The organism is Arthrobacter rhizophilus (genome assembly GCF_026241105.1).
Taxonomy (GTDB): Bacteria; Actinomycetota; Actinomycetes; order Actinomycetales; family Micrococcaceae; genus Arthrobacter.
The window spans coordinates 56,419-114,089 of record NZ_JAPFFT010000013.1; the positions used below are offsets into that span (position 1 = coordinate 56,419).

Annotated in this window: 49 protein-coding genes, 1 tRNA gene, 1 pseudogene and 1 riboswitch (2 of these 52 only partly in view); of the genes and pseudogenes, 35 read left to right on the forward strand and 16 right to left on the reverse strand. The window is 63.2% G+C overall.

Annotated elements, in window-relative coordinates; translation table 11 throughout:
- Nucleotides 1-691, reverse strand: the start of a protein-coding gene (valS, locus tag OOZ51_RS12580; protein ID WP_265979943.1) for a valine--tRNA ligase. It extends 1,931 nt beyond the left edge of the window; the window shows 691 of its 2,622 coding nt (coding positions 1-691); the start codon lies at nt 689-691; its stop codon lies beyond the left edge, outside the window.
- 63 nt (nt 692-754) lie between these two features.
- On the opposite strand from valS, the gene OOZ51_RS12585 reads away from it, so the two are divergent.
- From OOZ51_RS12585 to ndk, 7 genes are all read left to right on the forward strand, one after another.
- The gene (locus OOZ51_RS12585; RefSeq protein WP_265979944.1) at nt 755-1,132 is read left to right on the forward strand and encodes a DUF488 domain-containing protein; all 378 of its coding nucleotides are present in this window, start codon (nt 755-757) and stop codon (nt 1,130-1,132) included.
- Nucleotides 1,129-1,767: a class I SAM-dependent methyltransferase gene (locus OOZ51_RS12590; RefSeq protein ID WP_265979946.1), complete on the forward strand. Its 639-nt coding sequence runs from the start codon at nt 1,129-1,131 to the stop codon at nt 1,765-1,767. Before OOZ51_RS12585 ends, OOZ51_RS12590 begins: the two co-directional genes overlap by 4 nt.
- A 9-nt stretch (nt 1,768-1,776) precedes the next feature.
- Complete coding sequence (locus OOZ51_RS12595; protein WP_265979947.1) at nt 1,777-2,535, forward strand: SDR family oxidoreductase; 759 nt, start codon at nt 1,777-1,779, stop codon at nt 2,533-2,535.
- A 327-nt stretch (nt 2,536-2,862) separates the two neighbouring features.
- A complete protein-coding gene (gene ileS, locus OOZ51_RS12600; RefSeq protein WP_265979948.1) occupies nt 2,863-6,195 on the forward strand; it encodes an isoleucine--tRNA ligase in 3,333 nt (1,110 codons plus the stop codon).
- Nucleotides 6,196-6,198: 3 nt separating this feature from the next.
- Nucleotides 6,199-7,560, forward strand: coding sequence for a bifunctional folylpolyglutamate synthase/dihydrofolate synthase (locus OOZ51_RS12605; RefSeq protein ID WP_265979950.1), 1,362 nt, complete (start codon nt 6,199-6,201; stop codon nt 7,558-7,560).
- A 2-nt stretch (nt 7,561-7,562) separates the two neighbouring features.
- Complete coding sequence (locus OOZ51_RS12610; RefSeq protein ID WP_265979952.1) at nt 7,563-8,015, forward strand: DUF4233 domain-containing protein; 453 nt, start codon at nt 7,563-7,565, stop codon at nt 8,013-8,015.
- A gap of 54 nt (nt 8,016-8,069) precedes the next feature.
- Entirely contained in the window at nt 8,070-8,489 is a 420-nt protein-coding gene (gene ndk / locus OOZ51_RS12615; protein ID WP_265979954.1) for a nucleoside-diphosphate kinase, read from the forward strand.
- A gap of 88 nt (nt 8,490-8,577) precedes the next feature.
- On the opposite strand, the gene OOZ51_RS12620 is transcribed toward ndk, so the two are convergent.
- Nucleotides 8,578-9,291 (reverse strand): vitamin K epoxide reductase family protein, encoded by a 714-nt coding sequence (locus tag OOZ51_RS12620; RefSeq protein WP_265979955.1) that lies wholly within the window; start codon nt 9,289-9,291, stop codon nt 8,578-8,580.
- A 467-nt stretch (nt 9,292-9,758) separates the two neighbouring features.
- Here OOZ51_RS12620 and OOZ51_RS12625 point away from each other — a divergent pair, with 467 nt between their 5' ends.
- From OOZ51_RS12625 to OOZ51_RS12700, 16 genes are all read left to right on the forward strand, one after another.
- Nucleotides 9,759-12,881: an Rne/Rng family ribonuclease gene (locus tag OOZ51_RS12625; RefSeq protein ID WP_265979957.1), complete on the forward strand. Its 3,123-nt coding sequence runs from the start codon at nt 9,759-9,761 to the stop codon at nt 12,879-12,881.
- Nucleotides 12,882-12,990: 109 nt separating this feature from the next.
- Nucleotides 12,991-13,087, forward strand: a riboswitch (TPP riboswitch).
- Nucleotides 13,079-14,599 carry a bifunctional hydroxymethylpyrimidine kinase/phosphomethylpyrimidine kinase gene (locus tag OOZ51_RS12630; RefSeq protein WP_265979958.1) on the forward strand — a complete coding sequence of 507 codons (1,521 nt, stop codon included), beginning with the start codon at nt 13,079-13,081 and terminating at the stop codon, nt 14,597-14,599. Its footprint overlaps the riboswitch before it by 9 nt.
- 421 nt (nt 14,600-15,020) lie before the next feature.
- Nucleotides 15,021-15,329 carry a 50S ribosomal protein L21 gene (rplU, locus tag OOZ51_RS12635; RefSeq protein WP_028267456.1) on the forward strand — a complete coding sequence of 103 codons (309 nt, stop codon included), beginning with the start codon at nt 15,021-15,023 and terminating at the stop codon, nt 15,327-15,329.
- Between the two features lie 60 nt (nt 15,330-15,389).
- On the forward strand, nt 15,390-15,653 hold the full coding sequence (gene rpmA / locus OOZ51_RS12640) for a 50S ribosomal protein L27 (protein ID WP_003803426.1): 264 nt from the start codon (nt 15,390-15,392) through the stop codon (nt 15,651-15,653).
- Nucleotides 15,654-15,797: 144 nt separating this feature from the next.
- The gene (obgE, locus tag OOZ51_RS12645; protein ID WP_265979964.1) at nt 15,798-17,387 is read left to right on the forward strand and encodes a GTPase ObgE; all 1,590 of its coding nucleotides are present in this window, start codon (nt 15,798-15,800) and stop codon (nt 17,385-17,387) included.
- Nucleotides 17,377-18,567 (forward strand): glutamate 5-kinase, encoded by a 1,191-nt coding sequence (gene proB, locus OOZ51_RS12650; protein ID WP_265979965.1) that lies wholly within the window; start codon nt 17,377-17,379, stop codon nt 18,565-18,567. The genes obgE and proB overlap by 11 nt, the downstream gene beginning before the upstream one ends.
- Nucleotides 18,564-19,934: a glutamate-5-semialdehyde dehydrogenase gene (locus tag OOZ51_RS12655; RefSeq protein ID WP_265979966.1), complete on the forward strand. Its 1,371-nt coding sequence runs from the start codon at nt 18,564-18,566 to the stop codon at nt 19,932-19,934. Before proB ends, OOZ51_RS12655 begins: the two co-directional genes overlap by 4 nt.
- Nucleotides 19,935-20,013: 79 nt before the next feature.
- Nucleotides 20,014-20,253 (forward strand): hypothetical protein, encoded by a 240-nt coding sequence (locus OOZ51_RS12660; RefSeq protein WP_184741684.1) that lies wholly within the window; start codon nt 20,014-20,016, stop codon nt 20,251-20,253.
- A gap of 55 nt (nt 20,254-20,308) precedes the next feature.
- Nucleotides 20,309-20,929 carry a nicotinate-nucleotide adenylyltransferase gene (nadD, locus tag OOZ51_RS12665; RefSeq protein ID WP_416346377.1) on the forward strand — a complete coding sequence of 207 codons (621 nt, stop codon included), beginning with the start codon at nt 20,309-20,311 and terminating at the stop codon, nt 20,927-20,929.
- Between the two features lie 7 nt (nt 20,930-20,936).
- A complete protein-coding gene (locus OOZ51_RS12670) occupies nt 20,937-22,166 on the forward strand; it encodes a hypothetical protein (RefSeq protein WP_265979967.1) in 1,230 nt (409 codons plus the stop codon).
- Between the two features lie 66 nt (nt 22,167-22,232).
- Complete coding sequence (gene rsfS, locus OOZ51_RS12675) at nt 22,233-22,631, forward strand: ribosome silencing factor (RefSeq protein WP_265979969.1); 399 nt, start codon at nt 22,233-22,235, stop codon at nt 22,629-22,631.
- 143 nt (nt 22,632-22,774) lie between these two features.
- Nucleotides 22,775-22,850, forward strand: a tRNA-Ala gene (locus OOZ51_RS12680).
- 314 nt (nt 22,851-23,164) lie between these two features.
- Nucleotides 23,165-24,181, forward strand: coding sequence for a LacI family DNA-binding transcriptional regulator (locus OOZ51_RS12685; protein ID WP_265979970.1), 1,017 nt, complete (start codon nt 23,165-23,167; stop codon nt 24,179-24,181).
- A 612-nt stretch (nt 24,182-24,793) separates the two neighbouring features.
- Entirely contained in the window at nt 24,794-27,400 is a 2,607-nt protein-coding gene (gene glgP / locus OOZ51_RS12690; RefSeq protein WP_265979972.1) for an alpha-glucan family phosphorylase, read from the forward strand.
- A gap of 141 nt (nt 27,401-27,541) precedes the next feature.
- The gene (gene glgC, locus OOZ51_RS12695) at nt 27,542-28,894 is read left to right on the forward strand and encodes a glucose-1-phosphate adenylyltransferase (protein ID WP_265979973.1); all 1,353 of its coding nucleotides are present in this window, start codon (nt 27,542-27,544) and stop codon (nt 28,892-28,894) included.
- Nucleotides 28,881-29,327 (forward strand): hypothetical protein, encoded by a 447-nt coding sequence (locus OOZ51_RS12700; RefSeq protein ID WP_265979974.1) that lies wholly within the window; start codon nt 28,881-28,883, stop codon nt 29,325-29,327. The genes glgC and OOZ51_RS12700 overlap by 14 nt, the downstream gene beginning before the upstream one ends.
- 233 nt (nt 29,328-29,560) lie before the next feature.
- Here OOZ51_RS12700 and OOZ51_RS12705 read toward each other — a convergent pair whose 3' ends face one another.
- Both OOZ51_RS12705 and OOZ51_RS12710 read right to left on the reverse strand, forming a co-directional pair.
- Nucleotides 29,561-29,704 carry a helix-turn-helix domain-containing protein gene (locus OOZ51_RS12705; RefSeq protein ID WP_416346378.1) on the reverse strand — a complete coding sequence of 48 codons (144 nt, stop codon included), beginning with the start codon at nt 29,702-29,704 and terminating at the stop codon, nt 29,561-29,563.
- 63 nt (nt 29,705-29,767) lie between these two features.
- Nucleotides 29,768-30,781 (reverse strand): LacI family DNA-binding transcriptional regulator, encoded by a 1,014-nt coding sequence (locus OOZ51_RS12710; protein ID WP_265980022.1) that lies wholly within the window; start codon nt 30,779-30,781, stop codon nt 29,768-29,770.
- Between the two features lie 315 nt (nt 30,782-31,096).
- On the opposite strand from OOZ51_RS12710, the gene OOZ51_RS12715 reads away from it, so the two are divergent.
- From OOZ51_RS12715 to OOZ51_RS12740, 6 genes are all read left to right on the forward strand, one after another.
- Complete coding sequence (locus OOZ51_RS12715) at nt 31,097-32,398, forward strand: ABC transporter substrate-binding protein (protein WP_265979975.1); 1,302 nt, start codon at nt 31,097-31,099, stop codon at nt 32,396-32,398.
- A gap of 63 nt (nt 32,399-32,461) precedes the next feature.
- Nucleotides 32,462-33,388, forward strand: a complete 927-nt coding sequence (locus OOZ51_RS12720) for a carbohydrate ABC transporter permease (RefSeq protein ID WP_265979976.1) — start codon at nt 32,462-32,464, stop codon at nt 33,386-33,388.
- Nucleotides 33,389-33,417: 29 nt separating this feature from the next.
- A complete protein-coding gene (locus tag OOZ51_RS12725; protein WP_265979978.1) occupies nt 33,418-34,290 on the forward strand; it encodes a carbohydrate ABC transporter permease in 873 nt (290 codons plus the stop codon).
- A 135-nt stretch (nt 34,291-34,425) separates the two neighbouring features.
- Nucleotides 34,426-36,102, forward strand: coding sequence for a glycoside hydrolase family 13 protein (locus OOZ51_RS12730; protein WP_265979979.1), 1,677 nt, complete (start codon nt 34,426-34,428; stop codon nt 36,100-36,102).
- A 179-nt stretch (nt 36,103-36,281) separates the two neighbouring features.
- Nucleotides 36,282-36,590 (forward strand): hypothetical protein, encoded by a 309-nt coding sequence (locus OOZ51_RS12735; protein ID WP_265979981.1) that lies wholly within the window; start codon nt 36,282-36,284, stop codon nt 36,588-36,590.
- A 304-nt stretch (nt 36,591-36,894) separates the two neighbouring features.
- The gene (locus tag OOZ51_RS12740; RefSeq protein WP_265979982.1) at nt 36,895-37,944 is read left to right on the forward strand and encodes a Gfo/Idh/MocA family protein; all 1,050 of its coding nucleotides are present in this window, start codon (nt 36,895-36,897) and stop codon (nt 37,942-37,944) included.
- A 919-nt stretch (nt 37,945-38,863) separates the two neighbouring features.
- Here the strand turns inward: OOZ51_RS12740 and OOZ51_RS22515 are convergent.
- Nucleotides 38,864-39,190: a DUF3376 domain-containing protein gene (locus OOZ51_RS22515; RefSeq protein ID WP_416346380.1), complete on the reverse strand. Its 327-nt coding sequence runs from the start codon at nt 39,188-39,190 to the stop codon at nt 38,864-38,866.
- Nucleotides 39,191-39,395: 205 nt separating this feature from the next.
- Nucleotides 39,396-39,803, reverse strand: a complete 408-nt coding sequence (locus tag OOZ51_RS12750) for a hypothetical protein (protein WP_265979986.1) — start codon at nt 39,801-39,803, stop codon at nt 39,396-39,398.
- A 1,016-nt stretch (nt 39,804-40,819) separates the two neighbouring features.
- Here OOZ51_RS12750 and OOZ51_RS12760 point away from each other — a divergent pair.
- Nucleotides 40,820-41,923: pseudogene (locus OOZ51_RS12760) on the forward strand (Gfo/Idh/MocA family protein).
- Nucleotides 41,923-42,672 carry a ThuA domain-containing protein gene (locus OOZ51_RS12765; protein ID WP_265979988.1) on the forward strand — a complete coding sequence of 250 codons (750 nt, stop codon included), beginning with the start codon at nt 41,923-41,925 and terminating at the stop codon, nt 42,670-42,672. The pseudogene OOZ51_RS12760 and the gene OOZ51_RS12765 overlap by 1 nt, the downstream one beginning before the upstream one ends.
- Here OOZ51_RS12765 and OOZ51_RS12770 read toward each other — a convergent pair.
- From OOZ51_RS12770 to OOZ51_RS12785, 4 genes are all read right to left on the reverse strand, one after another.
- Nucleotides 42,665-46,090: an error-prone DNA polymerase gene (locus OOZ51_RS12770; protein ID WP_265979989.1), complete on the reverse strand. Its 3,426-nt coding sequence runs from the start codon at nt 46,088-46,090 to the stop codon at nt 42,665-42,667. The two genes, OOZ51_RS12765 and OOZ51_RS12770, sit on opposite strands and share 8 nt — an antisense overlap.
- A gap of 39 nt (nt 46,091-46,129) precedes the next feature.
- Nucleotides 46,130-47,767 (reverse strand): DNA polymerase Y family protein, encoded by a 1,638-nt coding sequence (locus OOZ51_RS12775; RefSeq protein WP_265979990.1) that lies wholly within the window; start codon nt 47,765-47,767, stop codon nt 46,130-46,132.
- Nucleotides 47,764-48,420: a hypothetical protein gene (locus OOZ51_RS12780; RefSeq protein ID WP_265979991.1), complete on the reverse strand. Its 657-nt coding sequence runs from the start codon at nt 48,418-48,420 to the stop codon at nt 47,764-47,766. The genes OOZ51_RS12775 and OOZ51_RS12780 overlap by 4 nt, the downstream gene beginning before the upstream one ends.
- A gap of 131 nt (nt 48,421-48,551) precedes the next feature.
- Nucleotides 48,552-49,397: a phosphotransferase gene (locus tag OOZ51_RS12785; RefSeq protein ID WP_265979992.1), complete on the reverse strand. Its 846-nt coding sequence runs from the start codon at nt 49,395-49,397 to the stop codon at nt 48,552-48,554.
- A gap of 129 nt (nt 49,398-49,526) precedes the next feature.
- Here OOZ51_RS12785 and OOZ51_RS12790 point away from each other — a divergent pair, with 129 nt between their 5' ends.
- The gene (locus tag OOZ51_RS12790; protein WP_265979993.1) at nt 49,527-50,129 is read left to right on the forward strand and encodes a cadmium resistance transporter; all 603 of its coding nucleotides are present in this window, start codon (nt 49,527-49,529) and stop codon (nt 50,127-50,129) included.
- An 88-nt stretch (nt 50,130-50,217) separates the two neighbouring features.
- Nucleotides 50,218-50,772: a hypothetical protein gene (locus OOZ51_RS12795; RefSeq protein WP_265979994.1), complete on the forward strand. Its 555-nt coding sequence runs from the start codon at nt 50,218-50,220 to the stop codon at nt 50,770-50,772.
- A 7-nt stretch (nt 50,773-50,779) separates the two neighbouring features.
- Here OOZ51_RS12795 and OOZ51_RS12800 read toward each other — a convergent pair whose 3' ends face one another.
- Nucleotides 50,780-51,655: a caspase family protein gene (locus tag OOZ51_RS12800; RefSeq protein WP_265979996.1), complete on the reverse strand. Its 876-nt coding sequence runs from the start codon at nt 51,653-51,655 to the stop codon at nt 50,780-50,782.
- Between the two features lie 188 nt (nt 51,656-51,843).
- On the opposite strand from OOZ51_RS12800, the gene OOZ51_RS12805 reads away from it, so the two are divergent.
- Nucleotides 51,844-52,203, forward strand: coding sequence for a sec-independent translocase (locus OOZ51_RS12805; protein WP_265979997.1), 360 nt, complete (start codon nt 51,844-51,846; stop codon nt 52,201-52,203).
- A 4-nt stretch (nt 52,204-52,207) separates the two neighbouring features.
- Here OOZ51_RS12805 and OOZ51_RS12810 read toward each other — a convergent pair whose 3' ends face one another.
- Nucleotides 52,208-53,929, reverse strand: a complete 1,722-nt coding sequence (locus OOZ51_RS12810) for an amidase (protein WP_265979998.1) — start codon at nt 53,927-53,929, stop codon at nt 52,208-52,210.
- Nucleotides 53,926-54,972 (reverse strand): agmatine deiminase family protein, encoded by a 1,047-nt coding sequence (locus tag OOZ51_RS12815; protein ID WP_265980000.1) that lies wholly within the window; start codon nt 54,970-54,972, stop codon nt 53,926-53,928. Before OOZ51_RS12815 ends, OOZ51_RS12810 begins: the two co-directional genes overlap by 4 nt.
- A gap of 135 nt (nt 54,973-55,107) precedes the next feature.
- Between OOZ51_RS12815 and OOZ51_RS12820 the strand changes: the two genes are divergently transcribed.
- Nucleotides 55,108-55,743: a TetR/AcrR family transcriptional regulator gene (locus OOZ51_RS12820; RefSeq protein WP_265980001.1), complete on the forward strand. Its 636-nt coding sequence runs from the start codon at nt 55,108-55,110 to the stop codon at nt 55,741-55,743.
- 23 nt (nt 55,744-55,766) lie between these two features.
- Here the strand turns inward: OOZ51_RS12820 and OOZ51_RS12825 are convergent, their stop codons facing one another.
- The 3 genes from OOZ51_RS12825 to OOZ51_RS12835 all read right to left on the reverse strand — a co-directional run.
- On the reverse strand, nt 55,767-56,546 hold the full coding sequence (locus OOZ51_RS12825) for an SDR family NAD(P)-dependent oxidoreductase (RefSeq protein ID WP_265980002.1): 780 nt from the start codon (nt 56,544-56,546) through the stop codon (nt 55,767-55,769).
- 78 nt (nt 56,547-56,624) lie between these two features.
- Nucleotides 56,625-57,239 carry a TetR/AcrR family transcriptional regulator gene (locus OOZ51_RS12830; protein WP_265980003.1) on the reverse strand — a complete coding sequence of 205 codons (615 nt, stop codon included), beginning with the start codon at nt 57,237-57,239 and terminating at the stop codon, nt 56,625-56,627.
- Between the two features lie 32 nt (nt 57,240-57,271).
- On the reverse strand, nt 57,272-57,671 hold the 3' portion of the coding sequence (locus OOZ51_RS12835) for a ScbR family autoregulator-binding transcription factor (protein WP_265980004.1). The gene runs 236 nt beyond the window's last position; 400 of the gene's 636 nt are visible here — the last part of the coding sequence; its start codon lies beyond the right edge, outside the window; the stop codon is at nt 57,272-57,274.

The following is a 57,671-nucleotide window of genomic DNA, read 5'->3' on the forward strand; positions in this document are numbered from 1 at the left end:
CAACTTCGCGGTCTTCCAGCTCGGCCTGCGCGACGGCGGTGCGGAACGTCACGTCCCACAACGTGGGAGCCTCGGCCATGTAGGCGTCGCCGGCGTTCAGGTTCGCGAGGAAGGCGCGCTGGGACACCGCACGGGAAGTGTCATCGATGGTGCGGTACGTGAGGTCCCAGTCCACGGACAAGCCAAGGGTCTGGAACAGGTTCTCGAAGACCTTCTCGTCCTCCACGGCGAGTTCCTCGCAGAGTTCGATGAAGTTCTGCCGGGAGACGACGTCGAAGTCCCGCTGGTTCTTTGCGGGCTCCGCCGGCGGGCGGTAGCCGGCGTTGTACGGAATGGCGGGATCGCAGCGGACGCCGTAGTAGTTCTGGACGCGGCGCTCGGTGGGCAGGCCGTTGTCGTCCCAACCCATCGGGTAGAACACGTTCTTGCCGGTCATGCGCATGTAGCGGGCCTGGACATCCGTCTGCGTGAACGAGAACATGTGGCCCACGTGGAGCGAACCCGAGGCGGTAGGCGGGGGAGTGTCGATCGAGTAGACCTGCTCCCGGGTGGTGTCCGGGTTGAACTTGTAGGTTCCTTCGTCCAGCCAGCGCTGCGTCAGGGCAGCCTCAAGGCCTTCAAGGGCCGGCTTGTCGGGAACGTTGATGGGGGCGGTGGCGGGCGTGTCTGTACCCTGCGTTGATTCAGCCATGGGCCAATTGTTTCATGGCCCCCATTGTTCCGCGGCACGGGGACGTGCAGTAGCATGCGGCCCATGACGGAACTCAGGGACGTTTTGGCGATCAAGCGCATCTATGACGAAGCAGCCGACGACGACGGCTACCGGGTTTTGGTGGACCGGCTCTGGCCGCGAGGGGTATCCAAGGAACGCGCCCGTTTGGATCTCTGGCTGAAGGAAATCGCGCCATCGCCCCCGCTGCGAACGGAATTTGCGCACATGCAGGAGCGCTTTGCGGACTTCAAGAAGCAGTATGAGGCCGAGCTGGAACAGAATCCTGCCGTTGGCCAGTTGCTGGAGTTGGCGGCCGGCAAGAAGCGCCTGACCCTGCTTTACGGAGCCCGGGACCCCGATGTCAACCACGCCCGCGTGCTCCTGGAGTTCTTGCTTGGCGCCGGGGCGGCGGGCAAATGACCCCGCCGCATCCGCGCTTCGCGCGGGCCTACGCCCGGGCCGTTCCGGCGATAAACCTCCGCGGCGGAACTGAGCACCGGCGCAGCTTGCTGGCCGGTCTGCGTGGCCGCGTCATTGAGGTCGGCGCCGGCGAGGGCTCGTCGTTCGGACTGTACCCGGCCACCGTGGAAAGCGTCCTTGCGGTTGAACCTGATGATTACCTCAGGGGGCTTGCCGGAGCTAAGGCAGGGCTTGCTGCTGTGCCGGTCACGGTTGTTCCCGGAACAGCCGAAAATCTTCCAGCGGCCGACGGGGAGGCGGACGCCGTCGTGGTCAGTCTTGTCCTCTGCAGCGTCGCCGACCAGGCGGCGGTGTTGGCGGAAATCCGCCGCGTGCTGCGCCCCGGCGGAACCCTGGCATTCTACGAGCACGTGCGCTCGGACCGTAGGATTCTCGCCGCCGTCGAGGATCTGCTCACTCCGGCCTGGCAGCACATGGCCGGAGGCTGCCATCCCAACCGCAACACCCTTCAGGCGATCGGCGCCGCCGGCTTCCAGGTGCTGCACAATGAGCGGTTCGGCTTCTCTGCCGGCCCGCTGTCCCCGCCGATCGCCCACATCCTTGGCCGGGCGATTTCTCCCGGCGAACCACGTTAGGGTGGTGCCATGACTGAGGAAGTACAGACGAAGACCGCAGTAGTGACCGGCGCCAGCACAGGAATCGGCGAAGCCACAGTGCGGGCCCTCACCGCAGATGGATGGAACGTGTTCGCCGTCGCCCGGCGAGCCGAACGGCTCGCGGCCCTCGGCGCCGAGACCGGCGCCGTGCCGTTCGCAGCGGATATCACCGACGACGACGACGTCGCCGCCTTGCTCTCCGCCGTCACCGAAGCCGGGGGAGCAGACACCCTCATCAATATTGCCGGCGGCGCACGAGGCGCAGACACCCTGGCCAATGCTCAGACCGAAGACTGGGACTGGATGTACCAAGTCAACGTGCTCGGCACCCTGAAGCTGACCCGGGCCTTCCTCCCGATGCTGCGGGCCAACGGCGAGGGCACCGTCCTGAACCTGACGTCGACCGCGGGATTCACGGCCTACGAGGGCGGCGGCGGATACAACGCGGCCAAGTTCGCCCAACACGCCATGACCGGCGCCCTGCGCCTGGAGGAAGCCGAGAACAACATCCGCGTCATCGAGGTGGCGCCCGGCCTCGTCCGCACGGAGGAATTCGCCCTCAACCGCCTCGGCGATGCCACTGCGGCAGCAAAGGTGTATGCCGGCGTCGAGAAGCCGCTCACGCCGGAGGACGTCGCCGACGTCGTCAAGTACGCGGTCTCCGTGCCGCACCACATCAACCTGGACGAGATCATCGTCCGTCCGGTGGCACAAGCGGCAACGCACAAGTTGATCCGCAAGGGCTGAGGCGTCCAGGCGCCGCGCGCTCCACGCCCCAAGTGGAGCTCGCGGCTCCGCTGCCGCTAGACTTGTGGCACAAGCTTCGACCCGGACATCACCGGTGAGCTTCCGGAAGAACGCCCCGGCACCAAGGGTCAGTAGAACCGGACGGGTAAGCCCGTCACAGCAGCAATGAGCGGCCGAACGCCGGACAGCTCCCTTCAAAGGGAGCAGTGCCAGCGGCGGTAAGTGAGGTGGTACCGCGGTACCGGCGCTGTTGGAAACAACGGCCTGGCGCCGTCCTCGCATCCTGAATGAAACTTTGTGTTCACCGGCTCAACCCAGGATGAAGAGATGACGTATTACCCCAAGGCCTCCGCAGCACTGTCCGGCACAGCTTTGTCCGGCGCCGCAACAGGAGTGTCCGCCTCCGTGAAGTTCCCGGAGATCGAAGAGCGCATCCTCAAGTACTGGGATGAAGACGGCACCTTCCAAGCCAGCATCGACCAGCGCAGCGCTGATCTTCCCGGCGGGCACCCTGGCAGCAACGAGTTCGTCTTCTATGACGGCCCTCCCTTCGCCAACGGCCTGCCCCACTACGGCCACCTCCTGACCGGTTACGCCAAGGACCTGGTGGGCCGGTACCAGACCCAGCGGGGCAAGCGCGTCGAGCGACGCTTCGGCTGGGATACGCACGGCCTTCCCGCTGAGCTCGAAGCCATGAAGCAACTGGGCATGACCGATAAGACCCAGATCGAAGCCATGGGCATCGACAAGTTCAACGACGCCTGCCGCGCCTCCGTCATGAAGTACGCGGACGAGTGGAAGAGCTACGTCACGCGCCAGGCCCGCTGGGTGGACTTCGACAACGACTACAAGACACTCAACGTCGAATACATGGAGTCGGTCCTCTGGGCCTTCAAACAGCTCCACGAGAAGGGCCTCACCTACAACGGCTACCGGGTCCTGCCGTACTGCTGGAAGGACGAGACCCCGCTGTCCAACCATGAGCTGCGCATGGATGACGATGTCTACAAAAACCGCCAGGACCAGACCGTCACCGTGACTTTCCCCATCAAGGCCGGGGAGTCGGACCTCTCCAAGTCCCTTGAGGGTGTGCAGGCGCTCGCCTGGACCACCACCCCCTGGACACTGCCCACCAACCTGGCGCTCGCCGTCGGGCCCGACATCTCCTACGCGGTGGTTCCGGCCGGTCCGAACGGCATCAAGGCCGCCTCCCCGGAGGCCCCGGTGACGGGCAGCTTCCTGCTGGCCGCCGATCTCCTCGGCACCTACGCCAAGGATCTCGGGTACGACGACGGTGCTGCCGCGGCCGCCGCCATCACCGCCAGTTACACCGGCTCCCAGTTGGCCGGCCTGGAATACGAACCGCTTTGGGATTACTTCTCCGACGTCGAAAAGTACGGTACGCAGAACGGCTGGCGGTTCCTCGTAGCGGACTACGTCACCACCACGGACGGTACGGGCATCGTCCACCAGGCCCCGGCCTATGGTGAAGACGACCAGAAAGTCTGTGAGGACGCCGGTATCCCCGTGGTGCTTTCCGTTGACGAGGGCGCCAAGTTCCTCCACCTGTTCGCGCACGGGCCCCTTGCCGAGATCTCCGGGCTGCAGGTCTTCGATGCCAACAAGCCCATCACGCAGGCCCTCCGCTCCGGCGGACGCTTGGTTCGCCAGGCCAGCTACGAGCACAGCTACCCGCACTGCTGGCGCTGCCGCAACCCCTTGATCTACCGTGCCGTGTCCTCCTGGTACGTGGAGGTCACCAAGTTCAAGGATCGGATGTCCGAGCTGAACCAGGAGATCAACTGGATCCCTGGCAACGTCAAGGACGGACAGTTCGGAAAATGGTTGGCCAACGCCCGCGACTGGTCCATCAGCCGCAACCGTTACTGGGGCTCGCCCATCCCGGTGTGGCAGTCCGACGACCCCGAGTACCCGCGCACCGACGTCTACGGCTCCCTCGCCGAGATGGAAGCCGATTTCGGGCGCCTGCCGGTGAACAACGACGGCCAAGTTGACTTGCACCGCCCGTTCATCGACGAACTCACCAGGCCCAACCCGGACGATCCGCGCTCTCCGGAAGAGGGTCAGTCCACCATGCGCCGCGTCGAGGACGTCCTCGACGTCTGGTTCGATTCCGGCTCCATGCCCTACGGCCAGGTGCACTATCCGTTCCAGAACGAAGAATGGTTCGAGACCCACAACCCTGCAGACTTCATCGTCGAGTACATCGGGCAGACGCGCGGCTGGTTCTACATGCTGCACATCCTGTCCACGGCACTCTTCGACCGGCCCGCTTTCCGCAACGTGATCAGCCATGGCATCGTCCTGGGCTCGGACGGGCAGAAGATGTCCAAGAGCCTGCGCAACTACCCGGACGTCTCCGAGGTCCTGGACCGCGACGGCTCCGACGCCATGCGCTGGTTCCTGATGTCCAGCCCCATCCTGCGCGGCGGCAACCTCGTGGTCACCGAGCAGGGAATCCGCGACGGCGTCCGCCAGGTCATCCTGCCGCTATGGAACGTGTACAGCTTCTTCACTCTGTACACGAACGCCTCCCATGGTGGCGCCGGCTACGACGCCAAACTGCGCTACGACGGTTACACCGACACTCTGGACCAGTACTTGCTGGCAAACACCGGCGACCTCGTCCGCAACATCACCTCCAGCCTGGACGAATACGACATTTCCGGCGCCTGCGATGAACTTCGCAGCTACCTGGACATGCTCACCAACTGGTACGTGCGCCGCAGCCGCCAGCGCTTCTTCGACGAGAACGCCGACGCTTTTGACGCCCTCTACACGGCGCTCGAAGCCGTCTGCCGCGTCTCTGCATCGCTGCTTCCCCTGGTTTCCGAGGAGATCTGGCGGGGCTTGACCGGCGGCCGCTCCGTGCACTTGGCGGATTGGCCCGAGGCCGCGCTGTTCCCCGCAAACCCGGATCTCGTGGAAGCCATGGACCGCGTCCAGCAGATCTGCTCCGCCGGTTCCAGCCTGCGCAAGGCCGCCAACCTCCGCGTTCGCCTGCCGCTGCGGGAACTCACGGTGGTGGCACCCGGTGCGGATGCGCTGGAGGGCTTCGCCGCCGTCGTCGCGGATGAACTGAACCTGCGTTCCGTCCGGCTCCTGGACGCCGCTACGGCGTCGCCGGAGGAATTCGGCATCGAGCAGAAACTCGTGGTCAATGCCCGCGCGGCAGGTCCACGCCTGGGCAAGAACGTCCAGCAGGCCATCAAAGGCTCCAAGTCGGGCGACTGGTCGGTTTCCGATGCAGGAGTGGTCACGGCAGGCGGCCTTGAACTGGAACCGCTGGAGTACACGCTGGAAACCGTCGTCGCGGAATCTGCTGACGGATCCTCCGCGGCCGTGGCTGTCCTCCCCGGTGGTGGCTTCGTGGTCCTGAACACCGAGGTCACCCCGGAACTTGCTGCCGAAGGCCTGGCGCGCGACATGGTCCGTGCCATCCAGCAGGCCCGCAAGGACGCTGGACTCAACGTCAGCGACCGCATCCACACCACCGTGCTGGCTGTCCACGACGTTGTTGACGCGCTTCGCGCCAATGAAGAGCTGGTCAAGACCGAAACCCTGTCCCTCAAGCTCGACCCCGTCGTCTCCGGCGACGCCGTCGAGCCGCAGATCACCGTTACAAAGATCGAGGCCTAGTACATGAGCGACGAATTCTCCGTAGAAAGCGTCTACGCCGAACTCCTGGGCCGCGCCCCGGAAAACAAGATGGAGCCGCGGCTGGCGCCGCTGTACCGGGCCATGGACGTGCTAGGGGAGCCTAACAAGGCGTTCCCCATCATCCACATCACGGGCACCAACGGCAAGACATCCACAGCCCGCATGATCGAGGCTGGGCTTCGCGCCCATGGCTTGAGCACCGGCCGCTACACCAGTCCGCACCTGTCGAAGGTCACCGAACGCATCAGCATCGACGGCGAGCCGGTTTCGGATGAGACCTTCGTCCGGATCTGGGACGAGATCCGGCCTTACCTCGAGATCGTGGACAAGGAACTCGAGGCCGACGGCCAGCCCCGGCTCACGTACTTCGAGTGCCTGACCATCCTGGGTTTCGCGATCTTCGCTGACCAGCCCGTCAATGTCGCTGTCATTGAGGTTGGCCTTGGTGGCATCACGGATGCCACCAACGTGGGCGACGGCCAGGTTTCCGTGGTCACGCCGATTTCACTTGACCACACGGATCTCCTCGGCGACACCACCGAGGACATCGCCCGCGAGAAGGCCGGGATCATCAAGCCTGGCGGTTTCCTGGTCAGCGCGGCCCAGCCCGTGGACGCCGCGCAGGTGCTTTTGGAGAAGGCGCGCGAGGTTGGTGTGCCGTTCCGCTTCGAAGGCGTCGAATTCGGCGTGGAGTCCCGCAGCGTCGCCGTTGGAGGTCAAGTGCTGACCATCCAGGGTCTCGCGGGCCGCTATCAGGACCTGCTGCTGCCCTTGCACGGCGCCCACCAGGCTGAGAACGCCGCGGTCGCCGTCGCGGCCCTTGAGGCGTTCCTGGGGGGCGGCGAGAAGGAGCTCGACGGCGATGTCCTCCGCGAGGCTTTCGGCAACGTCACGTCGCCCGGCCGTCTTGAAGTGGTACGCACCGCTCCCACGATCATCGTGGACGCCGCGCACAACCCTGATGGCATACGCGTCTCGGCCGAGGCAATTGAAGAGGCCTTCAGCTTCAGCAAGCTGGTGGTGGTCCTCGGAGTCCTCAAGGAAAAAGACGCGGAAGAAATCCTGCGGCAGCTCAAGGAATCCCTGGGTGGACTGGCAGAGGAGTTCTGCTTCACGCAGTCGAGCTCACCGCGGGCTATCCCGGCCGCGCAACTGGCCGATCTCGCCGTCGACCTTGGCTTCGGTGCGGACAACGTCCACATTGCCGAGAAGCTGGATGACGCGATCGAATGGGCTGTGGAACGCGCTGAAGCCAACGAAGACCTGGCCGGCGGGGTACTTGTCACTGGTTCCATCACCGTGGTGGCCGAAGCCCGCATGCTCCTCGGAAAGACTGGTGCCTAAGCATGGCCAAACTCACGAAGGCCCAGCGCGAGTGGCGCCCGGGGATGCCCAAGAAGCGCCGTTCCACCAAAGTGATGTTCGCTTCGACCGTGCTCCTCCTGGAAGCTTTCGTCGCGTTCTTCGCCACCCTGGCTGTTTTCGGCTTGAAGCGCGGAGAGATATCGCCGGCACTGATCCTGACCTTCGGCATTACATTGAGCGTGGTGCTGGTCCTCGCCTGTGCTGTCCTCAGCAAGCCGTGGGGCGTCGGAGTTGGCTGGGCAATGCAGCTGGTCCTGATCTTTACCGGATTCGCCGAGCCTACGATGTTCGTCGTGGGAATCCTGTTTGCGGCGTGCTGGTGGTACGGCATCCGCGCCGGCATGAGGATTGACCGCGACAACGCCAAGCGCGATCGCGAGCAAGCCGAGTGGAACGCCTCGCACGGGGAAGACGCTACGGGTCAGTCCGCTTGAGCCAAACCCCGTAAACTGGCTGGGAAACCCACACACCACCACATTGGAGCAACCGTGAGCATTGAGCGCACCCTTGTACTGATCAAGCCCGACGGCGTCGCCCGCAACCTGAGCGGCAGCATCCTCGCCCGTGTTGAGTCCAAGGGATACTCCTTGGTCGAGTTGAAGAAGGTCAACGCCACCCGCGAGCTGCTGGAGGAGCACTACGAAGAGCACTTGGGCAAGCCGTTTTACGAGCCGCTGGTTGAGTTCATGCTCAGCGGCCCGGTCGTCGCGGCCATCTTCGAGGGCCACCGCGTGATCGAGGGCTTCCGCTCCCTTGCTGGAACCACGGACCCGACGACGGCGGCTCCCGGCACCATTCGCGGTGACTTCGGCCGCGACTGGGGCCTGGCCGTGCAGCAGAACCTGGTGCACGGTTCCGACTCGGTGGATTCCGCCGAGCGCGAGATCAAGATCTGGTTCGGCGCGTAGTTTTCCCCAAGCCAATGGCAGAAGGGGCCCATGTTCACGCGAACACGGGCCCCTTCTGCAGTTAATTGCTCAATTACGGGATAAGCGCTCAGTAGCCTGATGTGCCAATGAAGACGTTGATGAAGGCAAAGAAGATGCTCGCAATCACGGCAACGTAGAGCAGCGCGGAAATGATCCAACCGGATTCGCCCAGGATCTTGGCCAAGCGGGTGGGAGCCGGAATGACCCCATGCACCACGTTCCTGATGGTCACGAACACGAAAAGCGGAATCATGCATGCCCACACCACCATGCAGAACGGGCACAGGATGTGAATGACATACAAAGCCTGCGACCACAGCCACACGATGAAGATGAAGCCCAGTGTCACGCCGGTCTGAAGCCCGATCCAGTACCAGCGGGCAAACTTGGCCCCCGCAAAGATGGCCATGGCAGTGGTGATGATCACGGCAAAGGCCACGATGCCGATGAACATGTTGGGGAAGCCGAAGACCGAACTCTGCGGTGTCTTCATGACGCTGCCGCAGGACACCCACGGATTGACGTCGCAGACCGTTGCGTGGTTCGGGTCGATGAGGACCTGCAATTTCTCAAGGACGAGCGCGCCGGATGCCAGCCAGGCTATGGCACCGGTGACGAGCAGCAACCATGCAATGGGCCGGTCGCGGACCATGCGCGGCACGGCCGCGTCGGCGGTGTTTCCCCCATCGGGGCTCTTCCCTGCGTTGTCCTTCCCGGTTTTCTCCTGCCGGAGGGAGCGGGCGTTGCTATTGGCCAGGTTCTGGCTGGCGGGGCTCGGCATGGTTAGCGGTCCTTTACTGAAAAGCCCGGCCCAGGGCCGGGGGTGCTCTTGGGAGGATTCTAGCCGCGGTGGCTGGATGCGGCGTCCAGAGGGTCGCGGCACGGAAGCTTTCGCGAGGTGATTCCTGCCGGGAGCGCGGGCGTGTGAGAGAATGAACATGGCCGGAAGCCGATCCACATGCGGAATCCGGTCCGGTATCTTGTTCGCAAGACCGCCATTCACGTGCAGGGCATGCCCAGGATCCGTTGATCCACGGTGGGCCCGCGGTGGCAATGGACGGCACCTGGTTGTGGCATTAGAACAACGGGTTTGGATCAAGGCCGGCTTTCCGTGAATGCCGCACCCTCAAGCTGGTGCGAACCGGAAAGACCACTACTGACTTCTGTCAACGCCTGCGGGTTTTGACAATATTTGCCCCTCTGGGCGCCGGATGTGGCGGTTGCGCAAGGGCAGGAGTGTCACCACATATGGATAACGAGCAAGTTGTAGCCGCCGCCGAAGATGCGGCGTCCACCGAGACCACTGAAGCGCCCAAGAAAGCCACCCGAACCCGCCGCAAGGCGGTGCCGAAGACGGTCGCTGCGGAAGAAACCCCCGACGCCGGAGCTGCCGCATCCGCTGCGGAGCCGCTTACCGAAGACGCAGGTGCCGAAGCGTCCAAGGCTCCTGTTCGGCGCACCCGGACACGTAAGAAGGTCGAAACTCCCGAGCCGCTGCCAGGATTCGCTGAAGAAGCGCCCGCCGGTGGCGAGGCAGCAGAGGCTGTCGCCGTCGTGGAACCTGAAATTGCGGCAGAAACTGAAGCTGCGCCGGAAAAGCCGGTCCGCCGTCGTCGGACTACGAAGGCGAAGACCGCAGAGCCGGTTGCCGAAGAAGCCGGGGTTGAAGCGCTGGTTACCGAAGTTGCGCCCGTCGAACCGCCGGCTGCGGAGATTGCGCCCGAGGAAACCACTGAGGAACCGGCCGCTGAGCCCGCAGCTGCAAGCCCGGTCGCCTCGCTGTTCCTGGAGCCTGGCTCCGTCACGTCCATGATCTTCCAGGCACCGGACTTGAGCGCAGTTGCCCGGCCGGCCGTCGTCGAAGAGGAATCTGGAGCCGAGGCTGAGGAAACTGCCGAGGAAGGCGAGCTCGACGATGCCGGCAGCCGCCGCCGCCGTCGCAGCCGCGGGCGCCGTGGGCGTCGCGGCACCGAACGCGAAGATGCGGCGGGAGAAGAAGCTTCCGCGGAATCCGACGACGAGGTGGAAGCCGGTACCGAGGAAGTCCTTGAGGAAGGCGTGACCTCCCGCCGTCGTCGGCGCCGCCGTCGTGGCGACCAGGATCTGGAGCTGACGGGCGGCGGAGACGACGATCCCCCCAACACTGTGACCCGTGTCCGCGCTCCCCGCGCACACGTTGAGTCCACCAGCAGCTCCGATCGCGTCACGAGCGTCAAGGGCTCCACACGCCTTGAAGCCAAGAAGCAGCGCCGCCGCGAGTCGCGCGAGACCGGCCGCCGCCGCCAGGTCATCACCGAAGCCGAATTCCTGGCTCGCCGCGAGTCCGTGGACCGCCAGATGATCGTTCGCCAGCGCGACGACAGGATCCAAATCGGTGTCCTGGAAGACGGCGTGCTCGCGGAGCACTTCGTGTCCAAGACACAGCAGGATTCCCTGATCGGCAACGTCTACCTGGGCAAAGTCCAGAACGTGCTGCCGTCGATGGAAGCCGCATTCGTTGACATCGGACGCGGCCGCAACGCCGTGCTGTACGCCGGTGAAGTCAACTGGGATGCCGTCACTCTGGAAGGCAAGCCGCGCCGCATTGAAAACGCCCTGAAGTCCGGCGATTCCGTGCTGGTACAGGTCACCAAGGACCCCGTTGGCCACAAGGGTGCGCGCTTGACGAGCCAGATTTCGCTCCCGGGCCGTTACCTCGTGTACGTGCCGGGCGGTTCAATGACCGGTATTTCCCGCAAGTTGCCCGACGTCGAGCGCAACCGTCTGAAAAAGATCCTCAAGGATCGCCTCCCCGACAACGCGGGCGTCATTGTCCGCACCGCGGCCGAAGGTGCTTCCGAGGAAGAGCTGACGCACGATATCAACCGCCTGCGGGCCCAGTGGGAAGGCATCGAAAGCCAGTCCACGTCCACCAAGATCCTCGCTCCCGAAGTGTTGTACGGCGAACCGGACCTCACCATCAAGGTTGTCCGTGACGTCTTCAACGAGGACTTCTCCAAGCTCATTGTCTCCGGTGATGAAGCCTGGGACACCATCGAGGCTTACGTGACCTACGTGGCTCCGGATCTGGTAGGCCGCCTCGAGAAGTGGACTTCAGACCAGGACATCTTCTCTGCATGGCGCGTGGACGAGCAGATCCACAAGGCATTGGATCGCAAGGTCTTCCTGCCCTCCGGCGGCTCCCTCGTGATCGACCGCACCGAGGCCATGACCGTTGTTGACGTCAACACCGGGAAGTTCACCGGCAGCGGTGGCAACCTCGAGGAAACCGTCACCAAGAACAACCTTGAAGCTGCCGAAGAAGTGGTCCGTCAGCTGCGCTTGCGCGACATCGGCGGAATCATCGTCATCGACTTCATCGACATGGTCCTGGAATCCAACCGCGATCTCGTGTTGCGCCGCATGGTCGAGTGCCTCGGCCGGGACCGCACCAAGCACCAGGTTGCCGAAGTGACCTCGCTTGGCTTGGTCCAGATGACCCGCAAGCGCATGGGCACCGGCCTGCTTGAGGTCTTCGGCGAGCAGTGTGAGACGTGTGCAGGACGGGGAATCGTCACCCACGACGAGCCCGTGGAGCACCGCCGGGCCAACGTGGTGGCCGCCGAGCACCACCACCCGCGCACTGAGTCACAGCCGACCGTCCGCCCGGAGCAGCGCAAGCGCCGCCGCGGCAGGGGTACGGGGCAAGGAACTACTGAGCTCCCGCTGACCCCTCCGGCTCCGGTCCATGTTGAATCGACGGATCCTAATCGCCAGGCAGCAACCCGCGCTGCCCTCGCCACCATCGCGGCTGCGGCCCACGCTGCCCACCTGCACGACGACGAGCTACACCACGCCGCGGAATCGCTCGCTGGCGGGCACGTAGCGGAGGCAACCCCGGTCCAGCCCCCCGTGGCCCCGGTCCAGGCTCCGGCTGCTGCTTCGAGTGGCGAGGAACGTTCGAAGCCTGTCCTGCGATTCGGCGGCGAGGAAGTGGCGTTGCCCTTCGTCCACCACGAAGAAGAGCCAGCGAGTGTCGCACCTGCCATGAGCTTGGATCTGTTGGCACGGGCGTTCGCAGGCCTCGGCGAGGCCCCCGACACCGCGACGACGGCGACAGCGGCCCAGGAAGCGCCCGCAGGGGCCTCCGCCGCTGCAACCGGTGAATCCTGGGAGTCAGGTTCGCGTGGACGCCGAGGCCGCCGCAACCGTAGTGCCAGCCGGGCCCAGGGTGCGGCCAACGCCACCGACGTGGAGCACCACGAGGTTGCCGCCCCTGCCTCCGGCGGGGCCGCGCACGAGGCCAAGGCTCCCGATGCTGCTCCGGCTAAGTCGACGACGGCAGCGGAACCGATCATCCTCGGGGTCGGCGTGCCCAAGTCCGAGCTCTGAGCGCAATACCCTGTCCGAAGCCCCGGCCGTTTCCACTCCTGTGGAAGCCGCCGGGGCTTCTGGGTTGCCGGCGATTTGAGCGGGCGCCGTGTGATCCGGGTTAAGCTAAGGCACTGACACGGGGTGCCGCGCACCAAGCCGGCTGAGACCAGACCCGTTGAACCTGTCCGGTTAGCACCGGCGAAGGGATGTCTCGTATGACTGTTTCAGCCCAATCAGCTGTCTACCCGCTCAAGGCCATCCAGCGCCCTATCCCCAGGGTCCTCAGCATTGCCGGCTCGGATCCTTCGGGGGGTGCCGGAATCCAAGCCGATCTGAAGAGCATTGCGGCCAACGGCGGCTACGGCATGGCCGTCATCACGGCGCTCACCGTACAGAATACGCGGGGAGTCACTGCCGTCCATGTGCCTCCCGTAGCATTCTTGCGCCAGCAGTTGGATGCCATTAGCGACGACATCACGGTTGATGCCGTCAAAATCGGTATGCTCGGGGACGCGACTGTCATCCACGAAGTCCGCCGCTGGCTCGGCGAGGCGCGCCCCGCCGTCGTCGTATTGGATCCGGTGATGATCGCCACCAGTGGCGACCGGCTCCTGGCGGAGTCCGCTGAAACCGCACTGCGGGAGCTTCTGCCCCTCGCTGACTTGGTGACCCCCAACCTTCCTGAATTGGCCATGCTGCTTGGCGAACCCGAGGCCACTGACTGGGCATCGGCGCTGGAGCAGGGCAAGCGCTTGGCTGCCGCCTGCGGAAACACCGTCCTGGTGAAGGGCGGCCATCTGCCGGGAGCCGACTGCCCGGATGCTTTGGTCAACACGGGAGGACTCCTGAGCCAGGACGTCGTCGAGTTCGGCGGCCGGCGGGTGGAGACCCGCAACAGCCATGGCACCGGGTGTTCCCTGTCCTCAGCGATGGCGACGGCGAAGGCGCGGCTTGGCGACTGGGAGTCGGCACTGCACGTTGTCAAGCCTTGGCTCCAGGAGGCGCTGACCCAGTCCGAGGTGCTGGAAGTGGGGAAAGGCAACGGACCGATCAACCATTTCCACGCGCACCAGCACGCCCTCCAACCGGGTGCTTTCGCGGCCCGGATGTGGGACGCCGCCCAAACGGAACTCGATGCCATTTATGGTTTGGACTTCATCCAAGACTTGCAATCCGGCGGGCTCAGCGAAGAACAGTTCACCTACTACCTGTCGCAGGATGCCATCTATCTCAACGGTTACTCCCGCGTTCTGGCGCGTGCCAGCGCCCTCGCGCCGAGTGAATCAGAACAGTTATTCTGGGCCCGCGGCTCTCAGATGTGCCTTGAAGTCGAGTCTGAGCTGCATCGGAACTGGCTCAGGGGACGCCAGGCAAGCGGAGAGCCGGGCCCCGTCACCAAGGCCTACGTGGACCACTTGCTGGCGGCATCGGCGTCGGCCAGCTATGCCGTGTTGCTGGCTGCCGTCCTGCCTTGCTATTGGTTGTACGCCGAGGTGGGACAGCAGCTCCATCATGGCTATCTTCAGGCTGAAACCCCGGAGGAGCACCCTTACGCGGACTGGCTGCGTACCTATGCGGACGATGCGTTTGCTCAGGCTACCCGCAGAGCAATCGACATCACAGATGCTGCCGCGCAGGCAGCAACACCCGCGGAGCGGGCGGCGATGATGGAAGCATTCTCCCAGTCCTGCCGCTACGAAACCGCGTTCTTTGATGCTCCACGTGTGCATGGGTGAGCCTCGTTTTTGACGAGGAGAAGGTGGATCGTCAGGCTGTTTAGGCAGAAGCCGCAGCGTGTCGGAGCGGGGATCCAAGCTTTTCCCGGCCGGCAGGGTAGGCTGTATGGGCACGGTACCGGATGGCGGCATAGCCAGTCTGTGGCAGCCATCACGTGGCAGCCTCCGGACCTGGCCTCATTTGCAGCCGAAGGCGAAACTAGCGTAATCTAGATCTTCGGTGCTTACGCCAACACTTGGGTTATGCCCCTCGGAACCCTTCATGTGGAACTTACCTTTCACTTGGAACTGTTTGAGGGATGACTCATGGATTCCGTACCGGAGTCCACGGCGTTGAGGCACAGCGCGAACCAGGCCCGTTTTCGGATCGGGGTTCCGCACGCAAATTTAGTAATAAACGTCGAGAGAAGTGAGTGCCCAAGTGGTGTACGCGATTGTCCGCGCAGGCGGCCGCCAAGAAAAGGTTTCCGTTGGAGACTACGTAACCCTGAACCGCGTCCCCGGTGGAGCCGGCAGCACTCTTGAGCTGCCCGCACTGCTCCTGGTGGACGGTGACAAGGTCACCTCCGCTGCTGCGGATCTGGCCAAGGTCAAGGTTACGGCTGAGATCCTCGAAGACCTCCGTGGTCCGAAGATCGTCATCCAGAAGTTCAAGAACAAGACCGGCTACAAGAAGCGCCAGGGTCACCGTCAAGAACTGACCAAGATCAAGATCACCGGTATCAAGTAACCACTGGTTGCTGTTCAGGTTTTCAACAGATTCCCCAGAATTTAAAGGCAGGCATTTCAAATGGCACATAAAAAAGGCGCGAGTTCCACTCGCAACGGTCGTGACTCCAACGCCCAGTACCTCGGCGTAAAGCGCTTCGGTGGCCAGGTCGTTTCCGCAGGCGAGATCATCGTCCGCCAGCGCGGCACCCACTTCCACCCGGGCGCCGGTGTCGGCCGCGGTGGCGACGACACCCTGTTCGCCCTGCAGGCAGGTGCGGTTGAGTTCGGTACTCGCCGTGGCCGTCGCGTAGTGAACATCGTTGCTGCTGCAGCTGCAGAGTAATAACACGTTCTAAACGGGTGGAGCGGGCCGTATGGCCCGCTCCACCCGTCTTTTTAACCGCACTAGAATTTACTAGGGCGGGCGGCGGCGCATCAGCCGGTAACACGCACTTCAAGCAGTAATTTCCACATAGAGGAGAAACACGTGGCGACCTTCGTAGACCGGGTAGTACTTCACGTATCCGGCGGAACAGGCGGCCACGGCTGTGTCTCTGTTAAGCGCGAGAAGTTCAAGCCCCTCGGCGGACCCGATGGCGGCAACGGCGGTAATGGCGGCGACGTCATCCTGCGCGTTGACGCCCAGACCACCACGCTGCTTGATTACCACCACGCACCCCACCGCCACGCAACCAACGGTGGCCCCGGCATGGGCGACTGGCGCGGCGGCAAGAACGGTGAAACCCTCGTGCTTCCCGTCCCGGACGGCACCGTGGTCAAGACCAAGGACGGCGTTGTCCTTGCTGACCTGGTAGGTGAAGGCACCGAGTTCATCGCCGCTGCAGGCGGCCTGGGCGGCCTTGGTAACTCCTCGTTGTCTTCGCAGAAGCGCAGGGCTCCCGGTTTCGCCCTCCTCGGCACTGAAGGCGACTCCAGCGACATCGTCCTGGAATTGAAGTCCATCGCAGACATCGCGCTGGTTGGCTTCCCCTCCGCAGGCAAGTCCAGCCTGGTCGCGGCGATGTCAGCCGCGCGGCCTAAGATCGCCGACTACCCGTTCACCACCCTGATCCCCAACCTTGGCGTGGTCCAGGCCGGTGACGTCCGATTCACCATTGCAGACGTTCCCGGGCTGATCGAAGGCGCGAGCGAGGGCAAAGGCCTGGGCCACAACTTCCTGCGCCACGTGGAGCGTTGTGCCGCACTGGTGCACGTGCTGGACTGCGGAACGTTGGAAGCGGACAGGGACCCCCTCTCGGATCTTGCGATCATCGAGCAAGAGCTGGACAAGTACGCGGTGGACATGAGCTACGCCGGCGTTGACGGCGAAGTGGTCCCCCTGAACGAACGCCCCAAGCTCGTGGTCCTGAACAAGGTGGACCTGCCTGATGGTCGGGACATGGCCGAGTTCGTCCGTCCCGAACTGGAACAGCGTGGCTACCGCGTCTTCGAAGTCTCCGCCACGAGCCATGAAGGCCTGCGCCAACTGAGCTACGCCATGGGCGAGATTGTCATGGCCGCCCGAAAGGCCGTTGCCACTGCGCCTCCCAAAGTCCCAACGCCCGTGCTCCGCCCCCGTTCCGTCAACGAGTCCGGCTTCAAGATCCGCCGCGAGGAAAAGAACCTCGAGCCGCTCTTCCGCGTACTGGGGGAGAAGCCGGTCCGCTGGGTCAAGCAGACGGACTTCACCAATGAAGAAGCCATTGGCTACCTGGCCGATCGCCTTGCCAAGCTCGGCATCGAGAACGAGTTGTTCAAGATGGGTGCCGTTCCGGGGGACACCGTCGTGATCGGCGAAGAGGACGGCGTCGTCTTCGACTGGGAGCCCACCATGATGGCGGGTGCCGAACTCCTGGCGACGCCTCGAGGAACCGACATTCGTGTTGCCGACATCGGCGACCGTCCTACCCGTTCGCAGAAGCGCGATGAGCAACTTGAGCGCCGCGAAGCAAAGGCCGCAGCACGCGCCGAGCTCGAAGCCGAGCGCAAGGCGGGCATCTGGACTGAGTCCGTCAGCGGCCGTCGTCTACCCAAGCCCCTGAAGGAAAGCGGCCTGGAAGCCGAAAATGACGACTAGTACGGCCCGCGTCCCTGAAGTGACTGAAGACGCCGACGCCGCTGAGCGCCACGCCTTGGCTGGCGCCAAGCGGATCGTGGTGAAGGTGGGTTCGTCCTCGCTGACCAGCATCAAGGGCGGCATCTCGGAGAAAGCACTGACGGCGCTCGTCCACGCATTGGCCACGAAGCGCAACTCCGGGACGGAGATCATCCTGGTCTCTTCCGGTGCAATTGCGGCGGGTCTCGCGCCGCTTGGCCTGGCAAAGCGTCCCAAGGACCTTGCCACGCAGCAAGCCGCGGCCAGTGTGGGGCAAGGGCTGTTGATGGCGCGCTACTCGCAGGCTTTTGCGGCGCACGGTGTCACTGTCAGCCAGGTCCTGTTGACTGCGGATGATTTGATGCGGCGCACGCAGCACAGCAACGCGTACCGGGCGCTGGACCGCCTGCTGAACCTCGGCGTCGTGCCGGTCGTCAACGAAAACGACACGGTTGCCACGCATGAAATCCGCTTTGGTGACAACGACCGGCTCGCGGCCTTGGTGGCGCACCTGGTCAGGGCTGACGCGCTGGTCCTGCTTTCCGACGTCGACGCGCTCTACGACGGTCCGCCGTCGCTGGGTGCCAAGCGCATTCCGCTCGTCACTGGCCCCCAGGACCTGGTCGGCGTGACAATCGGCAAGGCAGGCAAAGCCGGCATCGGAACCGGCGGCATGACCACCAAGGTGGAGGCAGCTTCGATCGCGGCAGGCTCCGGCATCCACGCCCTCGTGACGTCCACCGCCAACGCCGCGGCCGCCCTCGCGGGCGAGGACGTAGGCACGTGGTTTGCCATCAACGGCAACCGCAAACCCGTCCGCCTCTTGTGGCTGGCCCACCTCGCTTCTGTTCGGGGCCGTTTGGTGCTCGACGACGGCGCCGTCAAAGCCGTGCGCGACCGTCACACTTCGCTGCTGCCCGCCGGAATTTCCTCAGTGACCGGCGAATTCGAACCAGGCGATCCTGTGGAAATGATCTCTGCCGAGGGCACCGTGATTGCCAGGGGACTGGTGAACTATTCCTCGGAAGAACTTCCCCGCATGCTTGGCCGCTCCACCAAGGAGCTCGCCAAGGACCTTGGCCGCGGATATGACCGCGTAGTTGTTCATGTTGACGACCTCGTACTGGTTCAACTGGCCCGCTCCAGTAAACTTGGAGAATGACTGAGGCCCTGACCCCTGATTTTCCCGTGATAACCGACGCCCTGGCTTCCGGCAATGCCGCCCAGGTGCCGGAAATTCCGGAGCTGGGAACCGTGCCACTCACCCCTGAGAGTGTCGAAGCGGCCGTGCATTCGATTGCGGACCGCTCACGGCAGGCCGCACGGCGCATGAGCCAGGCGAACCGTGCCTGGAAGGACCGCGCGCTGCACGCTATCGGTGGTGCCCTCAAGGAACAGCAGGGGCTGGTCCTCGCTGCCAACGCCAAGGACGTCGAGTCAGGCCGCAGCAACGGAACCTCTCCCGCCTTGCTGGACCGCCTGACCCTGACTCCCGCTCGCATCGACGGCCTCGTCGCGGCCCTTGAAAACCTGGCAGGCCTGCCGGATCCCGTGGGCAACGTCGTCCGCGGCCAGACTCTTCCCAACGGGCTGCGCTTGCGTCAGATCAACGTGCCCATGGGCGTGGTGGCAGCGATTTACGAGGCCCGCCCCAACGTCACCGTGGACATCGCCGGACTTGCACTGAAGAGCGGCAACGCCGTGATCCTGCGCGGCGGATCGGCTGCGGCCCACACGAACGCGGCCCTGGTGACCATCCTCCGCGACGCCCTGGAATCCGTTGGCCTTCCGGCCGACGCCGTCCAGACCGTTGACCAGTTCGGCCGCGAGGGTGCCAATGTGCTCATGCGTGCCCGTGGCCGGGTAGACGTGCTGATACCCCGCGGCGGACGCGAGCTGATCCAGACTGTGGTGAGCAACTCCTCCGTGCCCGTTATCGAGACCGGCGAAGGCAATGTGCATATCTTCCTCGACGAGTCCGCCAGCGAAGACATGGCCGTCGATATCCTGCTCAACGCCAAGACCCAGCGTCCCAGCGTCTGCAACACCGTGGAGACGCTCCTGGTTCACTCGAAATCGACCGTGCTGCCGGCAGTCGCTGCCGCACTGCGTTCTGCCGGCGTAACTCTCCACGTCGATTCCCGGATCCAAGCAGCGCTGTCCGGTGCCGTGGATACCGTTCCCGCCGACGACGTCGATTGGGCTACGGAATACATGGACCTTGACCTCGCGGTTGCCATGGTGGACAGCCTCGACGAGGCAGTTGCCCACATCCGCAAGTGGTCCACGGGCCACACGGAAGCCATCCTGACGAACAACTTGGCCAACGCTGAGAAGTTCATCGCCGATGTCGACTCTGCGGCGGTCATCGTGAACGCGTCCACGCGTTTCACTGACGGCGGCGAGCTCGGCTTGGGCGCCGAGGTGGGAATCTCCACGCAGAAGCTGCATGCTCGCGGTCCCATGGGCCTCACGGAACTGACCACCACCAAGTGGATCGTGCAGGGTGAAGGCCAGATCCGCGGCTAACAACGCTGTAACATAGAACAGAAGTCCTGAACGGTGGGAGGATCCGCCGTCGAAATCCTTTGAACCGCTAGGGGAGAAAATGCAGTTTCAGCAGATCGCCATTTCCATTCTCGCTCAAGGGGGCGAAACCGGACACGAGGCACCTGCCCCGCTGTGGGCTGAACCGTGGGTTTTCGGTGTGTCCATGTTCAGCATTTTGCTGGTCCTGATGTTTGTGGCTGTCTCCTACACCAACCTCGGCAACCGTCACGACGCCGTCGACGAGCACTCGGATCCGCACCGCCAGCACCCAGCCAAGCACCCAGGGCTGGGTCACTAACATTTCCGCCGCAAAACCCTTCGAGGAAACGGGGCGCCGGCTTCGCCTGGGCGTGATGGGTGGGACATTCGATCCCATTCACCACGGCCACTTGGTTGCTGCCAGTGAGGTTGCAGCCAAGTTTCGGCTGGACGAGGTGGTCTTCGTGCCCACCGGACAGCCTTGGCAGAAGTCGAACAAGCAGGTCAGCGAACCTGAGCACCGTTACTTGATGACTGTCATTGCTACAGCTTCCAATCCCAATTTCACGGTAAGCCGTGTGGACGTAGACCGCCCCGGTCCCACGTTCACTATCGACACCCTCCGCGATCTGCGGACCCAGCGGCCGGACGCTGATCTGTTCTTCATCACCGGCGCGGACGCCTTGGCACAGATCCTGTCCTGGAAGAATGTCGACGAGCTCTGGTCCTTGGCGCACTTTGTGGGTGTCACCAGGCCTGGCCATGTTCTCGATGGCATGGGCAGGGAGGACGTCAGCCTCCTGGAAGTGCCGGCCATGGCGATTTCCTCGACGGATTGCCGCGCGCGTGTGGGTGCAGGCAATCCGGTCTGGTACCTCGTGCCCGACGGCGTGGTGCAGTACATCGCCAAATACAAGCTGTACTCGGGCAAGCCCGGCATGGGGGAGCCCCTGCATGCTATGACCGGATCAGACCACCAAGCACGTACTGAGTGAGTTTTGAATGAGCCAGGAACAGCCCCCCATCCGTAGCCGGCGTGACCTTCGACGAGCCCGGGACGGACGCCTGGAACAAACAGGCGGAAGCCCCGACGTAGCGGAGAACGCTTCTTCCGACGACGCCAACCACGCGCCCGGGGCCGCTTCGGTCAATCGGGTGCGCCGCGTAGCCGATGCCCCCGTGGACGCGAAGCCGGCAGCGGAACGTTCATCCCAGGCCCGTGCGCGCGACCGTGCCGCCCTCCGCGCCATCAAGGAGCTCGCGGACAAGGAGCAGCAACTTTCCCGAGGCGGTCCCCCTACGCGGCGTCAGTTGCGCCTGCAGGAGCTACAGGAGGAAGTTGCCCCTGGTACCTCCGCGATCCCGATCGTTGCGGCGCCCGGATCCGGGCCCAGGACATCCAGCATCCCAGCCCAGGCTTCCGGCGGCACCCCCATCGGCACATTGCCTGGCGGTGGTGTCCGGGTTACGGCAGGGCCGCCTCCGGGCGCACAGGAAATGACCGTGGAGCAGGCCTTGATGGCGCGCGAGCTCCTGGCTGCCCAAGCCAACAACCAGTCCAACAAGCTTGAGCACATCGTCGCAATGGAATCGGCAGTGCAGAAGATCGCGGTCGCCGAACCTGAGGCTTCCGGGGCGGACGTTGAGCCTGCTGATCCTGAGGTGCTGGCGGAACAAATCGCCCAGGCTGAACGCGAGGCGATCCTCAATAAGAGGGCCATGGCCAAGCAGAAGATTGCTGAACAGAACAGCCGTCCTGCTGCTCAGGACCGGGTTGAGCCTTCTGCGGCCAGCAACCTCGCCATGGTCACGCCCTTGGAATTCGTTAAGGTCCCGGGACTGGATCGTCCCGTCATGAAGCCTCCCGGCACCACCTTTGTCCCTCTTGTGACTTCCCCTGCACCGAAATTGAAGTCCGAGCAGTCGGCGCCGGCCAAACCACGCAACTTGCGCGGCCGGGCCGGCGTCTTGGCGCGTGCGGAAGCCGCCGCAAAAGCGGCAGGCCGGCGCCCGGCGTCGGACTCCGCATCAGGTGACGAAGCGTTTGCCGAACCGGCCGAACATCCGCCCATCTCGGCAAGTTCGGCTTACGGACTTGATCCGCTCGACGCCGCGACGGCGGGACTCGGACGCGCCCAGCGTGCCCGGCTCCTGGTCCTGGGGCTCGTTGGCATCGGAGTCGTCGCCCTGATTGCGGGCATCATCATGATCACCAGCGGACTTTCCCGCTGACAACAATAGGCTTTAGGCCACCAAACAGGCTTCGATCTATCTTCGAAGCCGCATACAAGGAGTCCCGTGACTGCACATGAACAATCCGTCCTCTTAGCCCGCCACGCCGCCCGCGCGGCAGCGGACAAGCTGGCCGAAGACATCATCGCCTTGGACGTCAGCGAACGTCTGGCCCTGACCGACGTCTTCCTGATCGCTTCCGCTCCAACGGAACGCCAGGTCAACGCCATTGTTGACGGCATCGAAGAAGAGCTGCTCAAGCAGGATCTTCGTCCTGTCCGCCGCGAAGGACGTTCCGAGGGCCGGTGGGTCCTTCTTGACTACGCTGACATCGTAGTGCATGTCCAGCACACCGAGGACCGGGTCTTCTACGCCTTGGAACGCCTGTGGAAAGACTGCCCGGTGGTGGATCTGGATCTCGGTGACGACGCCTCGGCGAAGGCTCCAGCCATCGAGGAATCCTAGGCGCCAAGCGGCAAACCAACCGAATATGCCCGATTTGGAATTTTCGGAAATGCTGTTCTAAGATATTTGAGTTGCTTCGAAGGAATCCGAAAATTGGACGAGATTTTCACCCCAGTCCCCGGTTCGTGAAGCAGCAAGAATATGGGGCTGTGGCGCAGCTGGTAGCGCACCTGCATGGCATGCAGGGGGTCAGGGGTTCGAGTCCCCTCAGCTCCACCATAGGGGCCCTACCCGAAACCTGGACGCGGTTCATGTTTCAAGTAGGGCTTCAGTTTTGTGAGAAGGGAACCACCTGAGCGGGTGGTTCCCTTTTTCGTGCCGTAGCCCTTTCGTGTCGGGGCCGGACAAATTCCGGGACCGCGTACTCGCGTAGCTGACGAGTGTATGGAACAGTGGGCTCAGCATGGCTGGACCACTTTGCCAACCGATTACGGTTTACTATGGGTGGGCATCGCCGTCAGGCGGATTGCGGTCATTCGCTGGCCCATCGCCGTCCGGCCGCCGACAACGTAGGGGGATAGTCCTTGGTAACCATGGCCGATGTCGCACGGATTGCTGGCGTTTCCCGGAGTACCGTGTCCTATGCCCTCAGCGGTGTCCGGCCGATAGCGCCCGAAACGCGTGAGCGCATCCTTCAGGCGATGTCCGAACTTGGCTACACGCCGAACTTACTGGCCCAGGGGTTGGCCGGGAAGCGGACCGGCATCGTCTCTTTGATCTTCCCGGTCGGGGAGCAAGGCATGAACACCACGGAATTCGAGTATGTCCAAGGCGCGGCGGAGCAAGCGCGCGCGGACGGATACCATCTTCTTCTGTGGCCAATGGACCCCGACGATCTGGGCGAGATGCAGCGGGTAGTGGCCCAGGGCTTGGTGGATGGAATCCTCCTCATGGAAGTCAGGTCATTCGACGAGCGGATTCCGATGCTGCTCGAGACAGGTGTTCCGTTCGTCTCGATCGGACGGCCGATCGATGCCGCCGGCCTGGCATTTGTCGATGCGGATTTCGAAGCCATGGGCGAGCTCGCTGTGGCGCATCTGGTGGGCCTGGGGCACACGGAAATCGGGCTCGTGACGCATTCACGGGAGTCCCTGGACGCCGGATACGGCCCGATGGTCCGCTCGTGGGATGCCGTGGCAGCTGCCGCGTCGCGGCACGGTATCAACGCTCGACTGTTCCCGGCCGCGAGCTCACTTGCCGGTGGTCGCGACGTGTTCGAACAGATTCTCGAAGGGGCTCCGGAAACAACGGGTCTGGTGATGATCAATGAAGCGGCTACTGCAGGCCTTCTGGGTGCGGCGGCCAACCATGGTTGGCGAGTTCCCGAGTTTCTCTCCATTGTCGCGATCAATACCAGCGCCGGCTCTGCGGAGCGCTTCATGCCTGCCCTGACCACTGCGTCCGCCGAGCCGAGAGCAATGGGGCGTGAGGCGGCCCAATTTCTTTCCGGGCGCCTCAGGGGCGAGGGCACGGATGCCCTGCAGTGGCTCGCTGAACCATTGCTGACCTTACGAGGAAGCACCGCCGCGGCACGCACTACCCAGCCGTAAGACCCTTGCGCCGTTTCGGGCGAAATCCACAAATAAGGCAATGATTACGCGGTCTCGCCGCTCATGATTGTGATATTTGACACACCGATGCGCCGCCAACTACTGTCGAGCCATCGACCCGCGTCGACAAGGCGCGTCGACGAAACGGTGATGAGATTCCTCCTGGTACAACATGGCGGATGGTCTCCGATCAGTGTTCCCAGAGACGAAGGAAGTAACTCGTGCTTGGAATCATTCGGTACCAGTCCCGGGTGTTGACGACTCAGTTCGTGGCAGGCAGCCCCGAACGGGAATTCCCAGGCTCTCGCAGCGGGTCCATGAGCAACACGTCCCCTTATTCCTGGGCCGAAGAGGCCTTGGAATAGCGCGAGGACGGCAGCCGGAGACCGCCGCCCGCGTCTGAGCTTCAAGACCGGAGCGCTCGCGGGCCAACGGCGCCCGCGCAAAACCAATGTAAGCGCTTGCCCTGCCCAGGCGGAGCCGCAGAAGCCGCCTCACCTGACGGCACCTAGTGCTCCCCCACCTACCCAATGATCACAACAACCTCTTGGAGGTACACAGCATGAAAACGTTGACCAAACCGGCCTCGGCCGCATTCGAAGGTGACCGGAAGTGAAGGCTATTCGACGGTTCACGGTCCGGACGGTTCTGCCGGAAGCAATTGCCCCGTTGTCACGGTTGGCGAAGAACCTGCGTTGGTCGTGGCATTTGCCGACGCGAGAACTGTTTTCAGCCCTGAACACGGAGGCCTGGGAACAAAGCAAGCATGACCCGATGACCTTTCTGGGTCTGGTCAACCGCGAGGAACTGCATGAGCTCGCAGCGGATGCCGAAGTCGTTGAGCGTGTCCAGCACGCGGCTGCGGATCTTGACCGGTACCTGAGCGAGCCGCGCTGGTATCAGGGCCTGGGTCCGGATGCCCCGGCGTGCATCGCCTATTTCTCGCCCGAGTTCGGGATCACGGAAGTGCTTCCGCAGTATTCCGGCGGCTTGGGGATCCTGGCCGGGGACCACTTGAAGGCCGCTTCGGACCTGGGTGTGCCGCTGATCGGCGTCGGGCTGCTCTACCAGGCCGGTTACTTCAAGCAGTCCCTTTCCCGGGACGCCTGGCAGCAGGAAACCTATCCGGTGCTGGACCCTGACGGGCTGCCGCTGACGTTGCTGCGCGAGGAAGACGGTTCGCCGGCTCTGATCACGCTGCCGCTGCCCGGTGACCGGAAGTTGCGGGCACACATCTGGCGTGCCGATGTCGGGCGCGTTCCGCTTCTGCTGCTCGATTCGAACGTCCCCGCCAACGATGACGCGGCGCGCGGGATCACGGACCGTCTCTACGGCGGGGGCGGTGACCACCGGCTGCAGCAGGAGCTGTTGCTGGGCATGGGCGGGGTGAAGGCGCTGCGCGTCTACCAGCGCCTGACGGGCACCCCGGCTCCGGAGGTGTTCCACACCAACGAGGGCCATGCCGGTTTCCTGGGCATCGAACGGATCCAGGAGCTGATGTCCTCCGAGGCCCCGCTGAGCTGGTCCGAGGCCCTGGCCGCGGGGCGTGCGTCCACGGTGTTCACCACGCACACCCCCGTGCCTGCCGGGATCGACCGGTTCGAGGCCGTGCAGATCAGGCACTTCTTCGAAGCGGGCCTGGCACCGGATGTGCCGGTGGACAAGGTCCTGGAACTGGGCCGTGAGAACTACGACGGCGGCAACCCGGCGGTGTTCAACATGGCCGTCATGGGCCTGCGCCTGGCGCAGCGGGCCAACGGCGTGGCGAAGCTGCACGGGGTGGTGTCCCGGGAGATGTTCTCCGGGCTGTGGCCGGGCTTTGACCACTCCGAAATCCCCATCACCTCGGTCACCAACGGCGTGCACGTGCCCACGTGGATCGACCCGAAGATGAGCAGGCTGGCTGCAAAGTACTTTGGCAGCACCGATGTGGATGCCACCGGGTGGGACAAGATCTACGACGTGAGTGATGCGGAGCTGTGGACTTTGCGGCGTGAGCTGCGCTCCGCTTTGGTGGAGGATGTACGGACGCGCCTGAGGGCTTCGTGGAAGAAGCGCGGGGCCGCGGATGCGGAACTGGGCTGGACGGACACCGTGCTGGACCCGGACGTGCTGACGATCGGCTTCGCCCGGCGCGTGCCGACTTACAAACGGCTCACCCTCATGCTCCGGGACCCGGCCCGCCTCAAGGCGCTGCTGCTGCACCCCAAGCACCCCATCCAGCTGGTCATCGCCGGCAAGTCCCACCCGGCGGACGACGCGGGCAAGAAGATGATCCAGGACCTGGTGAAGTTCACCGACGACCCCGCCGTCCGGCACCGGATCGTGTTCCTGCCCAACTACGACATCGCCATGGCCCGGACCCTGTTCCCGGGCTGCGACGTGTGGCTGAACAACCCGCTCCGGCCCCTGGAGGCCTGCGGCACCTCGGGCATGAAGGCGGCCATCAACGGTTCCCTGAACCTGTCCGTCCTGGACGGCTGGTGGGATGAAATGTACGACGGCGAGAACGGCTGGGCGATCCCCACCGCCAACAACGACGCGTCCCCTTCCGAACGCGACGACATCGAGGCCGCCGCCCTCTACGAACTCCTCGAAACCCAGGTGGCCCCGCGCTTCTACGGTTCCACCGTCTCCGCAGATGCCGGCGCCGCGGGTCCCTCCCAGTCCAGCCCGGAAGCCGTCCCCACGCACTGGGTCTCCATGATCAAGCACACCCTGGCCCACCTCGGCCCCGCAGTCTCGGCCGACCGCATGCTCCAGGACTACGTGAACACCCTCTACCGCCCGGCAGCTGTCGCCGGCAGGCAGGCGGGAACGGCCTCGTTCAAGGAAGCGAAGGAACTCGCGGCCTGGACCACCAAGGTCCAGAACGCCTGGCCGCAGCTCATCGTGGAACACGTCGATTCCGTGGGCGTCACCGAGGAGCCGCAGATCGGCGACACCCTGCAGGTCAACGCCTACATCGCCCTCCACGACCTGACCCCCGAGGACGTGTCGGTTGAAGTGGCGTATGGCCGGGCCCAGGACGGAGACGAGTTGGAGGACGTGGCTTTGGTCGAGCTGACTGAAACGGAGGACCTTGGCAACGGGCGCCACCTGTTCACCGGCTCCATCCTGATCAACCGCTCCGGATCCTTCGGCTACACCGTCCGCGTGTTCCCGAAGCACCCCTCCCTGGCCTCGAAGGCCGAACTGGGGCTCATCGCCAACGCCTGACGATCTGTCATGCCACCCCCGCCGATGGATGCACCCGGCGGGGGTGGCTCCCACGGCCCTCGCATGACCGGGCGCCGGCCGGGGTCGATGAAGAAGCGCGTCACGGAATCAACGCGTCAATGCCAACACAAGGGAGCAATAATGGCTGAGAAGAAGGTCCAGAAGGTCCAGAAGGTCCAGAAAGTCCTGGCCATTGTGTTGGCCGGCGGCGAGGGCAAGCGGCTCATGCCCCTGACGGAGGACCGCGCCAAACCGGCGGTCCCGTTCGCCGGCAGCTACCGGCTGATCGATTTTGCTTTGTCCAACCTGACGAACTCGGGCTATTTCAAGATCGTGGTGCTGACTCAGTACAAGTCCCACAGCCTGGACCGCCACATTTCCGAAACGTGGCGGATGCACTCGCAACTGGGCAACTACGTCGCGTCGGTGCCGGCCCAGCAGCGACTCAGCAAAAGCTGGTTCCTGGGCAGCGCCAACGCGATCTACCAGTCCTTGAACCTCATCCATGACGCCCAACCTGACATCGTCGTCGTCGTTGGCGCCGACCATGTCTACCGCATGGATTTCGAACAGATGGTCCGAAGCCACATCGCCTCCGGCGCCAAGGCCACGGTGGCGGGCGTGCGCCAGCCGCTGTCCCTGGCAAACCAGTTCGGCGTGATCGAAGTCGAACGCCCTGAACAGGCCGAGGGGGTGGCCTCCTGTGCGCCAAAGAGGATCGCCGCCTTTGTCGAGAAACCGTCCTCGACCCGGGGACTCGTCGACGACCCTTCCCAGTTTCTGGCATCGATGGGCAACTACGTCTTCGACGCGGACGCCTTGGTGGAAGCGCTCGAGCACGACGCTGCACGGCAAGATACGAAGCACGATATGGGCGGTGACATCATTCCCCATTTCGTCTCGCGCGGTGAAGCCTCCGTCTACGACTTCTCGGATAACGATGTCCCCGGAGCCACGGACCGCGACCGCAACTACTGGCGCGACGTCGGCACCATCGACTCCTATTACGAGGCCCACCAGGACGTCATCTCGCCAACGCCGGTATTCAACCTCTACAACTCGGACTGGCCAATCTACACCCGCCAGAGCGTGTCACCCCCGGCCAAGCTGGTCCGCGGCGATGACGGTACGGACGGTACGGCCGTCGACTCCATTATTTCCAGCGGGGTCATCATCTCCGGAGGCTTCGTGGAAAACTCAGTGCTTTCACGCGATGTGTTCGTTTCTACCGGCGCCAGGGTCACAGACTCCGTACTGATGGATAACGTCAACATCGGAAAAGGGGCGGTAGTCCGGCGGGCCATCCTGGACAAGAACATCAGCGTTCCACCGGGAGCAACCATCGGGCTTGATCCTGACCACGACCGCCGTCGCGGCTACACCGTTACCGATTCAGGCTTGACCGTTCTCAGCAAGGGCGACTTTGTCCCTCCCGCTGACCGACACGACCGGGAAATCCTCCGCATGACAGCGGGGTCAGTTGGAGTCCTTTAGTGACAACAGGCGCCAGTGGACCAGCAACCCGGATGGGCCGTACCGGGCCAGAGCCAAGCCGAAAAGGGGTCTCCCAGGGGAGGACGCTCCGGCAGACCCCAAGTCCTGGGGGACGTTCATCAAGACGGACATGGCGGGCGCTCCGGGCCTTGAAGTGCAGATCCGCTTCGATTGCAGGGGTCGGCCCCTGGCGGTCCGCTATGACGGCTGCATCTGGACCATCGATCCCGACGCCGACGCCGGTCATCGGGTAGGCCGCAGCAAAAGGGCGGAATACTCCGATAACGTCGCGGGGGGCAGCGGCACCGGAGCTCTCGAGGGCTGGCGTGTGCAGGCGCGCAACAGCGCAACATTTGAACTTTGCATCATCGATCTCTTCTTTGACCCCCGCTCAGGGGTGTGGCGGCTCATCCACGTCAACGAGGACAGGTAAACCCGCCCGATATCGACGTCCGGTGAAGTGAGGTCCTGGCGGGGCAGGGAATGACATTATTTGGGTTCGGCTCACATTTTTTGGAAGTTTAAGACTGAGAAGGAGGTCTTGTGCGAACCAGAATAGGCGACGGCAGAGAACCCGTCAGCGGGTCCTTGAAGCCCTTGAGGCAACTCCCGACCTTCATCGCGGCGGTTCGGCGCGGGAGGATTTCGGTAGACGTCCGTGGAGGATCAGTAGGTCGCCGACTGGCAGTTCAGTGCTTCGCAGATCGCCGTCAGTGTGGAGAGTCGGATGGCTCGGGCTCGGTCGTTTTTCAGGACGTGCAGGGTTACTTGGCTGATGCCGATCTGGCGGCTGAGTTCGGCCAGAGTCATTCCCTGTTCTGCCAGCAGAATTTGGCCGCGCCTGCGGGCGGGCGAATTGGGCGGCGCCGCAGTCTAAGCCGGCAAAGCCATCGCAATAGCTGAAGGGGGGCAGGTGGAGCGTCGGACTACCAGGCTTGCAGGGCAGACGATTTGCTGGTCGGGTGACTCCCCGTTGATCAGGCCCAAGGAGAGACGGCCGGCGAGTACGCCTTGCTCGAACGGTGTTTGATGGACCGTGGTGAGGTCCATCGTTTCTGCCATCGGGTGGTCGTCGATCCCGATGATTGACATGTCTTGGGGGACGCGGAGTCCTGCTCGCCGCAGGCTTTGGAGAGCGCCGTAGGCAACTTCGTCGGAGAAGGCAAATACCGCGGTGGGCAGGCGTGAGAGGGTCAGGAGTTTATCCATGCCTTGGGCACCGCCGTCGATGCCCCATGGCACGGGAACCACGAGTTCCTCATCCACGTCAATGCCGGCCGCCGCCAGTGCGCTCCGGTATCCCCGCTCGCGGCTCTCGTCGGCGGAGTAGTGGGTGCCTTCCGGGTCAACGGTGCTGATCATCGCGATCCGCCGGTGTCCCAGGCCCAGCAGATGATTGACGGCATGTCGCGCGGCCAATTCGTCGTCGATCCCGACAGAGGGACGCCCGGGCTTTATGATTCCGGCGACAACTGCGTGGACCCCCATCGCGTCCAGACGCTCCCACTCCTCCTCGGTGATGGGGAAGGCAATATTGATGACGGCATCGACTTTTCGCCGGGCCGGGAGGTCCTCGAAGAACCGGCGCCTCTCATCGGAGTCGTCGAGAGGGTAGAGGAGTACATCGATGCCGGCGGCCGTGAGTTCTGCCGCTACGCCGGCGATGACAGCCGAATAGAACCACTCGTTGATGGTCGGAGTGATAAGCCCGACGCGTCCGGTTCGCCCGCCGGCGAGTTTCGAAGCTTCGGGTGAGACCACGTAGCCGAGCTGTTCGGACAGTTGCTGAATCTTGAGACGGGTGCGTTCGGACACGCCCTTGCCCCCGGCCAGAGCGCGCGAGACCGCGCTCACCGAAACGCCGGCCTCCCTGGCTACGTCCACCATATTCACTAAATGTCGATCCCCGTTGGCCATTCTTCAATAGTAGTGGACACAACGCATACGCTTGCGTAATTTTTGCGGGAACGAGACAAGCAATCACCCGGCACCCCCGTACTGAAAGCAAGAATGTCCGTATATTGGCGCTTGACCCTGTCGATCTAAGCCCCTATCTTTAACTCAAACGTTTGCGCGAGAGACACAAATCACATCTGAGCCGCTCCGCCGTTGCGGTGTACTGCCGTCGGGAGGATCCGACCCGCAGCGCCCCACCTTGTGGTTGTTCCAACGATGGGCAGCCAAATTGAGAGGAAGAAACAAGTGAAAGTTCCTATTTTCCGGCGTAGTACCGCTGCGGCCGTCATGGCGGTCGCGGCGGCGCTTGCGCTGTCAGGCTGCGGCGGTTCCGGAGCGGCCGATGCAAGCAAGACACTGACTGTCTGGTGGTTCGAAGCTCCCGACAGTGCCATGGGCGTATCGTCCGCCCAGGCACTCAAGGACTTTCAAGCCGCGCACCCGGGGGTCACGGTCAAGTTCGAGCAGAAGAGCTTCGACCAGATCCAGCAGTCGGGGTCCATGATCCTGAATTCCAGCAGTGCACCGGATGTCCTTGAATATGCGAAAGGCTCCGCCACGGCGGGGCTGGCGGCCAAATCCGGTCTTCTCACGGATCTGACGGATGTTGCGGCAAAGGACGGCTGGGACAAGAAGATCCCGGCCAGTGTGGCCGCGGTCGGCCACTATGACGATCACGGCGTGCTCGGCACTGGCCCGTTGTACGGTGTCCCGGCCTACGGCGAGTTCGTCGGTGTCTTCTACAACAAGGACATGTTCGCGAAGTACGGGGTAAAGGTACCCACCACCCTGGCCGATTTTGAATCGGCGATGGATGCTTTCGTTGCCCACGGCGTCACGCCTTTGACGATGTCCGGTGCGGAATACGGTGCCAACCACCTCTGGTATGAACTGGCGCTCTCCCAGGCGGACCGAAAGTGGGTCGATAACTTCCAGCTCTACAAGGGGCCGGTCGACTTCCACGACAAGGCCTGGACGTCTGCCGCCCAGACCATGGTTGACTGGGGCAAGAAGGGCTACTTCAGCAAGGATTCCACGGGCATCAAGGCCACGGACATGCTCAATGCCTTCACTTCCGGCACCAGCCCCATGATGGTCTCCGGATCCTGGTTCGATGGACAGCTGAAGACAGGCGTCAAGTCCTTCCAATGGGGGCGGTTCCAGTTCCCCGGCAACAAACTCACGGCCGGATCGGGTGGAAACATCTGGGTCGTCCCGAAGAATTCAAAGAACAAAGACCTCGCATACGACTTCATCAATCGAACCCTTGACACGTCGAACCAAAACCTGATGGGAAATTCCGGCGGACTGCCGGTAGCTGCGGACCCCGCTGCCGTAACCGACCCGCAGAGCAGTGCCGCGGTGGCCACGTTCAAGAGCATCGCGGACAGGGACGGGCTCGCCTATTACCCGGATTGGCCGGCACCTGGTTACTACGACCAGCAAGTCAAAGCACTTCAAAACCTGTTGACCGGCGCCATCCCGGTCAAGGATTTCAATGACGCAATCGCAAAGCCGTACCAGGACTACTTGTCACAACTGAAGTAGCCCCGACCCGGGGTCCGGCCACGCCGGACCCCGGGATCCTCGGCCCAGGACGGAACCCAAACCATGAACACACAATTTCAACCGTCAGCCGCAGGCTTGCGGACCAGCCGCAACAGACGCGGATATTTGCTTTACCTTCTTCCCGGGATAACAGGCCTGGCAGTGGTCGTCGTGCTCCCGTTCGTCACCAATGTCGTTCTTAGCTTCACGAAATGGGCAGGGATCGGAACACCGACTTTCGTCGGTCTGGAGAACTTCACGCGGCTGCTTCAGGACAGCAACTTCTGGGTCTCCTTCGTCAACAGCATCGCGATGATCGTGGCCATGGCGATCATCCCCACGGCTCTGTCGCTCCTGCTCGCAGCCCTGCTGTACGACTTCATCGGAAACAAATTTGGCCCACGGATTGCCAGCTTTTTCCGCGCCGGGTTCTACCTGCCCCAGATTCTTCCGATCACAGTCGTAGGCATCCTCTGGGGCTGGATTCTGCTGCCGAGCGGCGGAGTCCTGAACACCGTCCTGGACGGCGCCGGCCTGGGCGCACTCAAATCAAACTGGCTTGGACAACCGTCCACGGCACTGGCCGCCGTCATGGCTGTACTGGTGTGGTTTCAAGTCGGATACTGCCTCGTGATCTTCATGGCCGGCCTGTCCCGCACCGATCCCTCGCTGACAGAGGCAGCGTCGCTGGACGGTGCGAGCTGGCTCCAGCGGTTCCGCCATGTCATCGTGCCCCAACTAAAACCCGAAATCTACGTCGTGTTGCTGACAACAACCATCACTGCATTAAAGGTGTTCGGACCGATCTTTGTGCTCACGAAGGGCGGCCCCGGCAACGCGACCACCGTCCCGTCCTACTTCGCATGGCAGAACTTCTTTTCCAAAAACCAAATCGGTTACGGCGCCGCGATCTCCACCGTGATGACCGTGCTTATCATCGTTCTGGCACTTGTATTCCTCAAAGTTCAATCCAAAGGCCAGGAGGACTGAGGACCATGGCAGTTACCGACATTTCTTCAATGAAAACAAAAACCGCCGAAGCGACCCCGCATGCTGCCCGGGGTCGGTCCAAGCGCGGTGTTGCCGCATGGATCGTTCTTGCCGCACTGACAGTGACCCTTCTCCTCACGCTCGTTCCGTTTTACCTGGCCATACTCAATGCCTTCAAGTCGGCCGCAGACTACGCCACCAACGGGCCGGTGGGACTGCCCCAAGGGCTCTCATTCAAGGGAATCACCACCTTTTGGGAGAACGTGGACTTCGGGAACAAACTGATCAACAGCCTGGTCATCAGCGCCGCTGTCTCCGTGGGTGCCGTCGTCCTGAGCCTGCTCAACGCCTACGCGATCGGAATCGGCAGGATCCGGGGACATCGTGTCCTGCTTGCCCTGTTCATGATCGGGCTCACCCTCCCCCAGGAAGCCTTGGTCTACCCCCTGTACTACCTTTCCAAGGAAGTCGGGCTGTACGACACCAAGACATCGATCATCATCGTCCTTACCGTTCTGCAAAGCGCGTTCGGAACCTATTTCGTCGCCTCAGTCCTCAGCGCATTCCCACGCGATGTCCTCGAAGCGGCCAAGATTGACGGTGCCGGCAGGCTGAACATCCTCATCCACGTGGTTCTGCCCATTCTCCGGCCCACCCTCATGGTCCTGGGCACGTTCTTTTTCATCTGGACATGGAATGAGTTCTTTCTGCCGCTCGTCATGCTGGTCTCGGACTCCAACCAGACCGTCACACAGGCCATGGGAACCCTGCAGGGAGCAATGACCAGCGACCCCACAACCACCGCCGGCGCTGCGCTGCTGGGCATGCTCCCGACCCTGGTCTTCTTCCTGATATTCCAACGAACACTCACCCAAGGCATCACCGCCGGTGCCATCAAGTGAATCCGCCGGGCGCCCGCAGCAGATGGTCATCCCGGGGGGCGCCGTCCGCGGCCGCAAACGAACCTTGACCATCGTTGAGGCCGTGGACGACGAACATGTCACCAGCCACCAATACCCAAGAACAGGAACCAAGCATTGAACAGCTCCAACGACGTGAGCCTTGACGACTGTAACGAGGCCAACTGGTGGCGCCAAGCCGCCGTCTACCAGATCTATCCGCGCAGTTTCGCCGATGCGAACGGCGACGGCCTGGGCGACATCAAAGGCATCACCTCTCGCGTCCCGTACCTGAAATCCCTCAGTATCGATGCCGTCTGGTTGAGCCCTTTCTACCCCTCGTCCCTGGCCGACGGCGGCTATGACGTGGATGACTACCGTAACGTGGACCCGAAGCTGGGCACGCTGGCCGACTTCGATGAGATGGCGACCGCCCTGCACGCCGCTGGCATCAAGCTTGTGGTGGATATCGTTCCGAACCACTCCTCGGACCGGCATGAATGGTTCAAGGAGGCGCTGGCTTCCCCGAAGGGCTCGGCAGCCCGTGAACGCTACATCTTCCGCGACGGCCTGGGCGAAAACGGCGATCTGCCGCCCTCGGACTGGGACTCGAAGTTCGGTGGCCCTGCGTGGGAACGCATCACCGAACCGGACGGCACGCCCGGGCAGTGGTACCTGCACATCTTCGCGAAGGAGCAGCCGGACTTCAACTGGGACAACCCCGAAGTCCGGGACGACTTCCTGAAGACCCTGCGCTTCTGGTCCGACCGCGGCGTGGACGGCTTCCGCATCGACGTCGCCCACGCCCTGATGAAGGACCTGTCTGAGCCTCTTCCGTCCAAGACCGAGCTGCCGGTAGAAGGCACCGGGGTTGATGGTCTGGTCGACGGTTCCCACCCGTTCTGGGACCGCGACGAGGTGCACGAGATCTATGCCGACTGGCGCAAGGTGTTCAATGAGTACACCCCGCCCCGGGCGGCCGTCGCCGAAGCCTGGGTCCACGCGGACCGCCGCGCCCGCTACGCCAGCCCACAAGGACTGGGCCAGGCCTTCAACTTCGACCTGCTGCAGGCCGATTTCGACGCCGCCCAGTTCCGCACCATCATCACCAAGAACCTGGCGGAGGCTGCAGCATCCGGCGCCTCGTCCACGTGGGTCTTCTCCAACCACGACGTCATCCGCCACGCCACCCGCTACGGCCTCCCCGCCGGCGGCGGACGCCATGGCCAGGAGTGGCTGCTCGACGGCGGTTCCCCAGCCGCCGTGGACGCCGAACTCGGCCTGCGCCGTGCCCGTGCCGCGTCCCTGCTGATGTTCGCCCTGCCCGGCTCGGCCTACCTCTACCAGGGTGAAGAACTGGGCCTGCAGGAAGTCGGCGACATCGTGGATTCCGAGCGCCAGGACCCGGCGTTCTTCCGCAACCCGGGCATCGAAGTCGGCCGGGACGGCTGCCGTGTCCCGCTGCCCTGGACCGCCGAAGGGTCAGCCTTCGGTTTCGGAGCCGGCCGCGCTCACCTCCCGCAGCCGGAATGGTTCGCCGGTTACGCCGTGGACGCGCAGAACAATGTCCCCGGCTCCACGTTGGAGCTGTACCGAGAAGCCTTGCTCTACCGCCGCCACCTGCTGACTGAAGAGCAACTCACATGGGTGCGTGCGGATGATGCGGTCCTGCACTTCGTCCGTCCCAACGGCTGGCAATCGGTGACGAACTTCGGCAGCGGGCTCGTGGAGCTGCCCGTAGGGATTGTGCTCATCAGCAGCGGACCGCTCGACGGCGGCAAGCTCCCGGCGAACACCACGGCCTGGATCGTCTGACCCGGAGCAAACAGCAGGCATCCGGCACAGACCAAGTTCCCCCGGAGCGCTGCAAACGAAGGCAAGACCGAACCCAAACGAGGACACCGTTAGGAATCCTCAGCCCGGCATCTCGAGGCCTTCCTGTGATGCCGCATCCTTGGCTTTCAACAACAGCATCTTCTACGAAGACGGGCACCATGAGCATCAAAATTTCGGACTTCACCACCCTGTTTGGGGACACTGCCGTAACCGAACCGGCATGGACCGCTGAGACGGTCACCGGCGCCATCCGCCGGATCGAAAAAGAGCACCCCGGGTACAGCTATTCCTACGCCACGGAGATCCGGTGTGACGCCTGGGAGTGCAGCCGGTTCATGGAGCTCAAACTCGTCCGGGGGATCAGCACTGGCATTACAGCTGATGAGGCATACGCTGCCCACCGGGCAGAGCGCCTCGATGCGCTGCTCGCCGAACTGATCCACATGCCAGAAGACCTTGGCAACTGACTGGTGAGCGACCGACTACTTTCGCGTATCGGTCGTGGGTGCCGAGCGGCCATCGCCATCTGTGATCCGGCGAACCCCACCGCTGTTCCCACGCGGGGGCTCAAAGTCCCCTGATGACGCCACGACCAATGAGAGGCCACAATGCCACCCCCGATTCGCTGCCGCAACGTTCGTTCCCAGCACTGGAGCAGGAGGCTTCACCCCTGCCGTTCGCCCCAGGTATGACACGGTCGCCTACCCCGGATAACCAGCCTCAGAACCATGACGTTCTCGTCACAGCTTTGGCCGAAAGGAAAACGAAGTCATGTCAGAGTGTGCTGTGATGGAGACCGCCGCCAGCTCCGTACCCGCTGTCCGTTGGGGAATCCTGGGCACAGGATCCATTGCGGGCCTGCAAACGGCGGATCTGATCGCCAACGGCTCCACCGTCCGGGCCGTGGGCTCGCGGACGATGGCTTCAGCCGCAGAATTCGCTGCCAGGTTTCACATCGCTACCGCCCATGCCAGCTACGAAGATTTGGTTGCTGACCCCGATGTGGATGTGGTCTACGTTTCGACGCCACACGTGTTCCATTTCGAGAACGCGCTCCTCGCGCTCAACGCGGGCAAACATGTACTGATTGAGAAGCCCGTTGCCATGAACGCAGCCCAAGCAGGGGAAATCGTAGCCGTGGCCGAATCAAGGGGACTTGTCGCTCTTGAAGCCATGTGGACACGCTATCTTCCGCACATGGTCCGTATTCGTGAGCTGATCCGATCGGGCGCATTGGGCGATGTCCGGACGGTGATCGCTGACCATAGTCAAAACCTGCCGAAGGATCCGCTCCACCGGCTCAACAACCCGTTGCTCGGCGGCGGCGCTCTCCTCGACCTGGGTATCTACCCCGTTTCCTTGGCTTTTGAGGTCTTTGGAGCGCCCGCCAAAATCCAAGCGAGCGGCAGCATGACAGCTACGGGTGTGGACAGGCAGGCTGCGATGATCTTCGAATACCGCGATGGCCAGCAGTCGCTGCTGCACTGCGCGTTGGACACATCAGGGCCGAATCGTGCCTCGATCATCGGCACGGACGGCAGAATCGAGATCGAGCCGGTCTGGTACGCGCCGTCAGCGTTCACCAGATACGACGCGAACGGGCACGTGGTCGAGAGGTTCGACGAGCCGGTCACTGGCCGTGGAATGCAGTACCAAGCGCACGAAGTGGAGCGGTTGATAGCCTCCGGCGCCATCGTCAACGACATCCTGCCCCTTCGAAACAGTGCCTTGATCATGGAGACCATGGACGAAGTTAGACGCCAGATCGGACTCACTTACGAAGGTGAAGGCACAAAAAGGTGCCAGGAACGACTGTGGTAATGGGTTGACAAGGTCCAGTGAAGGTAAGCGTCCCATTTGGGTTCGAACACCAGACCGCTACCCGCGGAAGGAATGGCCTCCACCACTTTCGCCAACGCCAGCGAAACGGGAGGACACAATGACCGCGGCACGCTCTTAGCCATGACGCCAGTCTAAATCCCCTCACTCAGAGCGCCTTTTGGGAGCTCGAGGCCATCCACGGCCCGAAACTCACGGGCATTAAGCGAATGAGCCAAGTCAGGACAAGTTCGGAGAGGTCCGTCGAATTCTTGTCTCGACGATCCCTGTGCTTTTGGGAGTTCGGAGTTGAATGCCATCGGGCGATTTCGTCAATCATGACACGTCTCTCGGCGTGCATGCCGGTCAGCGGGACGGTTCGAGGGCACGAGGCGGGAAATGTTCATGAACAATGCAGAGTCCGCACGCCGAGCCGGCCCAGTCACGGTCTGACCCGGCAACAACTCACCCGGGACACTGGGCCAGTTGGACGTGATCGAGACGACGCGAATTACAGAAGCCATCGGGTCCAGCTTGCCGCAGGTTGTCAGGCTGCTCGACCCTCGGCGTCGTGGCAGATGAACTCGGCTAACAGCCGACATCCCGGTCTGAGGTCGTCCTCCTAGTCCGAAAGTCCAGTCGCGTTGATCGTTGCCGTACGGTCGTTCGTCGGCGCTAGTTCGTCGGGGGAATGGGTTTCCGCAAAGTTGTGTGGTGGTAGCCGACTTCGACGGTGTGCTCCAAGGAGTCGATCAGAACGGCCGGCATGGTGCAGCGGGTTGTGGCCCGCTGCATCGGGCCACTGCGAGGCCAAGAGTGCTGCATCAGCGTTTAAGGATCGCGGGGTGTCGGAGTGGTGGCCCCATGCCGAGTGCGAAAGCGCCGGATGCTGGTCGGTTTGTCGCGCCTCTGCCGAGCCCACCTATCGGAGTCTTAGCTGTTGGATGGAGGCTTCGAGGCTTTCTCTGCTCACACAGCCTCGGGTCTTTTTCTTCAGCATGCCCAGCTTCTCTTCTTCCGTGAGTATTGCTTGGAGTGCATCGGCAATCTCGTCGTTGCTGATTGCTGGTTGGATCAGCTTGAGCAACTTTGCCGCGCCGTCGAGGCGTCCCCAGAGAAAGTCGTTTTCACGCCAGTCTTCCGAAGGAAGGCAGCGAAGTTCCTGAGCCCGGTACCCTTGAGCTTCGGCCGTGTGATGGTGAGGACGTCGATTTCCGGGCTGATTCGGTCGGCCTGGATCAGGTTGGATTGCCGGATATTGGACAAAGCCTCTATCGGGAAAACCACGGCGTCATATAGCGGGTAGCCGGCATATCCCTCCAGGAGGGCGTGCATCTCACTCCTCATGCTGCTTGGCCAGGTGTCGAGGAGCGCTCTGAAATCGTCCCAGAAGGCAGTGTCCTTGATCGTGCGGTCGGGGCGTTTCAGGCCTGCCAGGAAAGAATCGAGTTCGTTCATGTTTTTTGCGGCGAACGTGTCCAGATAGAGATCCTGCGGTTTTTATTAAGGGCATCGCGACCAAAGATGTCCTGCCCACCCTTGGCTGCGGTCTTCAGCGTGTCGGGCAGGCCATAAAGGTCTTCCAGGGCGTCGTAGACCTTGGTATTCGCGCGGTCGATCAGGGCCCTGCCCTGGTTGCCCGGCCGACCCTTGTACAGTTCGTTGAGCATTTGGACGAGGTGGCGGAGCCTGCGTTCCCGGTAGGGCACATCGTAGTCATCGAAGAAGCCTTTCAAACCGTGAACGGTGTTGCTGGTCTTGTTGCCTTGCTCCAGCGTCCAGGCCAGAAGGACTTCGCGGATGAAGACGGCCGCGTTCGATTCTTCGGCATGGTTGAAGGTCTTGGTGATGATGTTGCCCAAGTCCGCGGCTTGCGGCCCCGGATATCAGCCGTTGGATGGTTGCGTCCGCGTCCTTGGCGAGGTTGACACTGGAGCGCAACGTGCCAGCCGCGTCCCGCCCCGGTGCGGGCAGCGTTTGGGTGTCCAACCCCGCCTCGGCCATGGCTTGGACGTACCCGTCGAAGCGCTGCTCACGATCCGGCGAACCGGACGGGCCTACAAAGGTAATGGTGCGGTGTCCGTGATGGTGGATCAAGTGGTTGGTGAGGACCCGCAGGCCTTCGGTGTTCTCTACCGAGACGCGGTTCAGTCCGGTCTCCTCTGCCGGCTCGGCCAGTTCCACTACCGGAATCCGTTCGGCGATCCGCCGCAGGACCTCGACCGGAAAAGTATTGGGGAACACCGCCAACCCATCCACGCGGCCCGCGATGTCGTTGATGTCGGCCTCGGATCTGCCGCCGCCGCCCTCGCCGACCATCAATACGAAGCCACGCCTGCGGCATTCCATTTCGACGCCGCGTTGTACCTCGTCGTGATAAAGCGGGAAGAGGCGAAACTCCTCGTTGGCGTCGTCGGAGAACAGATCCCTGGGGAGGAGCGCGTCCGCATCGCCGCGGATGCGGGCCGCGCCAGCGCCTGCGCGGTTGAAGTAGTCGTAGGAGAAAAGGCCGATTGCTCCCGTTTTTCCCCGGGCCAGGCCCCTGGCGCTGGCACTTGGCAGGTAGCCGAGTTCGTGTGCAGCCGCCATAACCAATTTCCTGGTGGATTCGCGCACCCGGTGCGGCTGGGTGAAGGAGAGGGATACAGTCGCAATCGAGACGGCAGCGCGCTCGGCGACGTCGTGATTGTTGGTTTCTTGGCCATGGCGACTCCTTTTCCGGCCCTCAGTCTAGGGGTATGCCCTACCGTGGCCGCTCGTGGCATGCCCGGATCCGGAAACGTGAAAAAGTCGAAGCGCTTAACCGATTGACGCACTTTGGAGGCCATGAAAGCGTATTTATTGGCCGAAACCCGAGATATGAGAAGACAGGAATACCGTGAGCATTCAGCAGCAGGCTACGCCCGCAACCCTCAAAGTGGGAGTTGTGGGCATCGGATGGGCCGGCCAGCAGCACCTCAAGGCATACAGCAGGATCGAAGGCGTGGAGATTGTCGCCGTCGCCGGCATGGAGGACGAGCTCCTCGCCCAGATGAAGCAGGAATACGGCATTCCGCATGCTTTCGCCCGTTGGGAAGACATGATCGGGCTAGAAGGTTTGGACGCAATCAGCGTCGCCGTTCCGACCTTCTTGCACGCTCCGATCTCCACAGCGGCCTTGGAGCGCGGACTGCATGTGCTGAGCGAAAAGCCATTGGCACGCAACGGCGAGGAAGGTCGGGCCATGGTTGAAGCGGCCCGGAAGGCGGGCCGCGTTCTGGATGTTGCGTTCAACCACCGTCGCCGCGGCGATATCCAGAAACTCAAGGCCATCATCGACGACGGAAGACTCGGACGTCCGTACTACGCCAAAGGTTCCTGACTGCGCCGCTCCGGCATCCCCACCCTGGGCAGCTGGTTCACCAATCCGGAGCTGGCTGGCGGCGGTCCGCTGGCGGACATCGGAGTCCACGTGCTGGACTACTCGCTCCACCTGTTGGGCGAACCCAAGGTCCTGTCCGTTTCTGCGCAGACACACTCGGAGCTAGGCCCGCAGGGCCGCGGGGGCAACGCCCGCTACACCGCGGGCGCCGCGAGCCACAAGTTCGAAGTTGAGGACTTCGCCTCTGCCTTCATCCGGCTCGAAGGCGGAGGCACCCTGATCCTCGAGGCGGGCTGGGCGAGCTTCCGCGAGGTGGACGACCTTCTCGACTTTACGGTCTACGGGACCGACGGCGGCGCCGAACTCCGCGCCGTTGGCGCGCCACTGCAACCGGTCGGAAGCCTGAGGATCTTCACGGAGAAGGACGGCGAAAACGCCGACTATGAGCCCGAAGCGCTTCCCGGCCTTGCTCACCAGGCCGTCGTCGACGACTTCATAGCCGCCGTCCGCGGCGGGGAAACGGTCTGGGGACAGCACGACGGATCGCTCGCCCTGAGCCGTGCCCTCATCCTGGATGCCTGCTACAAATCAGCCCTCGAACAGCGCGAAGTGGTGCTCTGATGACCGACAAGAAACTGAAGATCGTCGTCTGGAACGAGGGCGTCCACGAAGCCCGCAACAACCCGGACTCTATGGCGGAAATGTACCCGGACGGCATCCACGGGGCCATAGCCGCAGGCCTGCGGGGCTTCTACCCGGATGCTGAGATATCGACGGCGACACTCGCCGATCCCGAGCACGGCCTGGATGAGGAAGCCCTTGCCGCCACCGATGTCCTGCTTTGGTGGGGTCACATCGCGCACCAGGAGGTGAGCGATGAGGTAGTGGAACGCGTCCAACGGCACGTTTTGGGCGGCATGGGCCTTGTGGTGCTGCACTCTGGCCACTTCGCCAAGATCTTCACGCGGCTGCTGGGCGCCACGTGCTCGCTCAAATGGCGTAACGACGGCGAGCGCGAGCTCGTGTGGACAGTGAAGCCATCGCACCCGATCGCGGCCGGAGTCGAGAGCCCCATCCTGATCCCCAAACAGGAGATGTACGGCGAACTCTTCGACATCCCGGAGCCGGACGACCTGATCTTCATCAGCTCCTTCGAAGGCGGCGAGGTGTTCCGCTCCGGCGTGACGTTCTCCCGCGGCAAGGGGCGGATCTTCTACTTCAGCCCTGGTGACCAGGAGTATCCCGTCTACCACCAGCCACAGATCCAGAGGGTCATTGCCAACGGTGTGGGTTGGGTTGCGCAGCCCGAACAGTTCCGGGATGCCCCGGCAGTGACCAACCCGGCCCGCGGCTGGTACCTGGCTACCTGAAATCGCGGGAGTTCGATTTCACTGTCAGAACCAGGGGTTCCAGTTTGTCCGCCACGAGGTTGGTGACTCCTTCCGGCGATCGTTCGAGGAAACCCCGGATGATCAGTGCGGATGATTCCCTGGCTACGCGGCGATGCCTCTTCCAGAGGCCAACGCTGCAGATGACGTTGAGGATGCCGCTCTCGTCCTCGAGATTGACGAAGGTGATCCCTTGCGCGGTCTGGGGGCGTTGGCGGTGGGTCACGACGCCGGCCACTTCAACACGCGTGCCGGACTCGACCTGGGAGAGCCGGTCAACCCGCAACACACCCCTGGAATCCAGCCCATTGCGTGCGTGCCGCATCGGGTGGTCATCGGTGCTGATGCCCGTTGCCCACATGTCGTAGGCAACATTCTCCTGGGGCGAGAGCTCGGGCAGCAGTGGCGGCTGGATGGCGACGTGTGTCCCTGGCAACTGTCCTTCCCGCTCCAAGGCGGCATCGCCGGCTTGCCACAGTGCTTCGCGGCGGTTCATCCCCAGCGAATCGAGTGCCCCGGCGGACGCGAGTGCTTCCAGCTGGTCTGCGCTGAGATTCGCGCGGCGGGACAGATCCGCCATGTCCCGGTAGGGGCCATGCTCCTCCCGCTCGGCCACGATCCGCTTCGCCACTTCAGTCCCGATGGACGTGACGCCGTCGAGTCCCAGCCGCACCGCGTGGGAGCCATCCCGTCGGTGCAGGTGGTCCTCGCGTGGTTGATCCTGCTGGAATAGGCCGATCTCAGGCTGGTGGAAGTCCAGGCAGGAATCCATGCCGCCCACTTGACCCGCCCCTGTGACCTCGTCGAGCACTTCAAGGGTCGCCTCGGCAAGGGAATGCAGGACATCCGGGCGCAACACGTGGACCCCATGCCTGCGGGCATCCGCAACGAGGGTTTGCGGGGAGTAAAAACCCATGGGTTGTGCCCGAAGCAGGGCTGCGAGGAACGCGCCAGGATAGTGCAGCTTCAGCCACGAGCTTGCATAGACCAATACCGCAAAGCTCAGGGAGTGGGATTCCGCGAAGCCGAAGTTCGCAAAGGCCTGGATCTTGGCATAGATGGCGTCGGCGTCGTCCCTGCTGATCCCGTTGGCCGCCATCCCCGCATAGAGTTTGGCCTCTAGCGACTCGATCTTCTCCCGGCCCCGTTTGGATCCCATCGCGCGGCGGAGCAGGTCCGCATCCTCGGCAGTGCAGCCACCCACGGCAACTGCCATCTGCATGAGCTGTTCCTGGAACAAGGGGACACCCAAAGTCCGTTCAAGGACCGGCTCCAACAACGGATGAAGATACGTGATGTCTTCCTTGCCTGCACGGCGTCGTATGTACGGGTGGACGGCGCCGCCCTGGACGGGACCCGGGCGGATCAGCGCGATCTCCACCACCAGATCGTAGAATCTCCTTGGCTTCAGACGTGGCAGCGTGCTGATCTGGGCCCGTGATTCCACCTGGAACACCCCGATCGAGTCGGCCCGGCAGAGCATGTCGTAGACAGCCTGTTCTTCCCGCGGAATACTCTCGATGGTCCAGCGCTCGCCGAAATGCTTGTCGATTAAATCAAAGGAGTACTGCAGGGCGGCGAGCATGCCCAAGCCGAGAAGGTCGAATTTGACCAGGCCCATCCATTCGCAATCGTCCTTGTCCCATTGCAGAACCGTGCGGTTTTCCATCCGGGCACGCTCGATGGGAACCACCTCGCCGACGGGCCGTTCGGTGAGGACCATCCCGCCGGAGTGGATGCCCAGATGGCGGGGGAAGCCCAGTATCTGCTCAGCAAGCTCCAGGACCGGGGCGGGGATGTTGTTGGTCTTGCCCTCGCTGAGATCACCCCAGTGATCGAGCCGTTTAGACCAAGCGTCCTGCTGGCCCTGGCTGTAGCCGAGCGCCTTGGCTATGTCGCGGACAGCGTTCTTCGGGCGGTAGCTGATGACGTTCGCTACCTGGGCTGCGTTGAACCGTCCGTATTTGCCGTAGACGTATTGGATGACTTCTTCGCGCCGGTCCGAGTCGAAATCGACGTCGATGTCCGGTTCTTCCTCGCGGAGGCTGGAGAGGAAACGCTCGAACGGAAGGTTGTAGAAAATACTGTCGACGGCGGTGATCCCCAGCGCATAGCAGACGGCAGAGTTCGCCGCGGATCCTCTGCCCTGGCAGAGGATCCCTCGGGATCGGGCAAACTGGACGATGTCGTGCACAATCAGGAAATATCCGGGGAAGTTTTTCGCCTCGATCACTGCGAGTTCCTGCTCGATCCGGCTACGGACCCGTTCGTCGGCATCCGGGTACTTTTCCCTGATACCTTCGTCGACGAGGTGCCGGAGCCAAGTGATAAGACTGTGCCCTGCAGGAACATCGAGCTTGGGGAGCTTCGGACGGGCGGCCCGCAACTGGAACGCAATCTGGTCAGCGATCTCGACAGTCCGTTCCACCGCGCCGGGGTAGCGGGCGAACCTCGCCGCCATTTCGGAACCGCTCCGTAGATGGGCGCCGCTGTTTGCGGGTAGCCACCCGTCCAGTTCCTCCAGGCTGCGGCGTGCCCGGACAGCTGCCATGGCTGTGGCCAGCGGGTATCCCTCCGGAGCGGCATAATGCACGGCGTTGCTGGCGATGAAAGGTATGCCCGCACGCTCGGCAATACGGACGAGGGCGTCGTTATGGCTGCTGTCTAGGGGGTTCCCATGGTCGAAGAGCTCCACAACCACATTTCCTCGTCCGAATCTTTCGATCAACGCATCCACTTCCCGTGCAGCGGCTGGCTCGCCATCGCTGAGGAGGGCTCTCCGGACTGAGCCTTTGCGGCATCCGGTCAGTATCAGGCAATGGTCTTTGAGGGTGTGCGCCAGGGTGTCGAGATCGTAGATGGGGCGGCCCTTCTCCGCATCAGCAGCCAGATGTGCGGTGGTCATCGCTCCTGCCAGCCGGTGGTAGCCCTCTTCCTTGCGTGCGAGGACGAGCAAATGGTCACCTTCAGGATCGGCTTCGCCTTGTTGGGGTTTGCTGAGTCCAAGTGACAGTTCGGCGCCGAACACTGTCTTCAGCTCGTAGGCTTCAGCTGCTTCCGCCATTCGAACGATCCCGTAGAAGCCGTCATGATCGGTCAGCGCGAGGGCATGGAGGCCTAGCCGGACTGCTTCCTCAACCAATTTCTCGGGTGAGGAGGCGCCGTCCAGGAAACTGTAATGCGAATGGGCGTGCAGTTCGGCATAAGGCACGACGGCGGTACCCGCCCGCGATGCGGTCCTTGCGGGATCGAGGGGGACCGGACGGTAAGGCCCGCGTTTCCTTGACCAGGCGGGGCTGTCACCGCCGTCCCCTTTGGTCTTGTGGGTGTCCGGTCGACGCCGGTCTGACAGCGTGCGTTCGAACTCCGACCATGGGATTGACGGGTTGTTCCAAGCCATCTTTGTCTTCCTGCCTAAAGTTGTGTCCTACCTGGCTGTTCAGTCGTAGCGGGCTTCTGCCCACCAGTTCTGCTCGTCCAGGAGAAGGAGCCAGCCCTCTCCATTTCCGTCCACAAGTTGGAATCGGTCCGCTTCAAGGCGGTGGTCGGCGTCCCACCATCTCTGCCGCAGCGGCCAGGGGCCGGCCCACTGAGCCACCAGTCGTCGTCGTGCAGGGTCTCCGCTGGGACAGAACCACATTGGTGGGGCAAGCAATCCGCCGCGATGGTCTGTACGGACCTTTTCCTTGTTCGCATCAAGCAGCAGGACCGGGATGAGGGAAGCGAACACCGTGGCGGGCTGCGGGTCTGGAATCCTTCCGGGCCATGGCCTGGAGGCCAAGGCGGCCGTTCCCGTGGGCAAGGCATCCCCCCAAGGAACCAAACGACGCCGCTCGGCCAACAACCGACCTCCCGAGATCGCGGGCACTACTACGGCTTCATGCCCCAGCATGCTTTGGATCCGGCTGAGTCCGTGGTGAATCTGCTCCTCGGCTCCATCCCCGAAGAGAGCACGCCCATGATGGGCGATGGAATCCACCCGAACGGGGACGAACTCCACCCCGGCGACCGGTGAGGAGAGCCCGGCGCCGGTTGTGCCGCCGTCGTTCATTCCGCTGTTGGCCATTTCCCGGTTTATCGCTTTACCGTTGGCTTGGGCAGGGGGTTGGGACTGAAGTTGCCAACGCACCCTGTCTACGACGTCGCTGGCTGTGAAATGGCGGGGGTGTCCCCATGTACGGTCGGAGCGGCTCCCTGCTTCGTCAGTGATCAGAACCTTTAGCTCCGTACAAACCAGCCCTTCCGTCTGGAGTCCGGCCACGAAGGTGTCGGCAGTGGCGCGGAGTTGGAACGCGAGTTGGTCAACCCGGTCCAGGCCTGGTTCGAACTCCGCCCGTTGATCCAGTTTCCGTGGGGGCGTACGGGGGATCACCCTGCGAGGATCCTGGCCGCTTGCCAAAGCATGCGCAGTGATTCCCGCAGCACCGAAACGGGCACGGACATCTGCAACCGGAAGGTTCGCGAAACTCCCCAAAGTGAGAATGCCAAGGCGTTTGAGCAAGGAAGCCAGCTTGGGCTGTCCCAGTACTTCCACCGGAAATGGACTCAGGAAATCCCGGGATGAGCCTGGCTGCAGCACAAGAAGGGGGGAGAGCTCACTGGTGCTCCTGGCTGCTTGTTCGGCGGCAAACACGGAGTCTGCGATCCCCACCCTGGCCTCCACGCCGAGGCGGTCGGCCGATTCAAGTACGGCGCCGGCGGCAGCTTCCTCACTGCCGTAATATCTGGCGGCCCCCCGGGCCCGGATAGCGCATAAGCCCGGGCGGAGTACTTCCACGCCAGGAGTCCGTTCCTCAAGCGATAAAAGCACAGGTTCGAATTCCCGTGCATCCCGCACCGGATCAACGGCGCAGACCACCAAGCCGGTACAACGGGTCTGCGCTTCCCGAAGCCGCAAGCCCCGGACGACTCCTTCTGCCCGTGCTTCCGCGGAGCAGGCAGCTATCACCCCTTGGCCGATGACTGCCGCCGGCACGTCCGGGGGCAGGGCATCTGCCAAGCGGGCGGCGACAAGCGGCCAATCCGGGAACCATGTCACCAGCGCGCGTACCGGTGTTTCAACCCGTACCAGCATCATGCTCCAATCCGATGACTGGACAGATCTACCGGGCCGCTGTCCGCAAGATCCACGGATGCCCTGCGGGAACTGCCCCGGAGAGCCACTTCGAGCTCAAGCTCCTGCTTGGCGAAATGTCCATGGCCCTGCCCGAGCCCGGCCCACTCATATCCATTCACCTGCAAGACGGCTTCACTCTGTGGCCATGGTCCCAGGACAATCAGGACGGAACTCCGCTCGCGGAGCCTGGCTCCCAAGCGGGCAGCCTCTGCCGGTGCGACCCTTTCCGGGGCGCATGCAAGCACCACCGAGAGTACGTCCGCCATGGCAGCGATCACCGGCGTCCAGCTAGCCCCGGGATCAGGCACCAGCACCAGCCGATCAAGTGCGATGCCGAAACCTGCTGCCGCCTCGATCCCGAAGTCAGGAAGCCCTGCCACTCCGCACCACGAGCCATTGCGTGAGGGGCCAGCCAACAAGGCCATTGCCAGTGACATGGATCCCTGTACGGAATACGCCGCACCCGGGCGAAGTCCGCCCGGTAGAAGCCGACTGAGTGAGGGGAGTACGGGCAGGGAGCGTTCACTGCCGCGCTTGCCCTGCATAAGGTGGATTTTCGCCTGCAAGTCATCGCGCAGCAAAGCTGGCGAGGCGGAAGTCAGGCGAGAAGACATGCTTCAATTTTCGAACATATATTCGAATGAGTCAATTGCTCAGGATTCCACCCCGAACGCTTGGACTACTCCGTGTTGTGTACAGCTCGTGCCCCATGCAATGAGTGTGGGCTCCTGCTGGAGCGCAACCCTCACGTGATTGCGGCGTGGAGAGCGGCGGCGTTTTCAGCCAGCCACGACTGGCGGCGGAGGATCTTGTCACCGACGCCTTCGTCCCACATCCGCTTCCAGCCCCCACCCTTGGTGAGCGCGTTGCGGCGCATCAAATGCCACGACCGCTCAGCACCGTTCCGGGCCACGTCCACCAGTGTGGCGCGATCGGCAGCACCCAAATCATAGGCGTCGACCAGCACAGTGGCGCGGGAGGCCGCGTCGACGCTGCGCATCACAGGTTCACGGTCGGCGATCGGCATCCAGGCGCCCCACCAGAGGAGCAGGTTCGCGACTTCTTCGGTCCGGGTTGCCGGGCGCATGAGATCGAAGTCGATAAGCGCGACCGCGATGCCATCACGAAAGACAACGTTTTCCGGGGTGATGTCCATATGAGCGAGGAACGTTGCCGGACCTGCAACCGAGGGCGGGCACCCGGCGGGATCGTCGGCCCTGCCGGTGCGTGCCCAGCCGGGTACACCAAGGGGTTGGGCAGCGTCATCGTAGGCCCGCACCAAGCGCGCGACGCTGATGGCCCTCGATTCGTCCGCAACCCAACTGGGCCAGGGGCGGCTTGCAGTGTCGCCGGGAATGAAGTTCAGGACGTCCCGGCCGTTTGCGTCGATGCCCAGGAAGTGGGGCGCTCCCTGGAATCCGAGCGATTGCAGGAAATCCAAGAAGCGGCGGACCCGCGGCGAAGCGTCGCTTGCAGGGCGCCGCACTGTATCGCCAACCCGGACGAGCCCCTCCGTCACGTCACCGCCGAGCAGTGGAACGGGAGGTTCCGGCTCGCTGGGTTCGACGTACGTTCGGAAATCGGTAGTCATCGTCCGATGCTGCCATGGGCGGGTTGGCGACACCAGCTTCGGGGCGCTTGTCGTGGCCGGCACGGCGGTGTGGCCGGTCAGCTGTGCTCAGCGAAAGACCCTGCGCCTCAGACGGTAGTCTCGGGAGCGATGGAAAATCTCGGCGGCACCGTACTGACAGCGGCTGGAGCCTTTGCCGCGACAAACCTTGATGACCTCCTGGTTTTGTCGGTTCTCTTCCTGTCAGCCAGGACGCGGAGGGTGCCTGGCTACTGGAGAATCTGGGTAGGCCAGTACATCGGCATCGGAATACTGACGGTCGTGGCGGCTGCAGCAGCCTGGGCGCTCACTCCTGTCCCGGTGGAGTGGGTGGGTCTCCTCGGCTTGGTGCCGCTTGCTTTGGGCTGCCACGCCCTGTTCCAGGTTGCCCGCCCGTCCGGAGATCCACCGAAGCCCCGGTCACTGACGCTGCCCGTCGTTGTCGCCGTGACGGTGGCCAACGGTGGAGACAACATTTCCGTGTACATACCGCTATTTCGCTCGCTGGGACCCGCTGCTACAGCCACGACAGGACTGACGTTCGCGGTGATGGTGGCGGTGTGGTGTGCCGCCGGGTATTGGCTGACCGCACACCCGAAGGTCGGTGCCTTCTGCCGCCGGGCCGGGAACTGGGTCATCCCCGTGGTGTACATCGCTCTCGGGGGCACCATCATTGTCCGCTCCGGAGTCATCGCGTTGCTGTTCCAGGGATAAAGCTGCATTACACGCAGGATTCTCCCATTCCGAAGTGATATGACTGCGGGTGGGCTTCAACCGGAAGTGCGCAGGAGGATTGACAGGTATGTTCCGAAGTTGGTTTGTTGTGGGCGCATTGCTGCTGCTTTTCGGGGCGGCGGCCGTGTTGGGTTTCGGAGCCGTCTTCCGGGCCAAAAGCGTCGCTGCCCGGATCGAGGCGGCCGCCGCGGGGGTCTTGGCCGCGATCATGGTGGCGGTGGGGCTTGGATGGGCGCCGTTTGCCGTCGTGCCGTGGGGGGGAGCGATTGGCGTTGTCTTCCTTTCGTTCGCTGTGAGAATTGCGTACCAAGGGAAAGATCCCGGCGAGACCGGGCGATTGTCGGCGGTCTATGGCGCACTGGTGACGGCCCTTTCGGGCTGGGTGCTGCTTTCCGCATCGAGTGGAACCGGATCCTCGTCGGATCATCCAGGGCACGAACTGGGCACCATCCTTGTTGACATCATGGGCGCGCTGCTCATGGCCTTCGCGGCCACAGGGTGGCTGTTAGGTACGTTCGCCATGCCTGCCGAGAGTAAATCGCACGCTGTGCCTCGATTGAAAGGGGTCCGCGAGGCCCTGATGGCTGCTGGACTCGCCGTCGCGTTCTACGCCATCTCCTAGGCCGGCGTCAGGATCCCCAACTGGCCTTCTTTTGGGCGGGGGTGGCCTCCAGTTGCACCACTTGGTCGAACCGGCCCTCTTTGAGCGCTTTCGAGACGGCCTTGAGCAGCCCAGCTCTGGACAAGGTGCCGTCTGATTTGAGGGTCTTGACGAAATGGTAGGTGAATGCCCCGTTGTATCTGCCATCAATGAACGCATCAGTGGCCGTCTGGTCGTCCCGGCACGCGGCCATCAGCACCGCCTGCACGCCGTCGGCGCCGTTGGTGCCCTGGGACAGTTCCTTCAGCGACGACTTCTTGGTGGTCTCAAGGGTCTCCACACTGCTCAGTCCCTCGGGCGTCGGTGGCGGCAGGAATCGTGGGCGCCGCCCCGGGATCAGGTCCAAAGCGCGCAGGCCGGTGCCGCTGTGGCACGTGTCCAGGACAACGTCCATGCGCGTCGACGCTGGCAGCCGAAGCAGTAACTCGTGGAGCTCGTCGTCAACAATCACGGTGTCCTTGTTCCACGAATCGCCGGCGCTGTCGATGTCATAGCAAGCGAAGCACTCGTCGAGGCCGTCGGCCTCGTCACCATTCGTGTCCGGGATCTGCGTGCCATGGCTGGAAAAGGTGAACACGATCTGGCCGAGGTCGCCGCTTTCCGCGCGCTCCACCAGCCTGGTCAACGCCCCGAGGACCGCCGCCTTTGACGCTTCGGCGTCGACCAGGACAGTGACGTCTTCGGGCGTGAAGCCGTACTGCTCCCGCAACAAGGCTGCGAGGTCGTTTGCATCATTGACGCACCCGTGGAGCCAGCTGCTTTGCGGCAGATTCTTGAAGTTGTTGATTCCCACGCACAGCGCTGCCCGCGTGGGAGTTGACTTGTTTACGGCTGCTTCGCTCATGAACCCACATCCTCATTCGGGATAGCCCCAAGGAACCACGGCTGCCGAGTACCCGGCGCCACCATCGTAGTCCCGTTGGACCCTCTTGCGCCGCGGAATCCCGGACAAGTTTCCTGACCTTGGCCGGGTCCGACCCAGACGGCCAGGAGGCCAACGGAACGTCCCAGCGGTGGCTTTAGAATGGAGCCATGATCGATATTTCCGTCGAGAAGGTGGTTCTTCTCTTGATCATTGCGGCATTGGTCCTCGGCCCGACGAAACTTCCAGAGTATGCAAGGAAGCTGGGGCGGCTCATCCGCGAACTGCGGCGCATGGCCTCTGGCGCGCAGGAAAAGATCCGCCAGGAGCTCGGCCCCGAATTCCAGGACATCGATTGGCGGAAAATGGATCCACGCCAATATGATCCTCGACGGATCATCCGCGAGGCCCTCTTGGAGGAAGATCCGCTTCCGGAGCCAGTCACCCCAGTCCAAGCGCAGCCTCCTTCCCGGCCGGTCGTACGGTTGACCGCCGGGCAAAAGGCCCCTTTCGACGACGAGTCCACCTGATCCGTCAGTCGAGGCGCGGTGTGCGCGGGGGAGCGGTGCGGCGCTCGCCTGTTGCTTCGAAGGCTGCGGCCAAGGCTAGGAGTGCGGTGTCGTCGTAGGCGCGTCCGGCGAAGGTGAGTCCCACGGGCATCCCGGTATCGGACATCGTGCCCATCGGCACAGTGACGGTGGGGATGCCCAGGTGCCGGGGGACGAGGTTGCCGTTGGCGACCCAGACGCCGTTGCCCCAACCGAGTTTGGCCGAGGCTTCGTTGGTGTCCATGTCGGCTGGTCCGACGTCGGCAGCGGCGGGGAAGACGACCGCATCCAGACGGAGACCATCCATCCATTCCTCGAGGTCAAGCCGGCGGGTCTGTTCGAGTCCCCGGAGGCCTTCTTCGAGGTGCGGGATGTCCGTGACCGAAGCAACCCCGTGCGCGCGGATGTGTGCCGGGTAGTCGGCGATGTCGTCGTCGAACCCGTCATAGCGGTCCGGGAGGGCGCCGTCGGGGTGTGGGAAGATCGCGGTACCGTCGACGTGGGCCAGGCTGTTGAGTGCCGGATCCCCGTTTGCCGCGAGGAAGTCGTCCCATGCCCACGCGGAGAGGTCGACGATCTCCCGTTTCAGGTATTCGAGGCTCACGAGTCCGCGGGTGGCGATGGTGGGTGCACCGGGGCGGTCGCCTTCATAGTTTGAAACCACAGGGAAGTCCACCAACACCACCTCGGCACCTGCGGACTCAAGATCCCGCCGGGCAGCTTCCCAGAGTTCGATCACGGAATCACGGGTCTGGATTCGTTGGCCCGTGGGTCCGCCGATGCCGGGCCTTTCGCTAGTGCCGGCGTCGGGGTCTGCGTTGATGTACATGGCCGGGACCCCGAAGCGTTTGCCTTTCAAAGCCGAGCGCGCGCCGTCGACGTCGAATGGCGCCAGTGCCGGGTAGGAGGCCGGGCGGACCCGGGACGGGGCCGGGATCTCCACCCACGCCTGCGCGCGCCAGAAGTCGCCGCGGGTTTCGGCGTCGTCGGAAACGATCACATCGAGCAGTTCCAGGAGGTCTGCCATGGACCGGGTGTGGGGCACTACCACGTCCATCGTGGGAACGAGCGGCCAGTTGCCGCGCACGGAAATGATCCCGCGGGAGGGCGTGTACGCGCACAGGGCATTGTTCGACGCCGGCGCGCGGCCGCTTGACCAGGTTTCCTCGCCGAGCCCGAAGGCTCCGAAGCTTGCCGCGGTGGCGGTTCCGGAGCCGTTGGAGGAACCGGAGCCGAAGGCCGCGGTGAGGTAGTCGCCGTTGTAGGGGCTTTCGGCGCGTCCGTAGACGCCGCGTTGCATTCCGCCGTTGGCCATGGGCGGCATGTTGGTCAGGCCGATGAGCACGGCTCCGGCGGCGCGGAGGCGTTCGATCGTGAAGGCATCGCGTTGTGCGGTGAGGTGTTCGAAGGCGGGGGAGCCGGCGGCGGCCGTAAGTCCCTTGGCCAGGTAGCTGTCCTTGGCGGTGTAGGGAATGCCGTCGAGGGGCCCGAGGGTGGTGCCGCTTGCCCGGCGCTCGTCGGAGGCCCGGGCATCGGCGAGCGCGTCGGGGTTCATCACAACCAGTGCGTTGAGCTTGATGCCGTTGCGGTCGTAGGCGTCGATGCGGTCCAGGTAGGCCTGGGTGAGTTCCCCGCTGGTGACGTGGCCGGCCTCCAGTGCTGCACGCAACTGTGCAATTGAGGCCTCGACGACGTCGAAGCGGCTCATCGTGCAGCCTGCCAGTCGAGCCTGGGCTGCTGCTGGGTGATGCAGTGGATGCCGCCGCCGCGGGCAAGGATCGGCCTGGCGTCCACGGTGACGACGCGACGGCCCGGGTAGGCCTCCGCCAGAATCTCGGCGGCCAAGGCGTCGGCCCGCTCTTCGCCATAGCCGCACGCGATCACGCCGCCATTGACCACGAGGTGGTTGACGTAGCTCCAGTCGACGAAGCCTTCCTCGTCGCGCAGGGTCTCAGGTGCGGGAAGCAGGGTGATCTCGAACGGCTTCCCCGTGGCATCCTCCTGGGTTTCGAAGAACCGCTGCAGGGTGTGGCTGACCTCGAAATCGGGGTGCCCGGGGTTGGTCTGGGAGTGGAGCAAGACCCGGCCGGGGGAGGGAAGGGTGGCCACCATGTCGATGTGGCCACGCGTGCCGAGGTCCTCGTAGTCACGGGTGAGGCCCCGCGGCACCCATACGGTGTGCGTGGCGCCCAGCGTTCGGGACAGTTCCGCCTCGACACGTGCCTTGTCGGCGTAAGGGTTTCGGTGTGGATCCAGCTGGACGGTTTCGGTGACGAGGACGGTGCCTTCACCGTCGACATGGATGGCGCCGCCCTCGTTGACCAGTAGCGAAGGCACCAGTTCCGCGCCGGCCTTTTCGGCGACAAAGCGTGCCATCCCGGCGCTCTTTTGCCACTCTGACCAGGCAGGTGCGCCCCAGCCGTTGAAGATCCAGTCGACTGCGCCAAGCACACCGGGACGTTCGTCGTCGACGACGAAGGTGGGACCGACGTCGCGCATCCAGAATTCGTCTAGCGGTGCCTCAATCTGTTCGATCCCGGAGCCGAGCATGCGATTGGCCCGGCTCCTTTCGCTGGGGTCGACCACCATGGTGACGGGCTCGAATTCGGACACGGCGTGCGCGACGGCGGTCCAGGCGGCGTAGGCCTCTTCCGCCGACGCCGGGTTGTCGCCCAGTGTCAGGCCGGTGCGGGGGAACGCCATCCAAGTGCGCTCGTGCTGTGCGGTTTCGGCTGGCATTCTCCAGGCCATGGAAGACTCCTCCGTGGTTTGAGGTTGGTAGCCACAAGGGCCAGGGCGTCCTTGCCTTGGCGTGTGGCTGAGTATTTGGATCTCTTATTGATCATATGATCAATAAGATGAAAACTTACTTTAGACTGTTGTGTGATGTCAAGCACCATACAGAAACGCGCAGCGCGGAAGACGCCGGCCGAACGCGCGGCCGAAATAACCGAGACCGCCAAGGAAATAGCGCTTGAACAGGGGCTTTCCGCCATCACGCTGCGCAACGTGGCAGCGCGGGTGGGAGTGGCCTCGGGCCTCGTTGCGCATTACCAGCCCAACGTTGACGCCCTCGTTGCGGGCATCTTTGCGACCATCGTGGCGGCTGAGACCGAGGAGGTTTCGGGCCTTCTGGATCGGCTGCCGACCCCCTTGGAGCGGCTCGGGATGCTCCTCGAAACGCTCATGGATGGCAGTCGTCTCGACGTCACTGCTATCTGGGTGGAGGCGTGGACCCTGGGGCGTCGGAACGAGGCGCTCGCGGCCTGCGTTCGTGAGCAGATGGATGCTTGGCAAGCCGTGGTGCAACGCGTTGTCGAAGCGGGCATCGGGGCAGGCGAGTTCGATACTTTCGACGCTCCATCCGTTGCTTGGCAGATCCTGGGCATGGTGGACGGCCTGAATGCCCAGGCGTTGGTGCGTTGGGATGGTGTCAGCGACCGCGGTACGCACCTTGCCCGCGCTGTTGAAGGCATGGTGGGCGCGGCCCGCGGTTCACTGCTACCGGGCCAGGCGGGATAGCTCGTCCGCGTGAGCTTCGAGGCTTAGTTGGCGGGGCGCACTGCTCGTCCAGCCGCTGCGATCACCAGCTTCTCCGGGAGTAGCTTGACGGCCACCCGGGCAACGAAGGAGTTGAGTCGGCCGTCCACAACGCTCGGCTTGTTCGCAAGGATCGCCGACAGGGCAGTGTCCACTACTTGACCTGGGGTGCGCATGGATCCAGCTGCGGCCGCCTCGCCGGCGATTTCGAAGAAGGGCGTGTCCGTAGCGCCCGGGCAAACCGCAAGGACTTTCACGCCCGTGCCCTGTGTTTCGGCCCAGAGTGCCTGGGTGAAGGAGAGCACGAACGCCTTTGTCGCACCGTAGACGGCCATGTGGGGTATTGGCTGGAAGGCGGCCGTACTTGCGATATTGATGACCGCGCCTGTGCCGCGCTCGACCATACCGGGCAGGTATCGCGTCGTTGTTCCGACTAGAGTGGAGCAGTTCAGCTGGATTTGTTCGCTGAAGCGATCGGCGTCGGCATGGAGAACTTGTCCATGAGTTCCAAAGCCCGCGTTGTTGACCAAAATGTCCACTGTGAGCCCAAGGGCTTCGGTAGCGAGATGGAGTTCCTTCGCGGAGTCCGGAAGGCTCAGGTCCATCGCCAGGACAGTCGCTTCGGTGCCGTCTTCGCGGAGTTCGCGCGCAAGCTCGTCAAGCTTGTCCTTGCTGCGGGCAACCAATATCAGGCGGGCGCCCTCGGCGGCCAGCCTTCGGGCAAAGACTGAACCGATGCCTGTAGACGCTCCGGTGATAAGGGCTGTTTTGGCTGAGATGTTCATTTCTACTCCTAATAAACTGACTGTGCGGTTTGTTTTTTGGTTATACGGGGATTTTTAGCTGTTGGGTTTGGTGCCTTGTTAGCTGGAAATGAACTGCCGTTCGAGGAGTTGCAAGAGAAGCTCGGCACGTCGTTCGAAGGCGTCGAGATCTCGGGGATCGAGGGCGTCGGTGACTGACTTCAGCCCATCGAATGCGGCCACAATGACCGTTGCGGAGTCATTGGGATCTCCTGGAAACGTCAACACACCACTTGCCCGGCCTCGTTGAAGGATGCCCGCCACGAGGTCCACCCACGCGGCGAGGGGAGAAGCGCCGCCGGGATGCCCCTTCACGGAGGCCAGTTGATTGGCAAGGTGCACCACGCCCCAAGCGGAAGAGTCGCTCAGGACGGTTCTGACCATGAACTCCCCGAGAGTGCGCAATTCCTCAGGCGGATCGTTCTTGCTGAGAATTTCCTCTTGGACGCGGCGTAGCCAGCGTGCCTTTTGCTCGTCGACGACGGCCTGGGCCAACTGCGCTTTCGAAGAGAAATGAAAGTAGATGGCTCCCTTCGTGAGCCCGACTTCGCGGATGATGTCGTCCATCCGGGTCTGTTCGAAACCCTTTCGCGCGAAGACATCCGCGGCAACCCTAAGGATCTCGCTGCGCGTGGCCGCGCCCTTCGGTGTGCGGCCGGTGTCGCCAATCTCCATAGGAATAAGCTACAAACCGACTGGTAGGTATGTCAAACCCGCTGAGCGATGGCCGGGAGCATGAAGCGCCACATGTCGTCAATCCGCTTGAGAACGTCCGCTCGTTCCGTCAGCACGTTGGACACCATTTGGACGCCCGTGAAGGACGCAACCAGGTACCGGGCGAAGTCTGCGGCATCAATATCGGGCCCTACGTCACCCTCGTGTTGAGCCTGGCGGGTCAGTATCTCCATGGTGGCGACCCAGTCCTGGTAGGGGCCTTTCACATCTGCGTTGAAGGCCGAGGCTTCGAACGTCAGCCGGATGCCGGCCCGCACAATTGGCTCGTCGAGCAACTGTTGGCCGAATGTTCTGCACATGGAGATCATGGTTTCCAGCGCCGGCAACCCGGCCGCGGCAATCTTCTCTCCCGCAACACGCACAATATTGTGC

Bases quoted from the DNA above. Each gene is read 5' to 3' on its own strand.
- OOZ51_RS12585 (WP_265979944.1), top strand. From the start codon at position 755: ATGACGGAACTCAGGGACGTTTTGGCGATCAAGCGCATCTATGACGAA.
- OOZ51_RS12590 (WP_265979946.1), top strand. From the start codon at position 1,129: ATGACCCCGCCGCATCCGCGCTTCGCGCGGGCCTACGCCCGGGCCGTT.
- OOZ51_RS12595 (WP_265979947.1), top strand. From the start codon at position 1,777: ATGACTGAGGAAGTACAGACGAAGACCGCAGTAGTGACCGGCGCCAGC.
- ileS (WP_265979948.1), top strand. From the start codon at position 2,863: ATGACGTATTACCCCAAGGCCTCCGCAGCACTGTCCGGCACAGCTTTG.
- OOZ51_RS12605 (WP_265979950.1), top strand. From the start codon at position 6,199: ATGAGCGACGAATTCTCCGTAGAAAGCGTCTACGCCGAACTCCTGGGC.
- OOZ51_RS12610 (WP_265979952.1), top strand. From the start codon at position 7,563: ATGGCCAAACTCACGAAGGCCCAGCGCGAGTGGCGCCCGGGGATGCCC.
- OOZ51_RS12620 (WP_265979955.1), bottom strand. From the start codon at position 9,291: ATGCCGAGCCCCGCCAGCCAGAACCTGGCCAATAGCAACGCCCGCTCC.
- OOZ51_RS12625 (WP_265979957.1), top strand. From the start codon at position 9,759: ATGGATAACGAGCAAGTTGTAGCCGCCGCCGAAGATGCGGCGTCCACC.
- OOZ51_RS12630 (WP_265979958.1), top strand. From the start codon at position 13,079: ATGACTGTTTCAGCCCAATCAGCTGTCTACCCGCTCAAGGCCATCCAG.
- rpmA (WP_003803426.1), top strand. From the start codon at position 15,390: ATGGCACATAAAAAAGGCGCGAGTTCCACTCGCAACGGTCGTGACTCC.
- proB (WP_265979965.1), top strand. From the start codon at position 17,377: ATGACGACTAGTACGGCCCGCGTCCCTGAAGTGACTGAAGACGCCGAC.
- OOZ51_RS12655 (WP_265979966.1), top strand. From the start codon at position 18,564: ATGACTGAGGCCCTGACCCCTGATTTTCCCGTGATAACCGACGCCCTG.
- OOZ51_RS12660 (WP_184741684.1), top strand. From the start codon at position 20,014: ATGCAGTTTCAGCAGATCGCCATTTCCATTCTCGCTCAAGGGGGCGAA.
- nadD (WP_416346377.1), top strand. From the start codon at position 20,309: ATGGGTGGGACATTCGATCCCATTCACCACGGCCACTTGGTTGCTGCC.
- OOZ51_RS12670 (WP_265979967.1), top strand. From the start codon at position 20,937: ATGAGCCAGGAACAGCCCCCCATCCGTAGCCGGCGTGACCTTCGACGA.
- OOZ51_RS12685 (WP_265979970.1), top strand. From the start codon at position 23,165: ATGGCCGATGTCGCACGGATTGCTGGCGTTTCCCGGAGTACCGTGTCC.
- glgC (WP_265979973.1), top strand. From the start codon at position 27,542: ATGGCTGAGAAGAAGGTCCAGAAGGTCCAGAAGGTCCAGAAAGTCCTG.
- OOZ51_RS12705 (WP_416346378.1), bottom strand. From the start codon at position 29,704: ATGACTCTGGCCGAACTCAGCCGCCAGATCGGCATCAGCCAAGTAACC.
- OOZ51_RS12710 (WP_265980022.1), bottom strand. From the start codon at position 30,781: ATGGTGGACGTAGCCAGGGAGGCCGGCGTTTCGGTGAGCGCGGTCTCG.
- OOZ51_RS12720 (WP_265979976.1), top strand. From the start codon at position 32,462: ATGAACACACAATTTCAACCGTCAGCCGCAGGCTTGCGGACCAGCCGC.
- OOZ51_RS12725 (WP_265979978.1), top strand. From the start codon at position 33,418: ATGAAAACAAAAACCGCCGAAGCGACCCCGCATGCTGCCCGGGGTCGG.
- OOZ51_RS12735 (WP_265979981.1), top strand. From the start codon at position 36,282: ATGAGCATCAAAATTTCGGACTTCACCACCCTGTTTGGGGACACTGCC.
- OOZ51_RS12740 (WP_265979982.1), top strand. From the start codon at position 36,895: ATGTCAGAGTGTGCTGTGATGGAGACCGCCGCCAGCTCCGTACCCGCT.
- OOZ51_RS12765 (WP_265979988.1), top strand. From the start codon at position 41,923: ATGACCGACAAGAAACTGAAGATCGTCGTCTGGAACGAGGGCGTCCAC.
- OOZ51_RS12770 (WP_265979989.1), bottom strand. From the start codon at position 46,090: ATGGCTTGGAACAACCCGTCAATCCCATGGTCGGAGTTCGAACGCACG.
- OOZ51_RS12775 (WP_265979990.1), bottom strand. From the start codon at position 47,767: ATGATGCTGGTACGGGTTGAAACACCGGTACGCGCGCTGGTGACATGG.
- OOZ51_RS12780 (WP_265979991.1), bottom strand. From the start codon at position 48,420: ATGTCTTCTCGCCTGACTTCCGCCTCGCCAGCTTTGCTGCGCGATGAC.
- OOZ51_RS12785 (WP_265979992.1), bottom strand. From the start codon at position 49,397: ATGACTACCGATTTCCGAACGTACGTCGAACCCAGCGAGCCGGAACCT.
- OOZ51_RS12790 (WP_265979993.1), top strand. From the start codon at position 49,527: ATGGAAAATCTCGGCGGCACCGTACTGACAGCGGCTGGAGCCTTTGCC.
- OOZ51_RS12795 (WP_265979994.1), top strand. From the start codon at position 50,218: ATGTTCCGAAGTTGGTTTGTTGTGGGCGCATTGCTGCTGCTTTTCGGG.
- OOZ51_RS12800 (WP_265979996.1), bottom strand. From the start codon at position 51,655: ATGAGCGAAGCAGCCGTAAACAAGTCAACTCCCACGCGGGCAGCGCTG.
- OOZ51_RS12805 (WP_265979997.1), top strand. From the start codon at position 51,844: ATGATCGATATTTCCGTCGAGAAGGTGGTTCTTCTCTTGATCATTGCG.
- OOZ51_RS12810 (WP_265979998.1), bottom strand. From the start codon at position 53,929: ATGAGCCGCTTCGACGTCGTCGAGGCCTCAATTGCACAGTTGCGTGCA.
- OOZ51_RS12815 (WP_265980000.1), bottom strand. From the start codon at position 54,972: ATGGCCTGGAGAATGCCAGCCGAAACCGCACAGCACGAGCGCACTTGG.
- OOZ51_RS12820 (WP_265980001.1), top strand. From the start codon at position 55,108: ATGTCAAGCACCATACAGAAACGCGCAGCGCGGAAGACGCCGGCCGAA.
- OOZ51_RS12825 (WP_265980002.1), bottom strand. From the start codon at position 56,546: ATGAACATCTCAGCCAAAACAGCCCTTATCACCGGAGCGTCTACAGGC.
- OOZ51_RS12830 (WP_265980003.1), bottom strand. From the start codon at position 57,239: ATGGAGATTGGCGACACCGGCCGCACACCGAAGGGCGCGGCCACGCGC.